This is a genomic window from Pseudomonas sp. lyk4-TYG-107 (assembly GCF_030209055.1).
GTDB classification, from domain to species: Bacteria; Pseudomonadota; Gammaproteobacteria; order Pseudomonadales; family Pseudomonadaceae; genus Aquipseudomonas; species Aquipseudomonas putida_A.
This window is the reverse complement of the sequence record NZ_JARVST010000025.1, coordinates 57,672-115,342: the sequence shown is the minus strand read 5'-3', so window position 1 is coordinate 115,342 and position 57,671 is coordinate 57,672. Positions and strand designations below refer to the sequence as shown.

The window sequence follows — 57,671 nt, the reverse complement described above, 5'->3', positions numbered from 1 at the left end:
TGTGTAGTCGAACAGGATGTAGTCGCGCACCACACCGATGTAGCCCGAGGCCCAGGCTTCGAGTTCGGCAGTCTTGTAGTTCACGCCGAAGTCGAACTGGGTGGTCTTCTCCGGTTTGATCGAGTCGAACGCATTCAGCGAGCCGGCCGGGCCGGACTTCGGTGAAAACAGCTCCCAGTAATCCGGGAAGCGCTGCGCGTGACCGAGGCCGGCGTACAGCGTGGCCGGGCTGTCAGCGAGGTCATGCTCGTAACGCACGAAGCCGCTTGGCAGGGTGTCGGCGCGGGTCTCGTCGGCGGTCGGATTTGGCCGGCTCATCATTCCCGAACCAATGCGCTGCCGGTAATCCTTGGCCGAAGCACGGTCGACCCGGGCGCCGGTAATCAGCCGATCACGGTCGGCGGCGTACCAGGTCATTTCGCTGAACACGCCGTAGTTATGGAAATCGGCGTCCTTGGTGTACGGCTGATCCTTGTAGGTGTCGATGCGCATGCCACTGCGCTGGCGATGCTCGTTGGTCTGCGCATCGAGACCGGTGATCAGCTGGATGTCGGCCCAGCGCCAGGTTGCCTTGATCCGCGCGCCGAGGGTGCGCCGGTCGACGTTGGAGGCCATGGGCCCGGCCATCATCCCGGTGCCGGATGGCGTGCGCAGGCTGTAGTTGTCCATCACGTGGTCGGCGTAGTTGTAGTAGACCTGTGCTTCGAGTTTCTCCAGCACGTCGGTGATGTTGGATTTTTCGAAGCGCAGGCCGAGGCTTTCGCGAAGAAACTGCGAACCGTCCATGCCGCGCCCGGCGTAGCGCGCTTCGCCATCGCCCTTGCCGGCGGTGAGTTCGATCAGGGTGTCGGCGTCCGGGGTCCAGCCGAGCGCGATGTCACCGTTCCACTTGTCGTAGCGCGAGGCAACGATGTCGTTGTTGCCGTCGCGATAGTCGTCGGAATGCGCGGTGTTGCCGATTACCCGTACGTAGCCCAATGGCCCGCCGGCAGCGGCGTCGACAACTTTGTCGAAGCGTCCGTTGGAGCCGGCCAGCACGCTGGCATTCACCCGCGTGCCGAGTTCGCCGAAGCTTTCCGGCTCACGGTCGAAGAGGATCGTGCCGGCCGATGCGCCCGGCCCCCAAAGTACGGTTTGCGGGCCTTTGATCACTGTGAGTTTGTCGTAGGTTTCCGGCGAGATGTACGAGGTCGGCGCGTCCATCCGCCCCGGGCAGGCGCCGAGCAGCATGCTGCCGTTGGTGAGAATGTTCAGGCGCGAACCGAACATCCCGCGCAGCACCGGATCACCGTTGGTGCCGCCATTGCGCACCAGGGCGAAGCCGGGAATGGTCTTCAGATAATCGCCGCCGTCACTGGCCGGCACCGGTTGGCGCGGGTCCTTGGGGTTGGTGACGATGGTCAGTGGCGAGCTTGGAGCGATCGCGGTGATCACCGTCGGACTCAGTTCTTCGTTGTGCCCGGCGTGGTCATCGGCCAACACCAGCGGCGATAACAGAACGCCGCAAAGGACGGCGGTGGCGTGCGAGAAACCAATGCGCGATGCGTTCAGCGCGAAAGACGCCCGGGCAGAACCCGAGCGTGGAACAGCAGAAAACCTGAACATGACAATTTCCATCAAACAGTCGTAAACGACACGGCCGGCAGCCTGAAGCTGTCTTCTCAACCGTGTGCAATCAAAGGTGCGGTGTTTACGCGTTGACGGGCGGGGCGCGGGTGCGGGCGCCGGGGAAGAAGGTCTGCCGGGCGTGGCCCAGACGCGGGGAGGATGGGGTGAAGGTGTTGACGTGGGCAATGCTGAACGTGGCGAACGTGCCGCCACCGGTCAGCGCCGGGCAATTGAACAGCAGGCTGCAATAACCGCACTTTTCCCATAGGGCGTGGTGCGAGGATTGCGGCGGGCAGTGTTCGGCAGCCGGTTGTGCGCCGTGCGCGGCGTGATCCATGCCCGGCATGTCCATCGCCATGTCCATGCTCATCGGCATGGAAGTCGAGGCGTGCTGATCCATCGGCATCGACTGAGAAATCAGCGGGCCGATGAAGATCATCAACATGGCGAACAGGGCGATCCAGCTACCGCGGGTCAGAGTCTGGCTCTGGCGATGCAGGCGGGATGCCCCGGCGCGTTGCGGGCGCACGGGCGTAGTCAGCCGGATCGGTTACTGGGCGTGATCGTGTGCCTGGGTATCTTGCGGAGGTTTCTTCTGCACCGCGACTTCGACGGTGACGTCACCGGCCTTCTCGAAATGCAGGGTCAGCGGGAAGCGTTTGCCGTCGCTGAGCAGACTGCGGTCTTTCGGGTTGAGCAGCATCACGTGATAGGCCATCGGCGCGAACGTCACCGTGCCGCCGGCAGGAATCACCACGTCGGGCACCTGCTGCATTTTCATCAGGTCGCCCTGCATTACATGCTCGTGCAGTTGCGCTTCGGCGGTGATCGGCGAGTCGACGCTGAGCAGGCGGTCGTCGGTCTTGCCGGGATTGCTGATCACGAAATAAGCCGCGACGGTCGGCGCGTTGGGTGGCAGCTCCTGCGACCACGGGTGAGCGATTTCCAGCTCGCCGGCCTTGTATTCGTGGGCATCGGCGAAGCACGCCGGCAGCAACAGCGCAGCGATGACGAAGAGTTTGTTCAACATGGCAGTTCTCCAGAACGATTTGATACGCAGGTCAATTGCGAGAACAAATCAAACCAGAGGCGAGGCGCGGGGATTGAGGCTCGGCCATTGCTGGCGCGGTGTCGGTGTTTGCAACGAGGGCGGCGCCACGCTGCGATTGCTTTCGTAGCGGGCGAAATACAGCTGCGGCGTATGGCCCGGCAACGCCACCAGCGGCGCTGAACCCGAGCAGCACCAGCAATGCTGCATGTTGGAATGGCTGTCGTTGGACGGGGCTTTCTGCTCCGGGGTGCCGATGTTGATCGCCACCATCTTCGTCCCGCTGCCGGTGCAGAAACTGCTCCACAGCAACTGTTCGGCCGGTGAACTGGCCGCCTGCGCCATCGCCCCGGTCATCGGCATGGCGAGCATGTTGAACAGCACTGCAAAGCAGGCGATCCAGGCAAATGCGAGCCGGTGTCGGTTCATGGGACAGATCCGTTGGGTGGGCGATCAGGCGCGGGCTATTTAGCCTGATCAGGGCCGATAAGTAAAAAGGCGTCGTGCGGTTTGGTGTCGCAGCGATCTCATCAACCAATCGCTCAGTTCACTGGTACCGCGTGAACCTCCATGTCTACTCCCAGCGTAGTTCGGATTACCGAAAAAATTTTTGCCAGATTGTCCATGCTCGGGTTGCCTTTGGCGGACAACATTCGATGCAGGCTTTTGCTGGGCTTTTCAGTCTCCCTTGCAAGTTCTTCGAATCCGACAGTTGCATTGACGAGGTCGCGCAAAATTATCCTCGCAACTTCTGGCTCGCCATTCAGAAAAAGCGTTGCGGCTTCGTCCAGTAATGCCTGGGCAAATTCGGGATCACGTTGTGCACGCTCTGAAATTGAAATTTTGTAGCTTCGAGTGAGCGCCATCAAATTACCTCTGGTTCTGTTCAGCTTTTTTTCGAGTTCGAAATTCGGCTATCAGTGCTTTCACCTGTTTGATGTCCTGTCTCTGTGTGGATTTATCTCCTCCACCGAACAAGATGATCAGTCGTTTTCCCTCTTGTATCAGATAAATTCTATAGCCAGGCCCCCAGTTTATTTTGTATTCGCCGAGACCATCGAACCACTTGATGTTGGAGGTGTTGCCCGCTTCCAACCGTGCCAAGGCTTTCGAAACCCTCGCTGCGGCCGGCACGCTCAAAGTGGAGATCCAACGGCCAAACGGGCTTGAATCGTTTTCTTGTAGATATTCTTCGAGTGTGATCACAGTCGGCCCTGAAGGTAACAAATAGGTTACTTATCATGCAAGCCGTGGATCTTGCCTCAGGAGGTGATCGCCTCCAATTCAACAAGTGTTTCTTGAAGCGTCCAAAACTCCCGATCAACCCTCGGCAACACCGGCCGCTTCAACACCATCACCGGCACCCCCAACTCCCGCGCCACTTCCAGTTTCGGCTCGGTCGCGGTGCTGCCACTGTTCTTGCTGATCAGCACATCGATCTGCCGGCGTTCGAACAGTGCGCGTTCATCCTCCAGCAGAAACGGCCCACGGGCGCCGATGACTTCGCAGCGTTCGTTACCGGGATAAGCGTCGAGGGCGCGCAGGGTCCAATACTGGTTGGCAGGGATTTCGTCGAGGTGTTGCAGTGGTTCGCGGCCGAGGGTGAACAGCGGGCGGCGGAACGGTTTGAGGGCTTCGATCAGTTCGGCCCAGTCGCTGACTTCACGCCAGTCGTCGCCCGGCTGCGGCTGCCATGCGGGGCGGCGCAAGGCCCAGCAGCGGATGCCGGCGAGTTGTGCGGCGATGGCGGCGTTGTGGCTGATTTGCGCGGCGTAAGGGTGGGTCGCATCGAACAGCAGGTCGATGCCTTCAGCGCGAATGAATTGCGCCAGACCTTCGGCCCCGCCGTAGCCGCCGACGCGCACCTGGCAGGTCAGGTCGGTCGGCACCCGGCCCACGCCGGCCAGACTGTAAATGTGTTCTGGCCCCAGCGTACGGGCGATGGCCAACGCCTCGGTGACGCCGCCAAGCAACAGAATACGTTTCATGCAAAACCTCCGGAATGGCCGACGATGCCGCCCTGGCGATCAATCGCAAATACTTCGACCTGCACCTGCGCCGGCACCACGCTGCGGGCGAAATCAAGCGCGTGGCGGCAGACCTCATCGCCGAGGGCGATGCCGGCAGCGCTGGCCATCGCCAGGGCCTGCTGACTGGTGTTCGCTTCACGAATGCCCTGCTGCAAAGCCTGATCGGCACCAATCGCCGCCGCCCATTCAGCCAGTTGCGGCAGGTCGATGCTCGAATGCCTCGAGTGCAGATCCATGTGCCCGGCCGCCAGTTTGCTGATCTTGCCGAAGCCGCCACACAGGCTGAGTCTATCCACCGGCACTTTGCGCAGATGCTTGAGCACCGCACCGACAAAGTCGCCCATTTCGATCAAGGCGATTTCCGGCAGGTCGTAGACCCGGCGCATGGTGTCTTCGCTGGCGTTGCCGGTGCACGCGGCGATGTGCAGGTAGCCATTGGTTTTGGCGACGTCGATGCCCTGATGAATCGAGGCGATGTACGCCGCGCAGGAAAACGGCCGGACGATACCGCTGGTGCCGAGGATCGACAAACCACCGAGAATGCCCAGCCGCGGGTTCATGGTTTTCAGTGCCAGCGCCTCGCCGCCCTCGATATTGACGGTGACCTCGAAGCCGCCGGCATAAGCGCTTTCGGTGGCGAGCAGCGTCAGGTGGTCGCTGATCATCTTGCGCGGTACCGGGTTGATCGCCGGTTCACCGACGCCGAGCACCAGCCCCGGCCGGGTCACGATGCCGACACCTGCGCCCGCGACAAAGCGAATCCCCGGCTCGGCCAGCAGCCGCACGTGTGAATAGAGCAGCGCACCGTGCGTTACGTCCGGGTCGTCGCCGGCGTCCTTGATCGTTCCGGCCTCGGCGCCGCCTTCGGTCAGCCGGCAGAACTCCAGGCGCATCTGCACCTGTTTGCCTTTGGGCAGGACGATCTGCACCGCATCCGCCGACGTACCGCCGAGCAGCAGGCGGGCGGCGGCGAGGCTGGTGGCGGTGGCGCAGCTGCCGGTGGTCAGACCGCTGCGCAGGGGTGCGGGTTGTTCGGCGGTTTCGTCACGCATCGAGGGGTTTGACCAGATCCAGCAGGGTAATCGGCAACGCCTGACGCCAGGTGTCGAACTCGCCCAGCGGTTGCGCCTGGGCCACGTGGATTCGGGTCAGTTCGCCGCCGTGGCGTTCGCGCCAGTGCATCAGGCTGACTTCACTTTGCAGGGTCACGGCGTTGGCGACCAGCCTGCCACCGGGCTTGAGTTGTTCCCAGCAGGTTTCAAACACGCCTTCGCGGGTCACGCCGCCGCCGATGAAGATCGCGTCGGGTCGCTCCAGTCCGGCGAGGGCTTGCGGCGCACGGCCACGCACCAAGTGCAGACCGGGCACGCCCAACGCGTCGCGGTTGTGTTCGATCAAGGCCTGTCGGCCCTCGTCCGCCTCGATGGCGATGGCGCGGCAGCTCGGGTGCGCGCGCATCCATTCGATGCCGATCGAGCCGCAACCGCCGCCGACATCCCACAGCAGTTCGCCGGGGATCGGCGCGAGGCGGGCTAGGGTGATGGCGCGGACATCGCGTTTGGTCAGTTGGCCGTCGTGCTGGAATGCCGAATCGGGCAGTCCGGCAAGACGTGACAGGCGCGGTGCCTGCGCATCGGCCAGGCATTCGATGGCGATCACATTCAGATCGGCAATCGCCGGGTCATTCCAGTCATTGGCAGTACTTTCGAGGCGCCGTTCGGCATCGCCGCCCAAATGCTCAAGCACAGTCAGGCGGCTGCCGCCAAAACCGCGCTCGCGCAGCAGCGCCGCGACTGCCGCCGGACTGTGCCGGTCATTGCTCAACAGCAACAGGCGCACCCCGCTGAACAGCTGCGCATTGAGTGCCGCCAGTGGTCGCGCCACCAGCGAGAGGGTGACCACCTCCTGTAACGGCCAGCCGAGCCGGGCGGCGGCCAGCGAACAGGAAGAGGGCGCGGGCAGGATCAGCATCTCGACACTCGGCACGTGACGCGCGAGGCTGGCGCCGACGCCGTAGAACATCGGATCACCACTGGCCAACACGCACACCGCTCGGCCGCGCTGCTCCAATACCGGCGCGAGGGAAAACGGACTCGGCCACAAAGTGCGTTCGCCACGAATGCACACCGGCAGCAAGTCCAGTTGCCGCTGGCCGCCGATGATCCGCGAAGCAGCCAGCAGGGCGCGCCGGGCGTTTTTGCCCAGGCCCTTGAAGCCGTCTTCACCGATTCCCACAACCGTCAGCCAGGGTGTCATGCCGTTCCTTAATCCTGAGTAGATCTTCACGGGCGGCATGATAACGCGACTGCCGGCACCTGACGCAGGTCTGTCGTCGCGGCGTGTCGAGAACAACGCGGAAACTTAATGTCGAGTAATAGTGATTTTTTCAACTTCCGTTTTTGTTAGTTTGATTCCAAGTCAGTTCTTTTTAATAAGTCTGGCGCAATGAAGCTATAAAATTAATACGTGCCAAGTTGGCAGGGAGCGATATGGATATCAATTCAGCTACACGTTTAAGTCAGAGTAATGCAGTTGCCGTTAATAATATGTTGTTCACCGGGCTGGAGGGGCGGGCAGAGGCCGATAACAGATTTGTGAGGAACTGCATTTATCTCGCCCAGATCGCGGCGGACAGCCGTTGTGACAGCAGTCTTCAGCCTGCAGAGTGGTTCGATTACTTTGTCGGAGGCTTGTGGTCATGTGGCTGGGAACAGGAGGAGAAACCGGTGGTGCTGGTCCAGGAGGCGTTTTCCGGAAGTGTGCAGGAGGCGTGGCGGCGGTCGACAGCACCCTTGCTCGCGCGCGTTCAATTAGCGCAGGTTGAAGCCGGGCTGGCAGCGCTTGAAAAAGATGTAGCGCTACTGCAAAAGTTTACCGCCCTGAGTGGCAAAACCTTCACCTCGCACATTGTGCCGGTCAGTCAGAACGCCAACGGCGAGTTGGTTGTGTTGCTCAGCCATATCCGCTTTTTCAAGTTGGTGTTGAGTACCAGCTACCTGTTCTGGCAGGTCCATCAACCGATGTCGCAACTGGACATCCGCGCCAGGAGAATGGTGATCAGTCGCCGGGACATCGACAAAAGCCGGGACGTTGTAGATCAGGCGATTCGCGAGAGCGTGCCCGACCTTGAGGAGGTCGAACTCTGAAAAGCCGCAGTTTCCGACCGGCAGGCATTTTCATGCGCTCGGGCAAAGCAGGCATAATGGCGACCTTTCGCCCACCACAGCGCTGCCCGTCAGCCGGTCATCCCTTGAACGAACGCTCAATGTCCACCGCTCTGCGCCCCTCGGCTTGTCCGGGGTTGCTGCGTATTGTCCAGGCGCTGGACGGCGGCATTTGCCGGATCAAGCTCAATGGCGGCTCGATCACTGCCAATCAGGCCGACGCGGTGGCCGATGCCGCCGAGCGTTTTGCCAGTGGCGCGATCGAGGCGACCAACCGCGCCAATCTGCAGATTCGCGGCATCGGCGAGCAGTCAGCGGCATTGATCGACAGTTTGCTGGCCGCCGGCCTGGGGCCGCAAACCGCAGCGGGCGACGATGTGCGCAACCTGATGCTCAGCCCCAGTGCCGGGATCGATCAGCAGTCGCTGTTCGATACCCGGCCCCTGGCTGAACAGATTCTGGCGACATTGCAGACGCATCCGCGCTTTCACCAGTTGAGTGCCAAGTTCGCCGTGCAGCTGGACGGCGGTGAGGCGTTGGCGATGCTCGAGCATCCGCATGATCTGTGGCTGTCGGCGTTCGAACGTGACGGTGAAGTGTTGTTGGCGTTCGGTCTGGCCGGCTGCCCGACCGATCGTGCGGCCGGTGCCGTGAGCGTGGAAAACGGCCATGCACTGGTGGTCGCGGTGCTGGAGTTGTTCCTTGAGCTGGCTCGGCCGGAGCAGACCCGCATGCGCCATTTGCTCGATGAACTGCCGCTGCTGGCGTTTCTCGAACAATTGCGCGAACGCGTGGCGATCAAAGCTGCCGTTGCTCGACAGCGCACGCCGATGGCGGATGCGCTGCATATCGGTGTTCACGCGCAAAACGCTGACGACCGGGTATATGTCGGTGTGGTGCCGGCGCTCGGCCGTCTCGATCCGGCCATGCTGCGGGGCGTGGCCCGGCTGGCTCGCGAGTTCGGAGATGGCAGCCTGCGTTTCACCCCTTGGCAAAGTCTGCTGCTGCCGAACGTGAAGCCCGCCGACGCGGGGCGAGTCCTGCAACACCTGAGGCAATTGCACTGGCTGACCGACATAAGCGAGCCGTTGTCCCGACTGATTGCCTGCACCGGCTCCAGCGGCTGCGGCAAAGGCCTGGCCGATACCAAACACGACGCGCGGCTGCTGGCGACGCTATTGCCACAGGCGCAGAGCGTGCACCTGTCCGGTTGCCCGCGCTCTTGCGCTGCGGCCCATCGCACACCGGCGACTTTGCTAGCGGTCAGCCCCGGTCACTACGACCTCTATTTTCGCGATGCAACGCTGCCGGGTTTCGGCACGCTGCACGCACGCAACCTTACTATTGAAGCGGCCGCGATCCTGCTCGACGCCCGCTCACGGAGCCCCCTTGATGCTTGATTACATCCGCGACGGTCAGGAGATCTATCGCAACTCCTTCGCGATCATTCGCAGCGAGGCCAATCTGGCGCGCATCCCGGCCGATCTGGAAAAACTCGCGGTGCGGGTGATCCACGCCTGCGGCATGGTCGAGGCGGTCGATGGTCTGCAGTTTTCCGAAGGTGCCGGCAAGGCCGGGCGCGATGCGCTGGCGGCCGGTGCGCCGATCCTGTGCGACGCGCGGATGGTCTCCGAAGGCGTGACCCGCGCCCGTCTGCCAGCCAACAACGAGGTGATCTGCACTTTGCGTGACGACAGCGTGCCGCAGCTGGCCCGTGAGCTGGGCAACACCCGCTCGGCGGCCGCGCTGGAACTGTGGCGTCCGCATCTGGAAGGCAGCGTGGTGGTGATCGGCAACGCGCCGACCGCGCTGTTCTATCTGCTGGAAATGCTCGACGCCGGGGCACCGAAACCGGCGCTGATCCTCGGCTTCCCGGTAGGTTTCGTCGGCGCTGCCGAATCGAAAGCGGCGCTGGCGGCTGACAGTCGCGGCGTACCGTTCGTGATCATGCAAGGCCGGCTCGGCGGCAGCGCCATGGCCGCCGCAGCAGTCAATGCCCTCGCCACGGAGATCGAATGATGCAGGCCAAAGGACGTTTGATCGGTCTCGGTGTGGGCCCCGGTGATCCGGAACTGATCACCGTCAAAGCCCTGCGTCTGCTGCGCGAGTCGCCAGTGGTGGCGTACTTTGTCGCCAAGGGCAAGAAGGGCAATGCGTTCGGCATTATCGAAGCGCACCTGCAGGACGCGCAGAATCTGTTGCCGCTGGTGTACCCGGTGACCACCGAAGTGCTGCCGGCGCCGCTGTCCTACGAGCAAGTGATCAGCGATTTCTATGATGATGCCGCCGAAGAAGTTGCGGCGCATCTGGACGCCGGGCGCGACGTTGCAGTGATCTGCGAAGGCGACCCGTTCTTCTACGGCTCCTACATGTATCTGCATGACCGGTTGTCCACACGCTACGAAGCCGAAGTGGTGCCGGGCGTGTGCTCGATGCTCGGCGGCGCCTCGGTGCTCGGCGCGCCCCTGGTGTATCGCAACCAGAGCCTGTCGGTGCTCTCCGGCGTGCTGCCGCATGAGGATCTCAAGCGCCGTCTGGCCGACGCCGATGCGGCGGTGATCATGAAACTGGGGCGCAACTTTCCCAAGGTCCGTGCGGTACTCGAAGAACTCGGTCTGGCCGAGCGGGCGCTGTACGTCGAACGCGCGACCATGGCCAATCAGAAGATCGTGCCGCTGGATCAGGTCGAGCCGATGTCCTCGCCGTACTTCTCGCTGATCATCGTCCCGGGCGAACGGTGGCAAGGTTGATGACGCCATCCACACCGGCCATTGTCATCCTCGGACAAGGCGCGCTCGCTACCGCACGGCGGATCCAGCAGTTGTATCCGACAGCGCAGATCCACGGCCTCGCCGGACGCGTCGAAGGCGCCGACTGCAGCTATCAGGAATTCGGCGCGACCCTGCGTGAGTTGTATCAGCAAGACACGCCGATCATCGCCCTGTGCGCGGCCGGCATTGTCATTCGCACCCTCGCGCCGTTGTTGCTGGAAAAAGGTGCTGAACCGGCGGTGCTCGCCGTTGCTGAAGATGGCAGCGCCGTGGTGCCGCTGCTCGGCGGCCTCGGCGGGGTGAATGTCATGGCCCGGGAAATCGCCGCCGCATTGCAGGTCGCCGCGGCGATCACCACCAGTGGCGAATTGCGTTTTGGCACCTGCCTGCTCAATCCACCCAGCGGTTATGCGCTGGCTGATCTGGAACTGGGCAAGCGTTTCGTTTCCGATCTGCTGGCGGGGCACAGCGTGCGCATTGAAGGGGCGGCGCCGTGGCTGGATCAGGCGCAGTTGCCGCAAGACCCGCAGGCGCAGCGCTCGATTCATGTCGGCAGTGCCGAGCGTGTCGCGAGCGCCAACGAGTTGCTGATCTATCCCCGCAGTGTGGCGGTGGCGGTGAGTGCGCAGTTGGACGATCTGCCGCATGCCGTGCGCGCCGCGTTGCAGCAGGCCGGGGTTGCGCAGCAGTCGCTGGCCTGTCTGCTGGCGGCTGACACTGAAATGGCGTCGGCCAGACTGCGTGAAGCCGCCCTCGAACTGGGGGTGCCGCTGCGCTTTGTCGCGGCGCAGAAAGACCTCGGCGAGTTGGCTCGTCAGGTACTGCCGCAGGCCGTGATCAGCAATACCAACGGTCTGGCGATTGCGCGCGCCGAACAGCCGCTGGACGTCGCGCAGATCGGTCGTCAACGTGGGCGCCTGGCGGTGATCGGCCTCGGCCCTGGCGCTGCCGAGTTGATGGTGCCTGCGGTCAAGGCGGAACTGGCGCGGGCCACCGATGTGCTCGGCTACGAAACCTATGTGCGCATGGCCGGCCCGTTTCGCGATGATCAGGTGCAGCACTGCACCGACAATCGCGAAGAAATGCAGCGCGCCCGCCACGCCTTCCGGCTGGCGGCCGAGGGGCGTTCGGTCATCGTGGTCTCATCCGGCGACCCCGGCGTGTTCGCCATGGCCGCGGCGGTGCTCGAAGCGTTGCACGAGTCGACCGACCCGAAATGGCACAGCGTCGAGCTGGAAATCCTGCCGGGAGTGTCCGCCTCGCTTGCCACGGCTGCGCAAGCGGGTGCGCCGCTGGGGCATGATTTCTGCGTGATGTCGCTGTCGGACAACCTCAAACCGTGGTCGATCATTGAAAAACGTCTGGATCTGGCGGCCGAGGCCGATCTGGCGCTGGCCTTCTACAACCCGATCTCCCGTGCGCGTCCCTGGCAATTGGGGCGCGCATTGGAAATCGTCGCGCAGCATCGCAGCGCGGTAACGCCGGTGGTGCTGGGGCGCGACATCGGTCGCCCGGGGCAAACCCTGCGCGTGACGACACTGGGGCAACTGACCCCGGATCAGGTGGACATGCGCACCATGGTGCTGGTTGGCTCTTCAACGACATGCACCTTCCCCAAGGCTGAAGGTGGCGAGTGGGTCTACACGCCGCGCTGGTACGGCGAAAAGCCCCAGTCCTGAGCCGTTGGCGAGGGAGCTTGCTGCCTCGCCAACCGCGATCTCCCGCACAGATTGTTTCCGGATCTGACCGCGTCATATTGTTCAACGCGACCTGTAAGATCTGCTCCGCTTCTGTGTGAGAGCTTTCTCTTTGCTTACATTCTGTTCGACTTATCTTGAATACTGATAGGCAGACCTGAAATTGCAGCCTTGATAATTTCGCGTTCTGCTCGGGTGCGTTTGATTTATATATTGATTGTAGAAATAACTTGTTGCCGTTACATGCGTTATCAGTTGTTTTTTAGTTGTTGATTTTGACATGTATTGAAAGTTTTGAAGTTTGAGCTCCGATTCGCCAGAAGTTAGTTTGGCCGCTATGCAAGTGCCAGCGGGCACTTTCGTTACTGGTCAGGGCAAAGGAGCAACTTTCATGCAGGACCGAAGAACTCAAGACGCCAGCGGGTTTGTCAAATTCATCAAACTGTTCAAGCAGGCGGATCTGGAACAGGCCATGTCGGCGTACAGGGGCAGTGAATCCTATCAGTCAGTGTGGCGTTATTATTTTGCCTGTATCGGCTTGCTCGATTCTCCACGACTGATCGAGCCTTTGGCACTGCTCAAGCAGTCGATCGGCCAGTTGATCGGTTCGCCACATAAATACTCGCAATCCGATAGCCAGCCTGCACAGTTGTCGCGCATCTATAACAGCATCCAGGCTTTCGAGACCCGTGTGCAAAACAGCCTGGCGTACGCGAAGAGCACCCCGACTGCGGTGCCGAAGAATCTGCACTTTGTCTGGCTCGGTGGAGGACTGGGCGCGATACAGCGTGACTATCTCAACCTCTGGAAACAGGTGCTGAACGGGCAAGGTTACAGCCTCCATCTCTGGTACGACAGCGACGCATTGTTGGCCTGGCAAACCAACAGGCTGATCGTCGAGGCGGCCAAGGCTGACGCCCTGCAACAAGATGGCAGCGACAGTATTTCCAAAGACCAGTTGGGCACGCTGTACGAAGAACGGGCCATCGTCCTTAAACAACAGATGTCCATGCATATCGATGCCGCACTGGCGCGGGGACTTTCAGCTGATGAAGCACGCGTCGATCTGTTGGCCCGTGCCTATGGGCAGGACGCCGCGCAACTGGAGGCGCTGATCGAGCAAAACCGCCGCAGTCTGCTGGACCTCGCAGGAGACGACCTGCAGTTGCGCGACTTGAACGCCCTGGATACTCCGCTGCAATTACAGGATATCTACGAGCGTGAAATCCGGTTGCGCGGCAATCTGGCAGCTGCTTCCGATGTGGTGCGCGCCGAGGTCCTTTACGAAGAGGGCGGCGGATATGCCGATGTCGATAATCTGCCGCCACTGGTCAAGACTCTGGGAGGCGTTGACATCAGCGGGTTTGATCCCCGGTCACGCGTTGGCGTTCTGCAACTGCTGCTCGATCACAATCGGCACTGGATGCCTGCACGCGAGGCGCTGCGCCACCAGTACACTGATTATCTGGCAAGCATTCCCGAGCAACACCGCGCCGCGCTTGAGACGTTTGCCCGACAAAAACCGGCGCTGAATGAAGTGTTCCAGGCGCCGGCCGAGTTGCTCGTCCGCCCACAGGACTTGCGGGCAGTTGCTGTGCAGAGCTCGCTGAGCAATTCCTTCCTGATGGCCCATGCCCGATCGCCGATGCTCAAAAGCGTGATCGACCGGTTTCGCTTCAATTATGACTTCATCGACCTGACGGCTCGACTGGCGGCCAAGCGCGGTGTTGCGCTGAGCGATTTTTACGGCATGTCGACGCTTGCGCGCGAGGTATTCGAGCAAAACTGCGGCTCGATTGCCGCTCTGTCCTCGATCGAACACGCAACGGTGAACGAACTGATTCTGGCGGTCGCCGGATATTTCGAAGACGGTATCCGCCCGCAGAGCGAATGGACAATTTTTCTGACTGGCCCGGCCGCGATGCGCGCTGGCATGCGCGATTACGAACGGCACAACTTCGTCCCGCGCGAAGATGAAACAGTGCGCGTCGAGACTGCCATCGATCCGCTCTGGATGATCAACGACAAGACCGAGGAGGAGCAGGATCACTCGTGGAAAGACAACGCCAGCGATGATGAACAATGGGTTGTCGACGAACAGCAGCGTTGGCGGCAAGGACAGTTCAGTGCCCGCTACAGCGGTGATGTTGCTGCCCTGCTCAAACAACAGACTGTGTTGTTCGAAGAGGGTTGGCCGCTCATCGAGGGACGCCCGGTGTTATTGACGGAGGTCTTGCAAGGGATGATCGACCGACTCGGTGCACCGTTTGTGGCGGCGATGAGGCAAGGTCATAACGGTCCGCTGGTTTTTCCCGAAGGGCCGGGTCTGGGGTTCGACGATCGTCAGGCCATCAAGGCCCAACCCGTCACTCTGCAAGCTCCGGCGTCGCTCAGTGATGCGCGGATTCAGGGGCTGGCGCTGGATGAGTTGCTAAGCGGCATTGCCGAGGGTTCGCTGCACTTCTTCCAGATCAGTCCCTTGCAAAGGGTAGTGTTGGGACAGATGCTCGGCGTACGCTCACTGGATAACTCAAGCTTCACGCAACTTGCCCCCGAGCTCGACAACCTCGCCAACAGCGTTGCCGAGGTAGGAGCATCGGTGCGTTATGCGGCCATTGAACGCCATCTGTATCAGCATCGGGCGCCGCAATTCATGGCCGGTCTCGCCAGCCATGTCGACCAGCCGATGGTCTCGTCGGACAGCGCGCTAACGTTGAAACGAGCTGCGCTGTCGCAGGCGCACACGCTGTTTCAATGGGGCCGTCATGTTGCCCATATCCAGACCATCGCCACCCGCGAACATCGTGAGCAGGTGATCCTGCGGCTGGGTCAGGTACTGGGGCAAATCGAGGCCAGTGACGTCAAACTGGTGCCGCAGGATCTGTTGCTCCAGGGGCCAGGGGATCCCGGTGGCCGTTGTTACCCGCTGGCGCTGGTCATGAGCGCTGCTCTGGAGCACGGCGTGGCGGCGTCGCGACGCTTGCGCGAGCGATTCTTCCTGGCCACCGTCGAGCCGCAGCAGCGCGATTCAATTGTATTTCTGGAGGCGCTCGAGGAGTTGCGCGGCGTGCAGTTGCACGATATCGGCAAGCCGCTGGGGCGGGTCGATCTGCAGCAGCTCGGCACCACGCTGGAGGCGTTCGCCAGCTCGCGCACGCTGATGCTCAACTCGGATAACCACGCCATGCTGGTGGCGAAAACCTTCAATGGTGGGCGCGCCACCTATCACTTTTATGATCCCAATTTCGGCGTGTTCGAGTTCGGCCAGCCAGACCAGCTCCAACTGGCACTGACCGACCTTTTCCAGAAACAGGGCATGGCGAAATACTATGCGGCCTATGGCGACGACGCGCGCCCGACATTTGATCTGATCGAGCTGCAGGGGCAAAAGATAGCGGCGCTGGATCTGTCCGGCGGTTTGCGCGTCGGGCAATTGCTGGAATCCGACAATGTGCTGCCGGAGCATACACAGCGACCGATCCGTCGGCGCCTGAACAGTGCTCGCGGCCATTCGCTGGTCAGTAATCCGCACCTGGGGCGCAGCCTGCGCGATCTGGACAGTCATTGGTGGGGACAGCAGATTGCCCAGGCGACTGACGCTCTACAGCACTTGCATGCTGCGGCAAAACCGCTGGTGCCGTTGTTCGAAACCCTGGAGATGACGCCTGCCGGCGAGTACCGGATCAACCTGATCGATCCCTCGCAGGCCGAGCATGTGGTGCAGGTGGTGAGCTCCGATCACCGTCTGCTGCGCATCAGAAATTATCTGTCGGAGCAGTTTTCGGCACTGGGCACCCGAGCCTCGCCACAGATGGCAGAGGCGGTTGCCGTACACACGCTCAATACCGGCTTCACCATCCAGGCACTGATGAACGTCCTGCGTGGACGAGAGGGGGATGACCGCACCCTGACCACCGCCGTGCGTTTGCACGCTTACGTCAATTACGCGCAGCTGGTGCATGGCAATGTCACGGATGTCGCTGGCCTGATCAGTCTGGTAAAAACCGCGCTCAATGAAGAGAAGATCATCGCCCGCACCTGTGCGCCGGTGGTGGGCGAGGCGCTGGGACATGTCGCCAACGAAGGCGTGGGCGCGGTGCTGGGGCTGGCCAATGTCGGTTTCGACATCTATCAATTGGCGACGGCAGACAACGAGATCGAGCGCGCGCAATTCGGCACCCAACTGGCCTTCGACTCCGCCAGTCTGGCGTTGACCGCCGGTGGTCTGGGGGCTGCCACGGCGGGCGCGGCAACAGCGGCCGCCGTGCTCGGTGGAGCCGGGGTGATCCTGGGCGGACTGGCCGTGGGTGTGGCGGCCCTGGCCCAGGGGTTTGCCAGGATCGCTGAGCAGGCGCAGGAGGTCGGGCTGTTCTTCGATGATCTGGAGCGGGCCTGTCGGGGTGTCGGTTATCGTTATGACGACGGACTCGGGGCGTGGGTCGCTCACCCTTCGCTGGTCGTCCAGAGCCTGGACTTCAATCGCACGATGCTGGTGCTCGACAGTCCGAAGGTGTATCGGCTGCGCGACCATTTCGGGGTGCCGGATTTCAATCCGGATGATCAACAAGCGCTCGATCTGCGGCGTGAACTGGGTCTTCCCGGCTACATCCACTTCGATCCGCCGACTACGCAACTGGTCGTCCTGCCGTGTACGCCGACCACGTACTACGGTTACGAATACAAGGCGTTGCCATTCTCGACGCTGCGTCACGACACCGGCTTCGATACCGCCCGCAAGCTGGAGAAGAAGGATGCGGCTGGCCAGCGGCGGTTTCTGTTTTCGTTCTACTCCTTTCCCGTGCACTACATCATCAACCGTCTCGCACCGTCGTATCGGCCAACCGTGATCGAGGTGCGGCTGGATGCCCACGAGCGTGCGCTGGCGGTGCCAATGATGCCGCAGGTCTGGCACGACAAGGTGTCGTACCGCATCGAAGGTGCGGGCGGCGCCTGCTCACTGATCCTCAATCGCGGGGTCAATCTCCAGTTGCAGTCCCCCAGCCTGCAGCAGTGCCGCTGGAATCTGGTAGCCGCCTGGGCCACCGAGAGGGATGTGCGGATCGACGTCGGCGGGGTTCTTTCGGTGGGTGGGGTGAAGGTGACGTTCGGCGGCAGAGGTCGGCATGAGGTCATGCTTCAGCTGACCGGGCGGCAATCGTTCAAGGTCAACCGCAGTGACGGACGACTGGACATTATCGAGCAGAGCGCGCCAGCCGGGGAGAATGAGCAGTCGCTGCTCACGCATTACCAGACACTGGCCCGGGAGCATCGGCTGGTGCTGCCTTACACGCCAGTTCATCACTTTCCGATTCCTTTCGAGCCCGAGAGCCAGCCGCGTCACACCACGGCCTGGTACGACGCTGCCGAGGATCGTTTTCTGTACATCCGCAGTGAAGAGGTACTGGCGGCCGATGAAATGCTGCTGGCGGCGGTGGTCGACGATTCTGCGTTTTTCTATGAGGTGCGCAACTACGACATCTGGCAGATCGATGCCGTCAGTGGTTTGCTCAAGTGCCGCTACCGTCTGCTTGTCATGGAGGGGCAGTGCAGCATTCGGCGTATTGAAGTCGATGCGCAGGGCGTGATTCATATCGAACAGCAATGGCTGGGTGCCGATCGGCAAGTCACGCAATTCAACTACCTGATCCATGAAGGCCAACTGCAACTGGTGGCAGTTACCCGAGAGATTGACCGTGAGCTGGGCCAGCGAGTGTTCGCCAACCCGACCTTGACGGATTGGACGGCGGTGCTTGGTCACTATTTCACGTTATCGCCGGTACCCGAACGCGCAGGCGTCAGTACCGTCGACTGGCAACCGGCCGCTTACGTGTCGGTCTGCTGGGCGTTCGATCCGGGCAAACGTGACCTGGTCTGGATTCGCAGCCGTGACCTGTTGTGCATTCATCCGTTTGTCTTCGGGCATGACCGCGGCTGGGTCGATTCGATCAAACAGCTTGGTGATCTGCTGCTTCTGCCGGTCAACGATGAGCACGAGCTGTTTTTCATCTACGACCGGCTGGCGCAAAAGCTGTGCAAGGTGCAACGCAGCGCGTCCGCTGGCAGCGAGCGCTGGCCGGCGCAATGGACGCATCAATGGCTGCAGCCTGATGGGCTCAATGATGTGGTGCCGGTACAGGACGGGTATCTGGCCCTGACCGACGACGGTCTGTTCTTCAACCTGACCGCAGAGGGTGAAGTGCATCTGGGTGGCTTGAGTGAGCGCTGGCTCAGGGGGCGCGCGCAGTGGTGGCAGGCACTCGAAACGCTGGCGGTGAAGTACCCGGTCAACAGTTTCGCCATTCTGGGTCTGCGCAACGCCGCCGGTGATCGCAGCCTGTGTGCCTGGTATGTGGATAACCGCTTGCTGCTGTGCGATCCGGGGCACGAACGGGAAATGCGCCTGCTCGGGGTCACACCGGACAACCAGGCGGTCTGGCTGTTCGATGTCGCCAGCGGTGAAATCTGCAGTCAGCGGTTCTTCGACAGCCGGCAACTCGAGCCAGCATTCGGCAGCGGCGCCCAGTTACTGGCGAGCGACTTGCTGCCGGCACCGCAGGCCGAGTGGGACGACTGGCGGTTCAGCGCTGTGCGCAATGACGGCTCCGGTCTGTACGGGACATCGGTCAACGGCGTGTCACTCAAGCTGCGATATCAGGAAGCTGAAAGGATCATCGGCGTCGATCATCACTGGGCCAGCGAGCACGCGGAACATTTGCCGGAGTCTCTGCAGGCATTGCTGGAGACCGCCGAGCATGGGCCCTACATCGCCGTGGAGTCTGGCGCGGGCAACCTGCAATGGTACGACGTGGCGAATGCACAACTGATTCGGGTAGCAGGCCAGGATCTGCCACACGATTGCGAATTGCTCGGCACCCGCCATCGGCATGTGCTGTTGCACGAACTTCAGGCACACCGCGTACACGTCTACCCCGGTCAGCAGAGCATCGGCCCGTTCGAATACATGCGGCGTGACGCCGAGGTGTTGGTGGTCGAGGGCCAGAACAAGGTTGAAGACCTGTTGCCACTGATCGCTGATGACGTGAGCTGTCTGGTGTTGCGCCTGGGGCAGGGCGGCGTCACGTACCACCTGTCGAAGGCCTGCTGGTTGCGGCTGGACTCGGTGATTGTCGATTGCCGTCACCCGCTGGGCGAGATCCCGGCGATTCCCGGCAAGCTGGTCTGGGCGCTGGACGCACCGCAAACACTGCAACTGTCGTTTGTCGACGAGCACTTGCTGATTGTCGACCCGGATCGCCAGCACAGCCTGATCCTGCGGGATGTGTGCTCGGCGGATCCGGCGATGCGCGGTGACGTCTTCCTCGGGTTCGAGGGCGGGCGTTCCTATCCGGTATCGAGCCTGGTGCAGAGGCTGCGGGAAATCGTCGAAGTCGATGATGGCGACGGCAGTACAACGCTGGCGCAGTTGCTGGGAGCGGTGCCGGCCTGACGAAAGTCTTCGTTGGGTTTTTTGAAGTTTGTTTTCTCTCTGTGTCGCGACGGTTCATGTCGTCGCGATGGGTTCGTTTGGCCAAAAAAAAGGAAATTGCATTGAGCACTATGGATGAAGTCACGATGGGCAGAGTGTTCGCCGATCTTATTGCGCGCACAGAACTTGAGTCCGTCAGCGGTAGCCTGGGGGAGGCTCCTTTGCGCTACTACGACGGAGCTACGGCGGCTACCAGTCTTGCAGAACAATTGATAGCGATCAGATTGCTCAAGGACGCGATTGAATCAACACAGCTGGACGCCGCGGATGCTCAGGTCAATAAACTGCGCCTGAAACTGGGCGACTACGACCGCCGCTTGAGTGCGACTGTGAAGATGCTCTCCGCTGGCAAACCGATACCGCGCATCATGCATTTTGTCTGGGTCGGTGGCAGTGAGGTCGGGCCGAATCAGCGCGATTACATGAACATCTGGCGCAAGGTACTGGCGTCGCAGGGATATGCATTCAATCTCTGGTATGACAGTGATGCGCTGCTGGCCTTTGAAATGAATCGGGTGATTCTCGACAGTGCCCGTGCGGACACGATGAAGGTATTAAAGGACGAAAAGGTAACCCCGACGGGACTGTCGAGAATGATCGAAGACCGCGCACGGGTACTCAAACAGCAGATGTTCGACTACCTGAATCAGCCACGCTGGGCCGGACGCGCAGACGAGGCGCGGATCGACCTGATGGTGCGGGGTTATGGCAAGGAACGTGCGACGCTCGAAGCCTTCCGCCAGAAATGTCTGGATTCGCATCAGGCCATGGTGGGTGAGGACTTGCGCCTGCGCGATGTTCGCCAGGAGTTTGCCAGTCATTTTCTGGCTGACGTCTACCAGCGCGAAGTCGCCATGCGCGGCAACTTTGCTGCTGCCAGTGACGTGGTGCGACTGCAGGCCGAGTTTCTCGAGGGCGGGCGTTACAGCGACATGGATTATTTGCCGCCGCTGATCGAGAGACCGGGCGGCGTGGACATCAGTGGTTTCAGCACAGACGCGAAGATCGGTGTCCTGCAGTTATTGCTCAACCATGACGATACCTTGATGCCGGGGCGCGATCGGCAACGTTATGTCGACAGAACCGGGCATATTCCCGCCGAGCATCTCGAGGCACTGAGCGCATTTGCCCGGAGCAGGCCGGGTGTGGAGCAGATTTTCGCTTCGCCGCAGCCGACGTCTTTATCCCAGGATGCCATCGGGCGCGGCGCGGCCTGGGGCAATCCGTCGTCGAAGGAAATGAATGCCTATGTTCTGGCTCATCCTGGCAGCAAGATGGTCAATGCGAGCATGCACTTCATCCGGGTGGCTTATGACTGCCTGTATGAGGTTGAGCGCCGCATGATACTCGCAGGCGTGACGCCAGCAGATGTGTCGTCAGTCGATGATATTGCAATCAAGGTCGTCTCTGAAGCACAGGCTGATGGGCGCTTGCCCAATACATCGCGTGAATATTCATCAGAGAAGCTCATACGCGCCATAGCTCAGTATTATCAGGACGGGATTCGTTTCGACGCCTTGGGCACCATCTACATGACCGGTCCGGGCGCACTTGAAGGCGGTGTAATCGGCTATGTCGAAAGAGAACTGCAGAGTGAACAGCTGAACAACATTCGCCATCATATGAAGCAGGTCGACGGCTTCAACGTCTTTACCGAAGAAGAAATGATCTCCGGCTGGGCAGTCAAGGATACCCCCGAAGACTGGCTGGCAAAAGAACATGAGAAGTGGAATTCGGGCAAGGTCAAGTCGCGCTACGCCGGTAATCTGGCCGACTTGCTGAAAGAGCGGACCCTCACGTTCAAACTGGGCTGGCCGGTCATAGAAGGAAAATCAGTGTTGCTGACTTCGGTCCTGCAGCAACTGCTTGATGATCTGGGTGAGCCGTTTGTACGGGCCATGAATGACCGCTTGACCGGTGATGTGACGTTCAACGTTCCCATCCACCTCGACTTTGATACTCGACAGCAGGTGCTGAACCAGACAGTCGACAAAGCTCCAACGTCCATGGGGGCCGAGTCACTGGGTAACCTCAACGAGGCCTTGGCGCGCATCGCGGCGGGCAAGTTGCCGCTGGATCAGTTGAGCCCGTTGCATCGGGTGATGTTCGGCGGCCTGTTCGGTGCCGCAACACTGGATCAGGTCGGGTTCGCAGACGCCTGGGCAACCACCGTCGCCTTTGCCGAAGATACGCGCGACCGTGGCCTGGTCGCGCGCTACGAGGTGATCGAACAGACACTGCTCAATCGCGATCCTGCACCGGTGGAGGCACGAGTCAATGCATCGGAGCGCGAATCGCTCGGGCAGAACTCCAGGGTGCTGAAGGCGCAGGCATTTGCCGAACCGATCAGCGTGCGGCAATGGCGCGAGTACGTGAGTCGGGTCGAGGTCGCCGCCGTGAATGAGCGCCGGGCGTCGATCCTTGCGCGGGGTGCGGCAGTGCGCGAGACGTTCTTCGAGGCGGGTGCGCATACGGCCAGACAATTGCCGCAGGATTTGTTGTTGCGCGGTGCGGGGGATCCGGGCCGACGCTGCTATCCACTGGCGCTGGTGATGGCCGCCGCGCTGGAGAAAGGCGCCTCGGCCGAGCGCGCGTTGATCGGCAAACTGGCGATTGCCAATCTCACTCCCGACGCACCGCAAGCCCATGCCCTGCTCAAGGTGCTGGACGAGTTGCGTGGCGTACCCATGGCGCGATTCGGCGAGAAGAGACCGGCGGCGAACCTGGCCACTGTGATGCAGACGCTGGAAGCGAAAACCGCTGCCGGCAGCCTGCTGCTCAACACAGACAATCATTCGATGCTGGTGAGCAAGGTTGTGGTGCAAGGCGAGACATCCTATCGCTTCTACGATCCCAACTTCGGGCTGTATGCGTTCGCCCGGATCGAGGATCTGCAACAAGGCGTCCAGCGCTTCATGCAGGAGGAAGTGATTGCCAGGCTTTATGGTCTGGAACGGGGGGCTGCCAGCGTTTTCGAGGTCATCGAACTCGACGGCGCAAGCATTGCCGGTAAATCGTTGCCTTCGGAAATTAGCGTTGAGCATTTGCTCAGCAGTGATCCGCTGGGTGGCGGGCGTGCCGTCGAACCCTGGAGTCAGCATGCCGCCTTGCGCGCGCGTTCCTTGTCAGAGAACGCGCGTCTGGGACAGGCGCTGAGCAGTGTGGACAGCCACAAGTGGGCGCGGACGATCGAAAGCGCGACCCTGCGGTTACAGGACCAGCATCAACTGTCTCGTGACTTCGTTCCGGTGTTCGACTCCCTGAAGAGCACTGCGCAAGGGCGCAGCGAAATCACCATGGTCAGTGCCAGTGATCCGCAGCGCACACGCACAGTGCAGACTGATGACACGCGCCTGCAAGGGATCAAGTCTTACCTGAGCGATACGTTTGAAGCGTTGTCCGGCAGACGCGCGGGGGCGCCAGTGATCGATCCGACGGATGTCGGTGCGGTGCACACGCTCAATGCCGGATTTGCCATTCAAGCCCTGCTGCTCGGGTTGCAGAACGCGGAGTCCGGGATGGGGTCGACCGCGTTGACGTCAGCAGTGCGCATCCACGGTTACCTGGCCTACGCGCAGATGGCTCACGGGCTGGTGGTCGACGCAGTACAACTGCTGAATCTGGTGCGTCATGCCTTTACCGACGGTTTGCGGGTGGCCAAAACCACCTCGTCGATTGTCAGTAATGCGCTGGGCAGCGTCTTGAACGAAGGTGTCGGCACCGTTTTGCAGCTGGCCAGCATCGGCTTCGACATTTATCTGTTGGTCAATGCCCAAAACGATATCCAGCGTGCGGTCTATGCCACGCAGCTGGCCTTCGATTCAGCTGGGCTGGCGCTGGGTGTCGGCGCTTTGGGCGCCGGTGTTGCCGGTGCGGGCACGGCGGCGGCCTTCCTCGGCGGCGCCGGGGTGATTCTGGGCGGGCTGGCGGTGGGCATCGGCGCCCTGGTCGAGGGGTTCAGCGCCAGGGCAGAACGTGGAAGACGGATCGGCCGGTATCTGAATGATGTGCATTCGGCCTATCGACCGCAAAGCCATTCGGTGCAAGGCGATACCTACATTGCCAATCCTTGTGCGGTCTATACCGGGCTTGATTTGCGCAAAGGGCTCATTACCTTCGGCGGCCACAAAATTTTCGCCGCGGAAGATTACTCCTTTCTGCATAAGCCGAGGATCGTCGGGGATCGCAGCAAGGCATTCAGCATTCGAGAGGCCCTCGACCTTCGCGACTCGATTTCCTTCGATATGGCGCCGGGTATTGAAAGCGTCGTGCTGCCGAGTGTGCCGGAGTGCTTTCTGGGCTTCGTCCATGAAGGTCTGCCATTTGCGACAACGCTCACAGAAAACATGGAAACGGCTTTGGCACTGGAAAAATACAAGCTGGCAGGCAAGCGGCAATTCTGGTTCAGCTTTTACCAGGCACCGACCGAGTACATCATGGAAAAAATGGTGCCCAACTACGAGGAAACCCGCGTCAGTGTTGCGATTGGCCCTGATCAGCGTTTTCTGCACGTCCCCCCATTGCCGCAGGAGGTGCACGGTTACCTTTGCTATGACATCGATGCCACTGGCGGGCACTGCTCGATCACCCTGACCGAGGGCGTCAAGTCGTTGCGGCTGCAGGTTTCCTCCGATGATCCAATGACGTGGTCATTGCGTGCCCCGTGGGTGAGTGCGGCGGCGGTGAAGCTGGAACAGGATACTTTTCAGTTGGGCTCGATGCGGGTGGAGGTGCCCGCCAGGAGTGTCGTGTATCTGCAACTCGAGGAGGGTTTCTATCAGGTGGGCTGGGCAACGGGAGCGCTGCTTTTCGCTGAGCTCGACGCGCTCAACGATGCCGATGGCTCGGCCACACGCAAGCATTTGCGCGAACTCGCCCGCGCTCATCGTCTGGCCGATGGCCCGACGGTCATCCGCAACTATCACGATGCCCTGACTGGTGTTCGTACCACGGCCTGGTACGACCACACCGAAGATGCCATGCACTTGGTGCGCGGACTGGACCCACAGTATGCGGCGCAGATCTGCATCGGCCCGAAGATCGGCGAGGAGATGTTTTATTACTGCCCGGCGCAGGGAATCATCTGGCGTACGGATCTGGTCACCGGGCAGATCAAACGCACTTACCGGGTGATGAAAATACATTCATCAAAAAACCCCTGCATTGTTTCGATTCAGGCGACGCCAGAGGGTTTGCTGCAGGTGGTCCAGCGCTTTGAAGACATGTGGAAAAGCTTCTACAAGCTGACTTACCTGCTCGGCGAAGACTACCTCGCCCTTACTGCGATCTCCGATATGAATTCAGACCATCCGTGGATCATTCGCGAAGGACGCGACAATGTTTCGGATTTCCTCCGACGGCACGACTACCCATACCATGAGGTACTTGATGACCAGAGAGTGGAATTCACACTGGGCGCAATGATTACGATCGACACCTTCGACGAGAATTTGCGCAAAGCCACCCGAGCCTGGGTGCGCAGTGAAGATGAGCGCGTCATTCGGCCTGTGCTGCGCAATACGGAAGGTACACCTGACTTTCTCGATTGGGTGCTGCTTGATCCGCTTCAATCAAGCGGCGATACAGTGTTGTTTCATCATCTTGGCCATCGCCTTGTTTATCGACAGCACATCGGCGCAGCGGATCAGATGCCCGAGATGTTTGCACAAAGTGTCTTGCACCTTGAGGTGCAGCATGTGCACCGCCAGGGCGGACAATACGTCATCCTCACTGACGAAGGCATGCTGTTCCAGATGAATGACGACGGCCAGACGCGGCTGGTGGGACTCAATCACGCATGGCTGTCGGCCCGCCAGCAGCGCACTGTGCAAGGGTTCAAGTGGTGGGAAACGGTCGGGACCAGCATTCAGAACGAGTCCGCCGATGGCGTGGAAGTCGGAGGTATCAGCGATGCAACGGGCAAGACATCGCTGTATGTCATCTATCTGGATCAGCAATTTCTGATTGCCGACACAGCGGGCAAAGCCATGCGCGTGTTGAGGCTGACGCCAGATAAAAAAGCGGCGTGGATGATGGACTGGGCATCCGGACGAATCTATCGTCAGCCCTTCATGGCGCCTGAAAGCCTGGCGGCGGCATTCGGTTCGGGGACACGTCTGCTGCAGGCGCACTTGCTGGCCCCGATGCAGCGAGTCATGCCGCGGGACACTTTTGCCTGGGCCGTGCCCCATGGAGCCGGCCTGCACGTCCGCCGGCATGACCACGTGCTGTTCAACCTGGTCGATGGCGAGCCACCGCGTATCGTCGGTGTGGAAGTCGAATTCTTCAATGGCCTGGCGTCTCGTCAGGCGCGGGAGCAAAAGCTGACGCGACTGCTTGCCGGTCAGCGTAGCGGTCCTTACCTCTTTGCGGGCAGGAGCGATAATCTTTGCAGCTGGTATGACGTCGCAGCCGGCCGTCTGCTCAGTGTCGCGGTGTCAGGACGTGAATGGCCACAATATCTGGGCGTGGCGAACGATCAGACCCTGGTGCTGCATGACCCTGTAACGGGCCGCCTGTTCAGCAATGCCAGTGAAGACATTGAACCCATCGATATATGGATGACTGTGGAAGCGGTCAGCCGGATTGCAGATACGCTGGTTATCGACGGTATTGGCTCATCGGGCAGGATTGTAGCGATTCCGGATGGCGTCGATACACTGGTACTCAAGTTTGCGAAATCTGCAGATTACCTTTCACTGGCCCGACAGACTTGGGATCGGCTTGATTGCCTGATTGTCGACGCCGAGGAAGCAGGCATTCATCTGGCGTTGACACTGGAGCCGATGCAGCGATGGCTGGTCTCGAGGTCCGACGGCCATTTGCTGCTGACGGATCCCGATTCGGGAAGCAGCATCATCTTGCGCAATGCCACGAGCCTTGATGCGGCACGGCAACAGCAGGTGACATTCGGGATTGCGTTACCTGACGAAATCTCGGTGACCGTTAGCCTGGAGGAGCTGATGAGTGCGATGGCCACGGAACCCCTGCTGGAACTCGGCGCGCTGATCGGGCTGTCCATCGACCAGTAAGCCATTGCGAGCTGGCAGATCAGACCGGGCTGCGGAGATTGTCCTCCGCAGCCCTTTTTCGTTCAGGACACCAGATAGCCCTTGATCCCGGTAAAGATGATCTGCGCCGCCAGTGCGCAGACGAAAAGGCCCATCAGCCGGCTGACGATCTGCAGGCCCTGATCACCGAGCACCCGTTCGATGTGATTGGACAGATACAGCACCACCCCTACGGTGAAACTGGCCAGAGTGATGCTCATGATCGCGGTCAGTTTGTCGTCCCAGTGTGGTTGGCTGACGCCCATCACCAGCAGCGCACCGATGGTGCCCGGGCCGACGGTCAGCGGAATGGTCAGCGGGACGATCGTCACGTCCTGTTGCACGTTGTCACTCTGCACCACAGGCTTGCCCTGAGCCATGCCCAATGCCGAGATGAACAGCACGCTGCCGGCACCGATGCGGAATGCGTCCGCAGTGATCCCGAATACATCGAAAATCACCCGCCCGAACAGATAAAGCAAGACGCTGGAGACCAGGGTGGCAATCGCCACTTTCCAGGCCAGGCGCCGCTGTTCCTTGCGCGAGTAGCCACGAGTCAGGCTGATGAAGCAGGACAACACGAAGAACGGGCTGTAGAGCACCAGCATCTTCAGGTAAACGCTGAATAACACGTGGAGCATGAGGGCGACTCGCATCCGGAGAGTGATGACGGCGAGTCTATCAGTCGGTTAGTTGCTTGTGTGCGCAGAAGATGCTGCGCACGGCTGTTCATTTTTCCGGATTTTATTTTGATCGTTGTGTTGTTCTTCTTTGTTAGTTGTTTTTTTTGTTTGGATATGATGTTACAGATTCGGGTTTGTGGTTGTATGTTTGTTTAGTTATTGTTTGATCGCAAGTTCAAGAGGAACTTGTCTGATAATTAATAGGGATTTTATTGTGCATAATCAAGCTGTTCGAGAAAGTTATATTGCTGCCTGTGTTAAAGCGATTGAAGAGTGTGAAATCGACGACCAGTTGGTTATTCGCCCTCGCGCCCTGATGGCTGTAGGTGACGACGTAGAAGCACCGTCGAAGGGCTCTGTTGTGGGAGAAGGTTCGCTGGGCTTCGCGGGCGGAATCAGCGCCCAAAACCGATCCGATGCGGAAAACGCCTTCCTCTTTGCCACGCTTGCAGCCAACAAACAGTACCCGGCCGAAGAGCAGGGTAAAGAGTGGTATCTGCGTTTTCGTGAGGTGATGACCCAGGCCGGCTGGACGCCAGTCACCAAGTATTACAGCGACTTGGACGTCGCGGGCACCAGCGTGCGTATGGATAAGCTGGTACTGGAAATTCTCGGCTCCGTGGTTGCCGGCGCTGCACTGCCAGGCCCGGCTACGGCGTTGATGCTCAAGGTGGCGGGAGATGCGATTGCCGCCCTGCAAAAGCGTGATACTGCTGCGCTGACGGCTTATGAGCGCAATCTGCTGCAACACGGTGTGGGTGGAATTTCCGCGGGTGCGTGCGTTGAAGTCAACGGTGAGGCGATCATGGCCCTGGGCAGCGTGCGTTTCCAGCGCAAGAATACCTCTACCAAAGTGCTGTTTGTCGATGTCGACGTGCGTAATGTAAACCTGTATCGAGGCGAAACGGTATTTGTCAAAAACACATTAAAAGCTGATTCGGTTCGTGAAACTATTAAAAATAAACTCATCGCTCACAGTGACAAGATTGTCGATATTGAAATTTGATTGATCAAAAAAAGGCAGCCGGTTTCGGCTGCCTTTTTTTGTTATCGGGAGCAATGATATGAATGACGAATATTCAGTATTGATTGTTGGCGGCGCCGTTGTGCTGGTTCCGGTAACGGAGGAGCTGGCGCACTATGACGATTTGATCGAGTGCCTGTTGCTGGCGCAATTGGCGGCCAATAAAAAAATCGAAAAGACGCCGGAGATCGACTGGTATGGTGCGTATGTGCAGTTGCTGGATAACTATTGGCTGCGCCACTCCAGAGCTCGACGGCAATGGTCCATCGGAAAGGATAACCTCGAGTCGCTCGGTGATTGGGTCATCGCCGCGATGTTCAGCGACGCTGTGGATAACAGTGGCGCTGCATCTGTAGCGCTGCGACGTCTGGCAGGCCTGTCCGGCACCGAGCCGGCCATGGTTTTGCTGCGCAGGCACATCCAGAAGAGCATCCTGGCGTCCGAGTCCGGAGATGGGCTTGCGTCCGCCACGGCTGTGCGCCTGCTGGTGGTCGTCGCGAATACGCCGACCTCCTTGACCAGTGTCTATCTTGAGCTTGCGACTGATCGGGTGCTTGGCGGCAACCTCCTGGCCGAGCTGTTTCAGGCCGAGGATGTGCGCGGCGACGTGTGCATGCGTTACGCCGGTGCCTACTTGTCTGAGACCCTCTATGCTCCGGCACGCGCCGCCGTTGCCCTGAAAATCAGGGACAGGATGAAGGACAACGTTGTGCGGTTGACGTTGCCCGATGAAGGGGCAGTCAGACAGCTTTGCGCAGCCGATTGAGGCGCACCCAGACAGGCCTGCTTAGAAGGTCGAGGCCGTACGGTTCTGCTGATCGCGCTGGGCTACCCAGTGTTCGATCAGCTCGCGCAGTTGCGACAGTTCCACCGGTTTGGCCATGTGGCCATCCATCCCGGCCTGACGCGCGCGTTCCTTGTGTTCGGCGAGGATGTGCGCGGTCAGCGCGACGATCGGCGTGCGTATACGCTGATTGCTGACCTCCCACGCCCGTAGCTGCTGGGTCGCCGAGAAGCCATCGAGGATCGGCATTTCGCAGTCCATCAGCACCAGATCATAACGCTGGGCCTTCATCGCCTGCAGGGCCTCTTCGCCGTTGCTGGCGGTGTCCGGTTGCAGGTTGAGTTTGCCGAGCATGCCGCGAATCACTTTGGTCGAAATCGTGTTGTCTTCGGCGACGAGAATGCGGAAATCGCTCGGCACCTTGGCCGCCGTAGCGGGAGTGACCACTTGCGGCTGGAACACTACCTGACCTTTATTGCGCTGGTTCAACTCGTCGGCCAGCGTGGTCTTGAGCGTATAGCCGGCCACCGGTTTGGCGAGGATGCGTTTGATCCCGGAGTTGCGCGCGATGATCTTGCTCGGCGCGTTACTGATGCCGGTGAGCATGATCAACAGGATGTCGTGATTGAGGCTCGGGTCTTCCTTGATCTTGGCCGCCAGTTGCATGCCGGTCATGCCGGGCATGTTCTGGTCCAGCAGCACCACATCGAAGTAGTCGCGCAGGTGCGCCTTGGTGCGCAGCAGCGCCAGCGCTTCCTTGCCCGATGGCACGGCGCTGACGTTCAGACCCCAGGCGCTGCATTGCTGCACCAGCACTTTGCGGCAGGTATCGTTGTCGTCCACCACCAGCACGCGCGCACCTTGCAACGGGCCGTCGAGGTCGGAGGTCGGGTGTTCCAGACGATCCGGGTCCAGTGGCAGGGTCAGCCACAAGGTGCTGCCCTGATTGGCGCCGCTCTTGATCCCGAACTCGCCGTGCATCAGGCGGATCAGTTGCCGCGCAATCACCAGCCCGAGGTTGCCACCCAGACGGTTGGCCGAGAGGAAGTGTTTGCTGTGCAGTTCGGCGTGCATCAGCGCATCGCGCTCCTCCGGTTCCATCGGCTGACCACTGTCCTGCACGGCGATGCGCAGGCGCGGTTTGACGCTGCGTTCGTCGAGGGCGACGACGATCAGCACTTCGCCTTCGTCGGTTTTCTTCAGGGCGTTTTCCAGCAGGCTCAGCAGGGTCTGGCGCAAGCGGGTCGGGTCGCCGCTGATCACGCGCGGCACTTGCGGCTGGATGAAGCTGATCAGCTCGACGTTCTGCTGTTCGGCCTTGGCCCGGTAGATGCTCAGGCAGTCGTCGATCAGCGCGTTGAGGTCGAACTGCACATCGTCCAGTTCGATCTGCCCGGATTCGAGCTTGGAGATGTCGAGAATCTCGTTGATCAACGTCAGCAGTTCGTTGCCGGCGCTGTGGATGGTTTGCACGTAATCGCGTTGCTTGACCGACAGTGGCGTGCCCAGCAGCAGCTCGGTCATGCCCAGCACGCCGTTCATCGGGGTGCGGATTTCGTGGCTGATCTTGGCGAGGAATTCGGCTTTGGCGTTGATCTCGGCATTGCTCGCGGCAAGATCGCGGCTGATGCTGAACCGGCTTTCGGTGATGCTGCGCTGGCGTTCACCCAAGGCGATGCTCATCAGCAAGCCACTGATGCAGATGAAACCCATCAGGGTCATGATCAGGCCTTGCGGCGCCACCAGGGTCAGCCCCAGCAGGGCCGGCAAAATAATCAGCGTGCCGATGTTGAACACCACCATCCCGGCAACGAACAGCCGCGCCGGACGGTAGCCCTTCTGCCAGTGATAGAAGCCGACCAGTAACATGCTCAGACCGGCCAGCGCCACCAGCGCGTAGGTGATGATGTTCAGCGGCAGAGTGTTGACGAACAACAGCAGCAGGCAGCAGATCACGATGAACAGAATGTCGCCCAGCAACAGTTTGTTCAGCGGGTGCGGGCCGAGCGGGGCGAAGAAGCGCAGGGCGAACATCAGCCCGGCCGGGGCGGTCAGCAGCAACGCCAGATACGCGCCCGGGGTCTGGATCGCGTGCCAGTTCGGCAACCACGGGCCGGCGAGGTTGAGCAACAGCAACAGACTCAGGCCCAGCAGTCCTTCGCAGACCGCCAGCCACAGGCTGCTGCGCGAGCGGGAGTAGGCGTAGCGCACAAGATTGTGCAGCAGCAACATGCCGAGGCAGCCGAACAGCAGACCGAAGATCAGCGTCTGGTTCTGGTTGGCGGCACTCATCACCGCCGATTGCAGGGTGATGTGCGGGCGCAGCTGATGGTCGGAAACCATCCGCAGATAAACGTCGAGGGACTTGTCGCTTTGCGGCAGTGGCAGCAGGAAGTCGCTGCTCGGCAGTGGCCGCTCGACCTGCGGCTGATGGGTGCCGGAAGTGCGTTGCTCGATCAGTTTGTCGCCGTCCAGCACGTAGAGGCTGAGGTTGGACAGGTCGGGAGCGAAGATCCGCAGCACCTGCTCGTGCTTGCCCGGTGCTAGTTTGAAACGCAGCCAGAGTGCGCCATCGGGCTCGGCCGCCGTGAGGCGATCAAGTTCGATGGGACTGAATTGATTGGTGTAGCGCGCCGAGCGGATGTCGCTCAGTTGCAGATTACCCTGATCGTCAAGCAATACCGACCAGCCACTGCCTTGCGCGGCCAGAGCCGGAAGCATGCAGAGCAAGGTCAGCAACGTGACGGTGAAGCTTATGGCAATCCTGAGCCAGCGCACGGCGAAATCCCTTCGTAGGTTGATGCCAGAATATAACGATGCGCGGCGGCGGAACAGCCCGGCGAGGGACTGCATCCCGCGCCGGACGTGAAGGACAGCTTATTCCTGGGTTTCGCCACGTTCGCGGGCAATGGCGCGGTAGCCAATGTCCTTGCGGTAGAAGCAGCCTTCCCAGTCGATGGCAGCGGCCAGCTTGTAGGCTTGCTGCTGCGCTTCGCTGACACTGGCGCCCATGGCGGTGGCGCAGAGTACGCGACCACCGGCCGTCACCACGTTGCCATCCTTCAGCGCCGTACCGGCGTGGAAGACTTTGCCTTCCAGGCCTGCGGCTGTGTCCAGACCGTTGATCACCGCGCCCTTGGCGTAGTCGCCCGGGTAGCCGCCGGCGGCCAGCACGATGCCGACGCTCGGACGTGGATCCCACTGCGCTTCAACCTTGTCCAGCGCTTGCGCCAGAGCGGCTTCGACCAGCAGCACCAGGCTTGACTGCAGACGCAGCATCACCGGTTGGGTTTCCGGGTCACCGAAGCGGCAGTTGAATTCGATGACTTTCGGGTTGCCGGCCTTGTCGATCATCAGACCGGCGTACAGGAAACCGGTGTAGACGTTGCCTTCTTCGGCCATGCCGCGCACGGTCGGCCAGATCACCTGATCCATCACGCGCTGGTGCACGTCGGCGGTGACCACCGGGGCAGGGGAGTAGGCACCCATGCCGCCGGTGTTCGGGCCGCTGTCGCCGTCGCCAACACGTTTGTGGTCCTGGCTGGTGGCCATCGGCAGGACGTTCTTGCCGTCGACCATGACGATGAACGAGGCTTCTTCGCCGTCGAGGAATTCTTCGATCACCACGCGCGAACCGGCGTCGCCGAAGGCGTTGCCGGCGAGCATGTCGCGCACGGCGTCTTCGGCTTCGGCCAGGGTCATGGCAACGATCACGCCTTTACCGGCGGCCAGGCCATCGGCCTTGATCACGATCGGTGCACCTTTTTCACGCAGGTAAGCCAGGGCCGGCTCGATCTCGGTGAAATTCTGGTAGTCAGCGGTCGGGATCTTGTGACGCGCCAGGAAATCCTTGGTGAAGGCTTTCGAGCCTTCCAGCTGCGCAGCGCCAGCGGTCGGGCCGAAGCAGTCCAGGCCACGGGAGCGGAACAGATCGACCACGCCGGCCACCAGCGGCACTTCCGGGCCGACGATGGTCAGGGAAACGTTTTTCTCGGCGAAGTCGGCCAGTTGCTCAAGGGCCAGCACGTCGATGGCGACGTTCTCGCACTTGGCTTCAATCGCGGTACCGGCGTTGCCCGGCGCGACGAAAACCTTCTGCACGCGCGGATCCTGAGCCACTTTCCAGGCCAGGGCGTGTTCACGGCCACCGCTGCCAATGATCAAAACATTCATTTCAAGAACCTCAAATTCTGTCAGGCGCTACTGGAGCGCTTTATGTGGGAGCGGGCTTGCTCGCGAAAGCGGTGTGTCAGGCAAAACGGCTGTTGCTGACAGATTGCATTCGCGAGCAAGCCCGCTCCCACATTTGGATCGAGTTGTATCAGTGACGGAAGTGGCGCATGCCCGTAAAGACCATGGCGATGCCAGCCTCGTCGGCTGCAGCGATCACTTCAGCGTCACGCATCGAGCCGCCCGGCTGGATCACCGCAGTGATACCGACCTTGGCCGCGTTGTCCAGACCGTCGCGGAACGGGAAGAACGCGTCCGAGGCCATCACCGAACCGGCCACTTGCAGACCGGCGTGCTCAGCCTTGATCGCAGCGATACGTGCGGAGTTTACGCGGCTCATCTGGCCGGCGCCGACACCGATGGTCTGACGGTTTTTGGCGTAGACGATGGCGTTGGATTTAACGTACTTGGCGACTTTCCAGGCGAAGATCAGGTCGTTGATTTCCTGTTCGGTCGGTGCGCGCTGGGTCACCACTTTCAGGTCGTCGGCGCCGATCATGCCGATGTCGCGGCTCTGCACCAGCAGGCCACCGTTGACGCGCTTGTAGTCCCAGGCCGGAACGCGATCCGCCGACCACTCGCCGCAGGCCAGCAGGCGCACGTTGGCTTTGGCCGCCACAACAGCACGGGCTTCTGCGCTGACGCTTGGAGCAATGATCACTTCCACGAACTGACGCTCGACGATCGCCTTGGCGGTGTCGGCATCCAGTTCACGGTTGAAGGCGATGATGCCGCCGAAGGCCGACTCGGTGTCGGTGGCGTAGGCCAATTCGTAGGCCTGACGGATGCCGCCCTCGGCGTCCGGGCTCACGGCCACGCCGCACGGGTTGGCGTGCTTGACGATCACGCAGGCCGGCTTGACGAAGCTCTTCACGCATTCCAGCGCGGCGTCGGTGTCGGCCACGTTGTTGTACGACAGCTCTTTGCCTTGCAGTTGGGTCGCGGTGGCGATGCCGACTTCGGCAGGCTTGGCTTCCACGTAGAACGCCGCGCTCTGGTGCGGGTTCTCGCCGTAGCGCATTTCCTGGGCCTTGATGAACTGGCTGTTGAAGGTGCGCGGGAATTCGCTGCGGCCTTCGGTGCTCAGGGTTTCGGCAGCCTGATTCACGGTGCCCATGTAGTTGGCGATCATGCCGTCGTAGGCGGCGGTGTGTTCGAAGGCCTTGAGCATCAGGTCGAAACGCTGAGCGTAGGTCAGGCCACCGGCCTTGAGGTTTTGCAGAACGTTGGCGTAATCGCTGGCATTCACCACGATCGCCACGTCTTTATGGTTTTTCGCTGCCGAACGAACCATGGTCGGGCCACCGATGTCGATGTTCTCGATCGCAGTCGGCAGGTCGCAGCCGGGCTTGTTGATGGTGGCTTCGAACGGGTACAGGTTGACCGCAACCAGGTCGATCGGCTTGATGCCGTGCTCGTTCATGATTGCATCGTCGATACCGCGACGACCGAGGATCCCGCCGTGGATTTTCGGGTGCAGGGTTTTCACCCGACCGTCCATCATTTCCGCGAAACCGGTGTAATCCGCGACTTCCACTGCGGCAACACCGTTGTCGCGCAGCAGCTTGAACGTCCCGCCGGTGGAGAGGATCTCGACGCCGAGGGCTTCAAGCTCCTTGGCGAATTCGAGGATCCCGGTCTTGTCGGAAACGCTGATCAAGGCGCGGCGGATCGGCAGGCGGGTAGTCTGGTCGGTCATCTCAATTTCCATCAAAAGCAAAGGAAGTCAGCAAAAAAGGCGACCGGTTTTACGCGGGCGCCTTTCTGGTTTGATTGAATGCTTACAGCAGATCGTACTGCTTGAGTTTCTTGCGCAGCGTGCCGCGGTTGAGTCCGAGCAGCTCGCTGGCCTTGGTCTGGTTGCCCTTGACGTAGTTCATCACGCTTTCGAGCAGGGGAGCCTCGACTTCGGAGAGCACCAGGTTGTACACATCCGTGACGGACGCGCCCTCAAGGTGGGCGAAATAATTGTGCAGCGCCTTCTCGACACTCCCGCGAAGGGTCTGACCTTCTTCGCTCGGGGTATTGAGGTGCTGTTTCAAATTCACGTTGTCGCTCACGGGTGCTGTTCCACTCACTAAAGTCTCGGTCATCATCGTCATGCGGCCACCCCTTCTTCGTCCCCTGTCAGGCTCTTGTAACGCTCGGCGAAGAACTCCCGAACGTTGGCGCATTGTGTTTCCGTACCATCCAAACGATTGAAGTGGGCGCGAAACTCCCTGGCGCCCGGCAAGGTTGCGAGATACCAGCCCACATGCTTGCGGGCAATACGGACGCCCATCACATCCCCATAGAAGGCGTGAAGTGCGGCCAGATGCTCCAGCAGGATGCGTTCCACTTCGCTCAGCTCCGGCGCCGGCAATTTCTCGCCGGTACGCAGGAAGTGTTCGATCTCGCGAAAAATCCATGGCCGCCCCTGGGCAGCCCGGCCTATCAGCAGGCCATCGGCACCGGTCGCGTCAAGCACGTAACGGGCCTTTTCCGGCGAATCGATATCGCCATTGGCAAACACCGGCATCGACACCGCCTGCTTGATCGCGGCAATCGTGTCGTACTCGGCTTCGCCGGTGTACAGATCGGCGCGCGTGCGGCCATGCACGGCCAGCGCGGTGATCCCGGCCTGCTCGGCGATCTTCGCCACAGTCAGGCCGTTCTTGTTGTCGCGATCCCATCCGGTGCGGATCTTCAGGGTCACCGGCACATCCACTGCAGCGACGACGGCCTGCAGGATCTCGGTCACCAGTGCTTCGTCTTTCAATAACGCGGAGCCGGCGGCCTTGTTGCAGACCTTCTTTGCCGGGCAACCCATGTTGATATCAATAATCTGTGCGCCCAGTTCGAAGTTGGCCCGTGCCGCGTCCGCCAGCATCTGCGCATCGCCACCGGCAATCTGCACCGAGCGTGGCTCGGGATCGCCTTCGTGGATCATGCGCATGCGCGACTTGCGGGTATTCCACAGGCTCATGTCACTGGTGACCATTTCCGAGACTACAAGCCCTGCGCCCAAACGCTTGCACAGCTGACGAAAGGGCTGGTCGGTGACGCCCGCCATCGGGGCGAGAATCAAACCGTTCTGCAATGTATATGGGCCGATGCGTACCGCCGACATAGGACTTCCCTGAAGTGGGGCCGGATCATGAGAGTTCGAAAAAGGGTTGGCATGATACCCGCTCTCGATGACTGGATAAAGGCTGAATTGAACAAAATCTGAACAGTTATTCTGTTATTACCAGCGGTTTGGTAAGCGCGGGCGAAGTCAGAAAACTGCCGTCAAACCTGAAGCGATGAAGCGATTCACTCGGGCGAGTGGAAACTCAGGCTGTAATTCACCGCTTTGGGGCCTGGATCAAGGATATCCAGCGCGATGTGGATCGGCGTCTGCGGCGGCATTTCCGCCATGCCCTCAAGGTCGCCGTTGAGGTATTCGCCGGGTTTGAAGCGACGACTGGCGATCAGATGACCGTTGAGGTCAGCGAAGCGTAGCTCCAGCAACGGAAATGGCTGGGAGAACGTCGCGCGGTTGTAGATGATCGCATCCACCACCAGCGCCCCGCTGAATTCCGGATGGCTGCGCACCACCAGATTGCTGCTTTTGATTTTGCCGATGTCGACCTTGGACGGCACCGTGCAGCCGATCTGCGGGCAGAACTGCTGAAACCATGGGCGGTACTGATCCTGGCGCGCCAGTTCGTCGAAATGATAGGCAATGTACTGACCTGCCAGACCGGCGGCGGCCAACAGCACCAGCAAGCCCCAGAGCAGGCGTCGGCCCCAGGGCGAGCGGCGCTTCTGCCAGTCCAGTTGCAGCGGATCGTCTGTCAGATCCTGCAGCACTTCGGCGCGCACGCCGGGTTCGGCGCGTTGACGTTTTTTGCGCAGCGGTTCGACCGATGGCAAGTCGTCATCGTCCGGCTCGACGTTGGCCGACAGGCGTTCGCGGCGGGCATTCGGATCAATCGGGTCGTGCAGGCGCAGTTGCGGGATCGGCGGCTCGTCATCCAGATCCACCGGCTCCAGCGACAGGGAAGGCTCGGTGCGCGCGGTGTTTAGCGGTTCCGGTTCGACGGCATCTGACTCGACGTCATCTTCGGGCTCGGGCAGACGTTCATCGTCGCGTGCGCTGAACAGGCTGTCGCGCCACTCCGTTTCATCGGCTTCAGGACTGTCGCGCCGGGCGCTCAGGGACTCTTCGCGCTGACGACCGAATTCGGTGGTCGGCTGGATTTCCCGTTGTTCGAGGCGGGCGAGTTCTTCGTCCAGATCGAGGCTGTCCAGGTCCAGCTCGCTGGCGCTCCATTGCTTTTGGCTGAGGGCGCGCGGCGCGGGCGGTTCGTCATTGACGGGGGCTTCGACCACTGGCGGCGGCTCGCTGACCACTGCCTGAGACGGTGCTGGCTGGACAATGGACGGCGCCACCGGAGTGACCGCTTCCTTGCCGGCGTGTTGTTCCAGCAGCTGTTTGGCGGCGTTGAACACTTGCAGGCAGGAGCCACAGCGAACCACCCCGCGGGCCACGCTCAACTGAGCATGGCTGACGCGGAAGCTGGTTTGGCAATGGGGGCACTGGGTGACGAAGCTGTCGGTCATGCGGCGATCCGGTTTATGCAGGCGGTCATTCTAGCGCCGACGGCCGGTGATACGCACCCAGCCATCGCGATTGGCGATCGGGTCCAGATCGAAGTCCTGCGCATAAGCGGCGGCGACTTCTTCACCTTGTTCGGCGAGGATGCCTGACAGTGCCAGACGACCGCCGGTTTTCACCAGACCGGACAATTGCGGCGCCAGGGAAACCAGCGGGCCGGCCAGAATGTTGGCCACCAGCACGTCGGCTTTGACCTGCGGCAGATCTTCCGGCAGGTACAGCGGGAACAGCTCGTCGGCAATATTGTTGCGCCCGGCGTTGTCGCGCGAGGCTTCCAGCGCCTGCACGTCGATGTCGGTGCCGACGGCTTCTTTCGCGCCGAGCAGCAGGGCGGCGATCGCCAGAATTCCCGAGCCGCAGCCGAAGTCCAGGACGTTGCAGTCTTTCAGGTCCTGACCGTCGAGCCATTCCAGGCACAGGGCGGTGGTCGGGTGGGTGCCGGTGCCGAACGCCAGGCCCGGATCCAGCAACAGATTGACCGCGTCAGGCTCGGGCGCGGCGTGCCAGCTCGGCACGATCCACAGGCGCTGACCGAAACGCATTGGCTGGAAGCCGTCCATCCAGCTGCGTTCCCAGTCCTGGTCTTCGATGACTTCGCTGTGATGCTCGGGCAGCGGACTGCCGGTCAGCAGTTCCAGATGCGCGAGCACCGGCGCAGGCTCGGTGCCGCCCTCAAACAGGGCCAGCAGGTGCGTGTGCGCCCACAGTGGGGTGGTGTTGAGTTCCGGCTCGAAGATCGGCTGATCTTCGGCGTCCATGAAGGTCACCGAAACGGCGCCGACTTCAAGGAAAGCGTCTTCGTAGGTTTCGGCTTGTTCCGGGCTGATGGCGAGACGTACTTGCAGCCAAGGCATGGCGGGCACCTTTGAAAAAATATGATTGCAGCCTAGCGGCCAGCGAGAAGCGCGCAAGTTTACGCGAGCGCGCAGGGTTTGTGGGAGCTGCATTGCACCCTGTGGGAGCGGGCTTGCTCGCGAAGGCGGTGTGCCAGACAAATAAATGTATCTGATGCACCGCTTTCGCGAGCAAGCCCGCTCCCACAGGGGATTTGAAAACTGTAGAAACAACAAAGCCGCCCGAAGGCGGCCTTGTCTGTGCGGACTTGAAGCTTAGTGCTTCTCGCCTGCCAGCTTGTGCTCGAGGTAGTGAATGTTCACGCCCCCTTTGCAGAAGCCTTCGTCGCGGGTCAGTTCACGGTGCAGCGGGATGTTGGTCTTGATCCCGTCAACCACGATCTCGTCCAGGGCATTACGCATGCGCGCCATGGCTTCGTCGCGGGTGGCGCCGTAAGTGATCAGCTTGCCGATCAGCGAGTCGTAGTTCGGCGGAACTGCATAACCGCTGTACAGGTGCGAATCGACGCGAACGCCGTTACCGCCTGGTGCGTGGAAATGCTTGACGGTGCCCGGGCTCGGCATGAAGGTTTTCGGGTCTTCAGCGTTGATCCGGCACTCCAGCGAGTGACCGCGGATCACCACGTCATCCTGAGTGAACGACAGCTTGTTGCCAGCGGCGATGCTGAGCATCTCCTTGACGATGTCGATACCGGTGACCATTTCCGAAACCGGGTGCTCCACCTGAACACGGGTGTTCATTTCGATGAAGTAGAAACGACCGTTCTCGTACAGGAACTCGAACGTGCCGGCGCCACGGTAGCCGATGTCGATGCACGCCTTGACGCAGCGAGCCAGAACTTCCTGGCGCGCCTGCTCGTCGATGCCCGGTGCCGGCGCTTCTTCGAGAACCTTCTGGTGACGGCGTTGCAGCGAGCAATCGCGGTCGCCCAGATGGATGGCGTGACCCTGGCCGTCGGACAGTACCTGAACTTCGACGTGACGCGGGTTGGTCAGGAATTTTTCCAGATAGACCATCGGGTTGCCGAACGCCGCGCCAGCTTCGGAGCGGGTCAGTTTCGCCGAGGCGATCAGGTCTTCTTCCTTGTGCACCACGCGCATGCCGCGACCACCGCCGCCGCCAGCGGCTTTGATGATCACCGGGTAGCCGACTTCACGACCGATGCGCAGCGCCGTTTCTTCGTCTTCCGGCAGCGGGCCGTCGGAACCTGGAACGGTAGGCACGCCGGCTTCGATCATCGCGTGCTTGGCCGATACCTTGTCGCCCATCAGGCGAATGGTTTCGGCTTTCGGGCCGATGAAGGCGAAGCCGGAATTCTCGACCTGCTCGGCAAAATCGGCGTTTTCCGCGAGGAAACCGTAGCCTGGGTGAATGGCGGTAGCGCCAGTCACTTCAGCGGCAGCGATGATGGCCGGGATGTGCAGGTAGGACTGAGCGGCAGAAGCCGGGCCGATGCAGACGGACTCGTCTGCCAGACCCAGGTGCATCAGCTCTTTGTCGGCCTTGGAGTAAACGGCGACGGTCTTGATGCCCATCTCTTTGCAGGCACGCAGAATCCGCAGGGCGATCTCACCGCGGTTAGCGATCAGAACTTTTTCCAACTTCGCAGTCATCAAAGGCTCTCCGCAGTTCAAACGATGGTGAACAGCGGTTGGTCGTACTCAACCGGCTGGCCGTCTTCGACGAGGATGGATTCGATCACACCGCTGGTTTCAGCTTCGATGTGGTTCATCATCTTCATGGCTTCGACGATGCACAGGGTGTCGCCTTTCTTCACGGTCTGGCCGACTTCAACGAAGGCTGGCGAGGTTGGCGAAGATTTACGGTAGAAGGTACCTACCATTGGCGAGCGGGCCACGGTGCCGTTCAGTGCCGGAGCAGCAGCGGCAGCCGGAGCGGCAGCAGCTACTGGAGCAGCGGCGGCAGGCGCAGCGGCCGGAGCCTGCATCGGCGCCGGAGCGTAGTACTGCTGAGCCGGGGTCTTGCTGTGACGGCTGATGCGTACGGACTCTTCGCCTTCCTTGATCTCGAGCTCGTCGATGCCGGACTCTTCCAGCAATTCGATCAGTTTCTTAACTTTACGGATATCCATGAATCATCAACTCCCAAGGGTCGGTCAGGGGCGTTTAACGCTTGTGGTTCAAGTCGTTGCCTGTGTTTCAAGCTGTTCTAGTGCGGCCTCCAGGGCCAGTCGGTAACCGCTGGCGCCAAGGCCGCAGATCACTCCCACCGCTACATCGGAGAAGTAAGAGTGATGGCGGAAAGGTTCGCGCTTGTGCACGTTGGACAAATGCACTTCGATGAATGGGATGCTCACTCCCAGCAGCGCGTCACGTAATGCGACACTTGTGTGTGTAAATGCTGCTGGATTGATCAGAATGAAATCGACACCCTCACCGCGAGCGGCGTGGATGCGGTCGATCAATTCGTACTCGGCATTGCTTTGCAGGTGCAGCAGATGATGGCCGGCTTCACGGGCGCGGCGCTCCAGATCCTGATTGATCTGCGCCAGGGTCGTTGACCCATAGGTGCCCGGTTCGCGGGTGCCGAGCAGGTTCAGGTTGGGGCCGTGCAGCACCAGTAGCGTCGCCATCTGCGTGTTCCTTGTTATGAATGAGCAGTCGTCAGAACCCGGCGACTATGCCGCAAAGGCTTTGTGACTGTCCAGTTCTCTGCAATAGCCAGCACGATGACCGATGTTTGCGCGAAATTTGTGACTGAGTGATTTGATCCGGTCACTTGTAGTGATTGTGCTGACGCCTTCGCGAGCAGGCTCGCTCCCACAGGGGGTACATATTCCAATGTGGGAGCGGGCTTGCTCGCGAAGGCGATTTTTCAGACGCGGAATGCCTGCACGGCGGTATGCAGTTGCCCGCCCAATACCAGCAGGTTCTCGCCCTGTTCGCGACCTTCACCGATACGCAGCAGGTTATCCCCGCCCAATTGATGGATCCGCTCGCTATGGTCGCGGATCTCGCTGACCGCGCCGCTTTGCTGAGCGGTGATATCGGCGATGCGGATCGCCGTGTCGGAAATGGTCTGGATCGCGCCGACGATTTTATCCAGCGCGCCGTCCGCCGCTTGTGCCTGATTGGCTGTGGCTTCGGCGTGTTCGACCTGTGCGCGCATGCCTTCGACCGATTGTCGGGCAGCAGTTTGCAGGCCGGCGATCAGCGTCTGGATTTCCGCTGTCGCGCCCGCCGTGCGTTGTGCCAGTGAGCGTACTTCTTCGGCCACCACCGCAAAACCACGGCCCATTTCCCCGGCCCGCGCCGCTTCGATGGCCGCATTCAGCGCCAGCAGGTTGGTCTGGTCGGCAATCGAACGGATCACCGTCAGCACGCCACCAATGGTCGCCGACTCTTCGGCCAGATGCTCGATCATCTGCGCGTTGCCTTGCACCTCGCCGACCAGCGCATGCAGGCCGGTGAGGCTCTGGCCGATCACGGCTTGTCCGTGCTCGACGGCAAGACCCGCATGGCGACTGGCATCGGCTGCCTGTCGTGCATCGCCAGCGACCTGCTGAATCGTCGCTTCAAGCTCACCCAGCGAATCGCGGATCAGCGCGGTGTCGCCCGCCTGATGTTCGGCACCGCTGTGCAGGTCGTTGCTCAGTTCGGCCAGGGTACGGCTGCTGTCGGCCACCTGTTCGGCATTGCCGCGAATCGTCCCGACCAGATCCACCAGATACGCGCGCAGGCGGTTGAGCGATGCCTCGATGTCATGCAGTTCGCGGTTGGTCTTGCCCAGTTGAATGTCGCGACTGAAATCGCCTTCGGCCCAGGTCGACAGCGCCGGCGCGAGGTTGGTCAGAGTGCGGGCGAGGCGCCGCTGCAGGATGTCGATCAGCAGGGCGATCAACAGAATCAGGCCGATCATCACGCCCTGCATCAGGCGCACTTCGCCCTGAATCTGTCCGTGCTGGGCACGCACCACCGGTTCGAGTCCGGCGATGGCCTGTTGCACGGCGGCGATTTTCAGGTGGGTGGCGGTGCTCAGGTCGGTGCGTTTCTGGATCTGCTCGCGGGTGCGTGCCAGCTCCGCCGGATAGCGACCGAGCAGGCTGTTGAGTTCGCGCTTGAGGCCGACCCCGGCGTCTTCGGCGGCGGCTTTTTCGGTGCTTTCGATGCCCATCATTGCGGCGAAATCATCACTGCCGGATTCGTTCCTGGCGACCACGCCGAGCAGGGGCAGGGCGTCGATGGCCTGAGCCTGGATGCGGATATTGTCGACTTCACGCTCGACGTCGGCGGCCAATTCACTGCGGCCGCTGCTGACCAGTTTGTCGCGGGCCAGCGACAGCTTGCCCAGGTGCTGCGAAGCGACCAGCAGCGGCGTCAGATACGTCGCGTTGCCATTGGCGTAGGTGCTGAGTTGATCGAGACTGGCGCTCAGTTCGCGTTCGGCTTGCAGCAGCAGTGCTTGCGGATCACCGGCCAGTTTGCCGGCGGCGAGCAGGTCGGTTTTGCTGAACTCTTCGAGGCTCGACAGACTCGGGCGCAGGGTCTCGGCCAGTGCCGGCGGCAGTTCGCCGAGCTCCTTCTGCAGGCCGTCGATGGCTTGGCTGGCGCTGCTCAGGCGCAGGGCGTCGCCGCTGGCGAGGTAGTCCTCGATATTGCGTGCCACGTCATTCTGAAATTGCTGCGACAGACCCAGGTAGCGCTCCATCAACAGATACGGACGCTCCAGGGCTTTTTGCGACCACCACAGCGTCGCGCCGAGGGCCACGCAAACGGCGACCAGCAGCAGAGTGTTGAGATTGGTGAGCAACTTCAGGCGCATGACGGCTACCAACGGCAGAAATGGTAAGCGCCTGAATTTATTGCGGTTCTGTTACAGGGTTATGACCGAATCAGTGGATTCCGATGAAAAGGTGGCACTTTGCTTTGAGTCGCGCGCGGTCTGCACTCGATTGCGTCCGGCACCTTTGGCGCGGTACAGCGCTTCGTCGGCCTGGCTGGCCATCATCAGGCTGTCGGAATCCTCGTGCATTTCCACCACGCCGGCGCTGAAGGTGCACCACAAATCGTGCGGTTGCGCCGGGTAGTGGATTTCGGCGAAGCGCTGGCGGATCTCGTCGAGCACTTTGTGCGCCGCTTCTATATCCGTGTCGGGCATGACGATGGCGAATTCTTCGCCACCGTACCGGCCGATGAAGTCGGTCTTGCGCAGGCGTTGCTTGAGGAACAGCGCCAGGCTCTTGATCACTCGGTCGCCCATCGGATGGCCGTGACTGTCATTGACTCGCTTGAAGTGGTCGATGTCGAGCATGGCAAAGCTCAGCGGCTTGTTCTCGCGACGGGCGCGGAACGAGCAGTCTTCGAGCAATTGCAGGATGTGCGTGTGGTTGTACAGGCCGGTGAGGCTGTCGCGGACCATGCGTGCCTTGAGATTGCGCGCGCGGGCGGCGCGGTTGCGCACAGTCGTAATCAGATGCCGAGGCTTGATCGGTTTGGTAAGGAAATCGTCGCCGCCCTCGCTCATGGCGTCGAGCTGCTTGTCCAGATCGTCCTCGGCCGAAAGATAAATGATCGGCACGCTGACGTAGCGGTCGTTGTGGCGGATGACCTTGGCCAGTTCGGTGCCGGTGCAGGCCGGCATGTACATGTCGAGGATGATCAGATCCGGCTGGAAGTCCGCCAGTTCGGCCATCGCCTGGATCGGTTCGATCAGGGTGCGAGTGACGATTCCGGCGCTGTTGAGCAGGCGCTCGGTGTGCAAGGCCTGGGCGCGAGAGTCGTCGATGATCAGCACTTTGTAAGGTTCGTACTGGGCGACGCACGTCAGGACTTCGATCTTCTCCAGCAGGCTCGACGCTTCGAGGGTGCCGGTGAGGAATTCCTGGCCGCCGGCGCGCACGGCGGCGAGGCGCGTCGGGGTGTCGGTTTCGTGCAGGCTGAAAAACAGCAGCGGCAGCGGTTCTTCCAGGCCAACCTGGGCTTCGGCAGCCAGTTGCAGGCCGACGCCTGCGCCGCTGAAGTCCACGTCCATGACGATCGCGGCGGGCAAGCGCTCGACCATCGAGGAGCGAAACGCCGCAACACTGTCCAGCGCCTGCGCGGTCAGGCCGAAAAACTCCAGCTGCTTGGCCAGCCGCTCGGCACGGTCGTGATCCTGCAACATCACGTAGATCGGTTTGCGCAACGGCGGCAGGAAGGTCTGGTCGAGTTGATCGCCATGCCGCAGACCGGTGCGCGACAGACGCTGCATCAAACGATTGAGGTCAGTGATCAGGCCGCTGCTCAGGCGTCCGCGATTGGCGTCCACCGCTTCCAGCGACTGGCCGATATGACGCGCGAGTTGCGTATGCTCGGGCTGCTCGAAGCGCTCGGCAAAACGCAGCAGGCGCAGATTGGCCTCGCTCAGTTCGGCGAGGTCGGCGGTGGACCACTCACTGCGTTGCAGGCGCTGCCATATCTCAAGAATCTGACGTGCCTGATGAATTACCCGCTGGGCAAAGTGGTGCTTGAGGCGCTCACGGCTGGGGTCTTCTGGCTCGGTCATATCCTGACTACTAGTTAGGGCGCATGCTGAGATCGACTGGTGGCTCTATGCTAGCACCTCTTTTCCCTTATATGAGTGTCGTGCATCAATAATCTGCGGTGCTGCACAATTCAGTTTCTGACCGGGCGGTATCGGATTGAACCTGTTCGTCGGTGAGCCTCCCGTAAACCGGGCGTATGGCGCTGATCGACGGGTCAAAACGCTTGTGTGCATAACGCTGCGCTGTAGACAGGCGCTGATCTGCCATGGCCTGTTCCGGGGCGTCTTTGGTGATAGTGCATCAGGGAAACCCCTAGAGAGTTCGCGGGGCGATGTCGCGCTCTCCGTGGATTTTCTGCTTCTCTTCAATGGCGGGTGCCCGGCCTTGGCACGTTGTTGTATGGTTGTGGTCGAACCGTTGAACCCAAGTGATTGAAAGGATATCGCCATGCTGGACTGGAAGAACCGCGCGGGCAGCGCGCCTGAACGTGCCGCTGAGCCGAAGTCGGCCACCCGCAGCTATGTGGGCGGGCTGTTGTTCAGCCGCGCGCTGGCCACGCTGATCGGCATTTATCTGCTGGTGACCATCGGCCTGGGCTGGTACTGGAGCCAGGAGCCGGCGCTGTTTCCGGTGGCACAAAACGCCCAGGCGGCTGCCGAGAAAGAAGGCAAGCAGATGGTCGTCGGCTACACCACGGTCGAAACCCTCAAGACCGTTGCCGGTACGTTGCTGAACAAACCGGGCGGCTACATTTCCAACGACCGTTTTCCGCCTGGCCTGTGGATGGACAACACCCCGAGCTGGGAATACGGCGTGCTGGTGCAGGTGCGTGACCTGACTCGTGCCCTGCGTAAAGACTTCGCCCGTTCGCAGTCGCAGTCGGCCGAAGATGCCGACCTGGCCAAGGCCGAACCGCGTTTCAACTTCGACAACAAGAGCTGGATCCTGCCGTCGAGCGAATCGGAATATCAGGAAGGCATCAACTCCCTGAGCCGTTACCAGGCGCGTCTGTCTGATCCAACGCAGAAAAACGCCTTGTTCTACGCCCGTGCCGACAACCTCAACAACTGGCTGGGCGATGTCGGAACCCGTCTGGGTTCGCTGTCGCAACGCCTGTCCGCCAGTGTCGGCCGGGTGAAACTCAACACAGCGCTGAAAACCGAAGTGCCGGCGGTTGGCGAAGTACCGCAAGTTGACGAGGAAGTCGTAGAGACTCCGTGGATGCAGATCGACAATGTGTTCTATGAAGCGCGTGGTCAGGCCTGGGCGCTGTCGCACCTGTTGCGCGCCATCGAAGTGGACTTTGCCGATGTGCTGGCGAAAAAGAACGCCACGGTCAGCGTGCGTCAGATTATCCGTGAACTGGAAGCATCGCAGGAGCCGGTCTGGAGCCCGATGATCCTCAACGGCAGCGGCTTCGGCGTGCTGGCCAACCACTCGCTGGTCATGGCCAACTACATTTCCCGGGCCAACGCTGCAGTGATCGATCTGCGTCAATTGCTCAATCAGGGCTGAGTCATGGTCGATAGCGCCAAAGAGGCGGCGCACCGCGCCGCCTCCGATGCCGAACAGATCGCCTGGGTCGACGAGCAGGACAACCTGCTCGGCGCCCTGGTGCGGGCCGATCTGCGTGAGCGCGGGCTGATCGGGCGCGGTACCTACATCATGTTGTTCAATTCCGCTGGTGAGCTCTGCGTGCACCGGCGCACCCTGAGCAAGGCGATCTATCCCGGTTACTGGGATGTGGCAGCCGGCGGCATGGTGCAGGCCGATGAGACCTACGCCGAATCGGCGGCCCGCGAGCTGGAAGAGGAATTGGGCGTGAGCGGGGTGGAGCTGACCGCCCACGATCATTTTTTCTTCGAGGACACCGGCAATCGCCTGTGGTGCTCAGCATTTTCCGCGGTGTGGGACGGCCCGCTGAAACTGCAGCCGGAAGAAGTGCTGGAAGCACACTTTATTCCGGTCGATCAGGTAATGCTGGAAATCCAGCAAAAGCCTTACTGCCCGGACTCTCTGGCCGCGTTGAAGCGCTATCTGCAGGCGCAGCAGAGCGGCGTCGCAAAGAACACATAAATTGGCGCCGATTGGCTCTTAGCAATTGCGCTTTTTGCCGTTACACTGCGCGACCTTTTCAAGCTGCACCGACCTGCTTTTGTTCAAGCGCACGGTGCAGTAGCGCTGCCCCTGCCTGAGTGGGGCTTCGCGGTCGATGACCTTGCCCAAGGTCGCGATCAGTCTTTGTCCTCCCAAGAGGATTGCCGGTGGCCAAAAAAGCCGCATCCTTCGCCGCCCTTGGTGGCCTGGTATTTTCCACCGACGCAGGTCGTCATTGCCCGGAATGCAGTAAACCGGTGGACGCCTGTATCTGCAAACAAACCGTGATCCCGGCCGGGGACGGCATTGCCCGCGTGCGTCGCGAGAGCAAGGGCCGTGGCGGCAAAACGGTGACCACCATCACCGGCGTGCCACTGGCCGAAGACGCCCTCAAGGAGCTGGCGACAACGCTGAAGAAACGTTGCGGCACCGGTGGGGCGTTGAAGGACGGGATCATCGAAATCCAGGGCGATCATGTCGAGCTACTCTTGGCAGAGCTGATCAAACACGGTTTCAAAGCGAAGAAGTCCGGCGGCTAGCAGCCTCTGTGAAATCCATCTGCGGCTTGATCCGGCACTGAAGCAGTTCAGATCCGGCGTCGTCTCCATGGTTTTCACAGAGCCTGTTCATGACCGGTTTCTAAACTACACGCAGTCAGTGCGGTCTACCGCCGCACTGACGAACCGTCATTTTCATTCTTTAGACTGCGCCGGCCTGCGATCAGGCGACGCACTATGACTTCTTTATAGGGGACTTCGATGTCCGTACGACGCACACGTAAAGACGATGGCAGCCAATGGACAGTTGCGGACAGCCGCAGTGTTTACGGGATTCGCCATTGGGGGGCCGGGTATTTCGCGATCAATGACGCCGGTCGCGTCGAAGTTCGTCCGAACGGCCCGAGCAGCTCGCCTATCGACCTGTTCGAACAAGTCGACCAACTGCGCAAGAGCGGCTTGTCCCTGCCGTTGCTGGTACGTTTCCCCGACATCCTGCAAGACCGTGTCCGTCAACTGACCGGTGCTTTCGACTCGAACATCGAGCGCCTGGAATACCAGAGCAAGTACACCGCGCTGTACCCGATCAAGGTCAACCAGCAAGAAGCGGTGATCGAGAACATCATCGCCACCCAGAACGTTTCCATCGGTCTGGAAGCCGGCTCCAAGCCTGAGCTGCTGGCGGTGCTGGCACTGGCGCCGAAGGGCGGCACCATCGTCTGCAACGGTTACAAGGACCGCGAGTTCATCCGTCTGGCGCTGATGGGGCAGAAACTCGGCCACAATGTGTTCATCGTCATCGAGAAAGAATCCGAAGTCGGCCTGGTGATCGAAGAAGCCGCCTCGCTCAAGGTCAAGCCACAGGTCGGCCTGCGCGTGCGCCTGTCGTCGCTGGCGTCGTCGAAGTGGGCGGACACTGGTGGCGAGAAATCCAAGTTCGGTCTGTCGGCGGCGCAACTGCTGTCGGTGGTCGAGCGCTTCCGCGCGGCCGGCCTCGATCAGGGCATTCGCCTGCTGCACTTCCACATGGGTTCGCAGATCGCCAACCTGGCTGACTACCAGCACGGTTTCAAGGAAGCGATCCGTTACTACGGCGAGTTGCGCAACCTGGGCCTGCCGGTCGATCACATCGACGTCGGCGGCGGTCTGGGTGTCGACTACGACGGTACCCACTCGCGCAATGCCAGTTCGATCAACTACGACATGGACGACTACGCCGGTGTCGTGGTCGGCATGCTCAAGGAGTTCTGCGACGCGCAGAGCCTGCCGCATCCGCACATCTTCTCCGAAAGCGGCCGCTCGCTGACCGCGCACCACGCGATGCTGGTGGTGCAGGTGACCGACGTCGAGAAACACAACGACGAAATCCCGCTGATCGAAAACAAGGAAAACCTGCCGGAAACCGTGCAGTGGCTGGTGGACCTGCTCGGCCCGACCGATATCGAAATGGTCACCGAGACTTACTGGCGCGCCACGCACTACATGAGCGACGTGGCTTCGCAGTACGCCGACGGCAAACTGACCCTGGCGGAAAAGGCCCTGGCCGAGCAGTGTTACTTCGCTGTGTGCCGTCGCCTGCACAACTCGCTGAAGGCACGTCAGCGTTCGCACCGCCAGGTGCTCGACGAACTCAACGACAAGCTGGCCGACAAGTACATCTGCAACTTCTCGGTGTTCCAGAGCCTGCCGGACACCTGGGCGATCGATCAGGTGCTGCCGATCATCCCGCTGCATCGTCTGGATGAAGAGCCGCTGCGTCGCGCGGTGCTGCAAGACCTGACCTGCGACTCCGACGGCAAGATCAACCAGTACGTCGACGAGCAGAGCATCGAGACCAGCCTGCCGGTGCACGGTCTGAACGAAGGTGAAGACTATCTGCTGGGCGTGTTCCTGGTCGGCGCCTATCAGGAAATCCTCGGCGACATGCACAACCTGTTCGGTGACACCGACTCGGTGAACATCTACCAGAACGCCGATGGCAGCGTGTACCACGCCGGTATCGAGACCCACGACACCATCGAAGACATGCTGCGTTACGTGCACTTGTCGCCGGAAGAACTGATGACCCACTACCGCGACAAGTGCGCCAGTGCCCGCATCAGTGCCAGCGAGCGTACGCAGTTCCTCGATGCCTTGCGTCTGGGCCTGACCCGTTCCTCCTACCTGTCTTCCTGAGTCAGGTCTGTTGCACCGGGTTGTCTGAAATTTTCCCTCAAGCTGTGGAAAATTCGGATGACCCGGTGGGACATTTCCCAAATCCCCTGCGAAATAATTGCCTGCCACAGCCGGAGAAGTGATCCGGTCTGCTTTTCGCGTAGGTCATTTCCTAAGTTGTACTTCAGCTCTCTACTCGGCCATGGCTCTCGGCGAGAATCCCCGGCCGCCCCTCCTGTAGAGATCCGCCCATGTTCGAATCAGTCAACGAGCCGTCGTTTCGTCTCGATGTAACGGGGCTGCCCGAGCCCTTCGAGGTGCTGGCCTTTACCGGAAGTGAGGGCATCAGCGAACCCTTCGCCTTTGATATCGATCTGTTGATCAATGATCCGCAACTGGACCTGGCCGGCCTGCTTTACCGCTCGGCGTTCCTGCAGTTCGGTCCCGGACACAATGGCCTGAGCGGGCAATTGCAGAGTGTCGTCCAGCATGAGCACGATCAGGGCGCCCGATTGTGTCGAGTGACACTGGGACCGAAGCTGAGTTGTCTGGCGCTGCGTTTCAGTCAGCGGATCTTCAGCAGCCAGTGCGTGCCGAAGATCCTCGCGCAGGTGCTCAAGGAGCATGGGATCGTTGGTGCGCAACGACGTTTTGATTTGCAGTGCGAATACCCGGTGCACACTTTTTGCACCCAGTACCGTGAGTCGGACCTGCAATTCGTGCAGCGGCTGTGCGCGCAGGCGCGGATCCACTACTACTTCGAGCACCGACCGGACGGACACTGTCTGGTCTTTGTCGATGATCCAGGGCGTTTTCCCGTGGCCGGCGCGGCGTCTGTGGACGATGGCGCGAGCACCCCGGCGGTAAGACGCTGGCAGATGCAAGTGGACGCCAGCGATGTGGACGCGGGTTCGGCGCAGGCCGGCAAAGCTTATGGCCACAGCGATCTGCCGACCTTGCGCGCCGCGCAGTGGCTGGCGTTGACCGCGCATCCGTTTGCCGAATGCAACCGCCGCTGGTTGCTGAGCCGGATCGAGCATCGTGCCGATCCCGCCAGCGAGCCGGCTTACAGCAACCGGATCGTCGCCGCCGCCCAGGCGCAACTGCCGACATTGACGAGCACCTGTGCCAGGCCGCGCATGCACAGTCTGCAACGTGCGTGGGTGGTGACGGTCGATGAACCGCAGCCTGACGAACAGCGGCCGGTGGCGGTGCAGTTCGACTGGCTTTATCAGGGCGAAGGCGCTGCCGCCAGCCATTGTTGGCTGCCGCTCGCAGCAGCGTTGAGCGACGCCTCACTGACATCGTTGCGTGAAGGCGTTGAAGTGGTGGTGAGTTTTCATGAAGGCGATCCGGATCAGCCGGTGATCAGTGGTGTGCTGCAGGAGCCGGCGGTGATCGAAGACTGCGAAGCGCCATTGGCGCTGCCGGACGTGCTGCCGAGCGCGGGCCTGGCGCAATGGCTCAAGTCTGCCGAACCGCTGTTGCTGTTGTGTCTTATGCCCGGCGGCGGCAGTTACAACCACTGCACGGCGTCGATCTGCAGTTGCCGATTGGTCGCGTCGCTGGATCAGGACGGCGCCGCTTGAGCGGCGTCGGCTTTGCCCCGCAGGTACAGTGGCTGTTGCTCGATGGCGCCGATGCGCAGCCGGCGCTGGCAACACTGCGTCAGGGCTTCGCCAGCGTACGTTGCACGCGGCTGTTCCAGGGCACCGAGTTTCAAGCGGTAAGCGAGCACGGTCCGCTGCTGGTCGACCTGCATGACTGCCCGGCACTGGCGGCGCTGTGTCAGCGTGATCCGCAGACCTGGCGCGGGTTGTTGTTCGCCAGTGATGCCTCGCAGGCAGTAATGCTGAGCCACCTGCGACGGATGCTGACGGTCTCGTTCGGGCTCAATCACCGCGCCTTGCTCGGTTACTACAATCGACAGACAGCGAGTTATTTTTTCGACGCCTGTGATGCCGCCGACTTGAGCCGCTGGCTCGGGCCGATCCGCCTGGTGCGCTGGTTCGGTGGCACCTGGGCCGACCTCGCCATCGGCAGTCAGGGCTGGCAGCAACTGCGCAACCCGCAGTGGGCGGTCGAGCCGCTGGGGATCGACGAAAGCCTCACCCATCGTCAGCGCGAACGTTTGCAAAGCTGCCTTCTGGAACAACACATCTGGCGCTGGTGCCAATCAATGGGAACCGACTATGCGCGCATGGCCTCCCATGTGCAGGAGGGGCTGAGCCTGGGTTTCAGCGACCGTACGGTGCTGGATGGCTGGTTGTGGCTACGCTTGCAGCATCCGCGGGCGCAACTGCCGGGCGTGCCGGACGGGCTGAGCCAGCAGGAACGGCTCGAGCATGTGCGGCGACAGTGGCAGAACGATCAATCTTGAGGTGCGACATCCATGACAAATCCTCTGTGGCAGCGGTTCGGCGCAGTCCTCGGCGGGTTTCTGCTGCTGGTGCTGACGGGATGTTCCCCGGTCAAGGTGCTCAATGCGCTGACCCCCGACGACACGTTCCACAAAACCGCCGGGATTGCCTATGGCGATGATCCGCGACAGAAGCTCGACGTCTACGTGCCGCGCCAGCCGCTGGAGGGCGCGCCGGTGGTGGTGTTCTTCTACGGCGGCAGCTGGAATAGCGGTGATCGTGGCGATTACGCGTTTGTCGGCGAGGCGCTGGCGTCGCGGGGGATTGTCGCGGTGCTGGCGGATTATCGGCTCTACCCGCAGGTGCGCTATCCGTTGTTTCTTGAAGACTCGGCGCGGGCGGTGGCCTGGACCCGGGCGCATATCCGCGAGTTCTCCGGCAACCCGCAACGCCTGTACCTGATGGGCCACAGTTCCGGCGCTTATAACGCGGCGATGCTGGCGCTGGATTCTGGTCTGCTCGGTGCGGTGGGCATGACGCCCAAAGACCTCAGCGGCTGGATCGGCTTGGCCGGGCCATATGATTTTCTGCCCATCAAGAATCCGCAGGTGCGTCCAGTATTCTTCTGGCCGGACTCACCGCCGCAATCGCAGCCGATCAACCACGTCAGGGCGGGCGAGCCTCCGGCACTGCTGATCGCCGCGACCAAGGACAATCTGGTCAACCCGACGCGCAACACCGCAGGCCTGGCGCGCAAACTGCGCGAGGCGGGTGTACCGGTGCAGGATCTGTACTACTCGCGCCCCAGTCATGTGACGCTGGTGGCGACCCTGTCGCGTCCGCTGCGGCGCTTGGCGCCGGTACTCAATCAGGTCGTCGCGTTCGTCAAACACACACCGGCTCAGTGAGCGGCACCGCAGAACCAGCCGTCGTTGCGCCGCAGCCACAGGGCCAGTGCGCCGAGGGTCAGGCTGCGCAAGACCATAAACAGCAGGAACGTTATCCACAGCCCGTGATTGCCCAGTCCCTGTAATGCCCAGGCGAACGGCAGCAGCAGGGCGACGGTCAGCAGCATGCCGTTGCGCATCTCCCGGGCTCGAGTGGCGCCGATGAACAGGCCGTCGAGCAAGTAGCTCCAGACCGCAATCAGCGGCAGTACCGCCAGATACGGCAGGTAGATGAACGCGGTGTCGCGGACGCTCTGGATGTCGGTCTGCATCTCGATGAACAAGTGTCCGCCCAACAGAAACAGCGCGGCAAAACCGAGGCTGGCCAGCAATGACCAGCCGCCGGCCACCACCAGCGAACGGCGCAGGGCGAGCCGGTCGCGGGCGCCGATGGCGTGTCCGCACAACGCTTCGACCGCATGCGCCAGACCGTCCAGCGCATGCGCGGTCAGCAGCAAACCGTTGAGCAGCAGAGCATTGGCCGCCACCGTGGCATCGCCGAGCCGCGCGCCTTGCACGGTGATCAGGAAAAATACCGATTGCAGCGCCAGGCTGCGGATGAAAATGTCGCGGTTGACCGCCAGCAAAGGGCGCCAGCTCTGCCACACCTTCAACGCTGCCCAGACGATGTGCCCGGGATAGGCGCGCAATGCGCCGCGGGTCAGCCACAGGCCGAGCAGGGCGCCGCTCCACTCGGCAATCACCGAGGCCCGGGCCGAGCCGACCACACCCCATTCCAGACCAATCACGAACCACAGGTTGAGAGCGATGTTGATCAGGTTGGTGCTCAGCAGAATCGCCAGCGGCGCCCGGGCGTTCTGGGTACCGAGGAACCAGCCGACCAGGGCGTAACTGGCCAGCGCTGCCGGCAGCCCGAATAACCGGGTGTGGAAGAACTCGCGGGTCAGTTGATCGAGTTCGGCCGACGGCTGCATGAAGTGCAGGGCCACGCCGCTCAACGGCACGCCGAGAGTGCCGAGCACGATCGCCAGTCCCAGCGCCAGCAGCAAACCCTGCAACAGAATCTGCCGTAACGCCGCGCCGTCGCTGCGCCCGGCGGCCTGAGCGGCAAACCCCGTAGTGCCCATGCGCAGAAAGCCCATGGCCCAGGCGAGAAACGTGTAGAGGCTGGCGCCGACCGCCACTGCGCCCAACTGATGGGCGTGGGGCAGGTGGCCGATGACGGTGCTGTCAACCAGCGCCACCAGCGGCACGGAAATATTGGAAAGAATCATCGGCGCGGCGAGCGCCCAGACCTTGCGGTGAGTCGGGCGGTCGCGCCAGTCGGCAATCAGGTTGGACATGCGGGCTCCTTGGGGGAGCGGGGATTGTAGCGATTCGTACGGCCTGCGATGCAACCAATGTGGGAGCGAGCCTGCTCGCGAAAGCTGTGTGTCATTCAGAACAGTTTTGACTGATCTGACGCCTTCGCGAGCAGGCTCGCTCCCACAAGGGCTAATGAATAATCCAGCTCAACAACCACAACCCCAACAGCAGCCAGATGATCCCGGCAATGATCGACGCATTCATGAACGCGCGAATCGCCGACCACAGCAGCATCAGGCCGACGATCAGCGCGAGGATGCTGATGATCGAAGTGTCCATGCCCAGCGTCTTCGCCAGGCCATCGACAAAGTTGCCGCCGGCGTTGCTCAGAATGTTGAACAGGCCGCTGAGGCCGTCGACGATGAAACGGATGATCGAACCGAGTGCCTGGCCGAGCCATTCGAAAAAGCTTTCTACCTGCATGTGTGCATCCTGATGAAAGAGCTGAGCCTTGGGCCACCGCGCGGGTGGCCGAGTTCCCTGCAACTATAGAGGGTTTGCCTCAATCCTGTGTGGGAGCGAGCCATGGCCGCTTGCGTTCAGCCGACATCCCCCCGAAGCTATACGCCTTCAGGAGAGCCCGATGAACCTTGTTGAACTGACCGAACGCCTGCACGCCATTCGCGACCGCAATGACTGGCGGCAATTTCACAGCCCGAAAAACCTCGCCATGGCCGCCAGCGTCGAGATGTCCGAGTTGGTGGAGATTTTCCAGTGGCTGACCGAAGACCAGTCACGCCAGTTGCCGGCGGACAAACTGGCGCATGCCGGGCAGGAAGTCGGCGATATCGTCCTGTATCTGTTGCTGCTGTGCAGCGAGTTGGGGCTGGACATGAATGAAGTGGTGCGCAGCAAGCTCGCCGACAGCGAACGGCGGTTCAGCTGATGAGCGACCGGCATTTCGATCAGTTGGCGACCCGTTTCGCCGAAAAAATCTACGGTGGCGCCAAAGGCGCGATTCGCCTCGCGGTGTTGCAGGCCGACCTGGCCGAAGCATTGCCGGACCGACCGCTGCGCGTGCTGGACATCGGCGGCGGTCTGGGCCACATGTCGCTGTGGTTGGCCGAGCGCGGCCATGAAGTGACCTTCACCGAGCCGGCCGAACCGATGCTCGAAGGTGCTCGCCAGCGCTTCGCCGAAGCCGGGCAGAGCGCAACGTTCATTCAGGCGCCGTGGCAGGAGCTGCTCGGTCAGCTCACCGAGCCCTACGATCTGGTGATCTGCCACGCGGTGCTCGAATGGCTGGCCGAACCCCATGCGATCCTGCCGGTGCTGCATCAACTGACCAAACCCGGTGGCTGGCTGTCGCTGGCGTTCTACAACCGTGATGCGCTGATTTATCGCAATCTGCTCAAGGGCCATTTCAAGAAAATGCGCAAAAACACCATGGCCGGTGAAAAGCAGAGCCTGACCCCGCAGCAGCCGCTTGATCCGAGGGAGCTGGCAACGCAACTCGAAGGGTTGTGGCAGGTCGAAACCCAGAGCGGGATCCGGGTTTTCCACGACTACATGCCGGTGGAATTCCAGGCCCGCGCCGAACTCGTGGATTTGCTGGAGATGGAGCTCGCTCACCGTCGCCACCCAAGCTTCGCCGGGCTTGGGCGTTACTTGCACTGGATCTGCCGGCCGATCTGATCGGAGCACCACATGAAAGCTCAATCCGGTTTATTGCTGATCTGTCTGGGGTTGGCCGCCTGCCAAGGCAGCAACCCGTACGTCGCGCAGTCGCGGCCGTTGCCGCCAGCGCCGCCGCAAGCGGCCAACACCTTTGATCGCAGCGCCTACCCGGCGCCGACACGCGATTACGGGCGCTATCGCAGTTGGGCCTGGCTCAACGGGCAGTTACCGCCGGGCACGGCCTGGGCCGACTCGGCGCAAGTGGCCGAAGCGGTGAGCAATGCGCTGGACCAACGCGGGTTGCGTCCGTTGCACGACAACCGTCCGGCCGACTTGCTGGTCAGCGCCAATCTGCGTCTGGAAACTCGCTTGCGGCAGGTGCAGGACGATTACGGTTACGGCGGATACAGTGGCTATGATCGCTACGGGCGCGGTTACGGCATGTACAACACTGTGCCGATTGTTCGCACCTATCAGGAGCAGGTCGTGGTGGTGCAGGTCAATCTGTTCGATGCCGGCACCGGTCAACCGGTGTGGAGCGCCAGCGCCGAGACCGCCAACCAGGGTAGCCAACTGGTGCGCACCGACGCCATTCGCGAGGCTCTGGAAAAAGCCCTGTCGGCCTATCCGCCGAGCTAGACTTCATGTGAGAACGCTTCGCAGGTTCAGGCCTTCAACCGGAGAACAACCATGTTCCGTCGTCTCGCTTTACTGGCCATGGCCGCGCTGCTCAGTGCTTGCGCTGCCAACCAGGTCAATCACGACTTTGACGCCAGCCGCGATTTCGCCGCCTATCGCAGCTGGAGCTGGAAAGAACCCGCGCTGCAGTATCGCCCGGATGATCCACGGATCAAGAGCGACCTGACCGAGCAACGCATCCGCCAGGCCGTCAGCGATCAGCTCGACCAGCGCGGTTTGCGTCCCGCCGCGGCGGGGGCCAAGGGCGACCTGAGCGTGCAGACCTACCTGATTGTCGAGGATCGCCAGCAGCAAGTGACCACCAACTACGGCGGCGGTTGGGGTGGCCCGTGGAACGGTTACTGGGGCGCGCCGATGTACAACGAAACCCGCAACATCACCTACAAGGTGGCAACGATCCAGATCGATCTGCTCGATGG

At 61.2% G+C, this 57,671-nt stretch carries 44 protein-coding genes (2 of these 44 cut by a window edge); 20 read left to right on the top strand and 24 right to left on the bottom strand.

Annotation, left to right across the window (positions count from 1 at the left end):
- The 9 genes from QRN61_RS20750 to cbiE all read right to left on the bottom strand — a co-directional run.
- Window positions 1-1,605, bottom strand: partial view of a TonB-dependent copper receptor gene (locus QRN61_RS20750; protein WP_285375162.1) — the 5' portion only. Its footprint begins 516 nt before the window's first position; only the first 1,605 of its 2,121 coding nucleotides appear in the window; it begins with the start codon at window positions 1,603-1,605; its stop codon lies beyond the left edge, outside the window.
- An 85-nt stretch (window positions 1,606-1,690) separates the two neighbouring features.
- Window positions 1,691-2,137, bottom strand: coding sequence for a DUF2946 domain-containing protein (locus QRN61_RS20745; protein ID WP_166496053.1), 447 nt, complete (start codon window positions 2,135-2,137; stop codon window positions 1,691-1,693).
- Window positions 2,138-2,158: 21 nt separating this feature from the next.
- Complete coding sequence (locus tag QRN61_RS20740; RefSeq protein ID WP_285375158.1) at window positions 2,159-2,638, bottom strand: copper chaperone PCu(A)C; 480 nt, start codon at window positions 2,636-2,638, stop codon at window positions 2,159-2,161.
- Window positions 2,639-2,686: 48 nt separating this feature from the next.
- On the bottom strand, window positions 2,687-3,085 hold the full coding sequence (locus QRN61_RS20735) for a DUF2946 domain-containing protein (RefSeq protein WP_285375157.1): 399 nt from the start codon (window positions 3,083-3,085) through the stop codon (window positions 2,687-2,689).
- A 113-nt stretch (window positions 3,086-3,198) separates the two neighbouring features.
- Window positions 3,199-3,522: a helix-turn-helix domain-containing transcriptional regulator gene (locus QRN61_RS20730; protein WP_027613574.1), complete on the bottom strand. Its 324-nt coding sequence runs from the start codon at window positions 3,520-3,522 to the stop codon at window positions 3,199-3,201.
- Between the two features lie 4 nt (window positions 3,523-3,526).
- The gene (locus QRN61_RS20725; protein WP_027613575.1) at window positions 3,527-3,862 is read right to left on the bottom strand and encodes a type II toxin-antitoxin system RelE/ParE family toxin; all 336 of its coding nucleotides are present in this window, start codon (window positions 3,860-3,862) and stop codon (window positions 3,527-3,529) included.
- A gap of 56 nt (window positions 3,863-3,918) precedes the next feature.
- A complete protein-coding gene (locus QRN61_RS20720) occupies window positions 3,919-4,644 on the bottom strand; it encodes a cobalt-precorrin-6A reductase (protein ID WP_027613576.1) in 726 nt (241 codons plus the stop codon).
- On the bottom strand, window positions 4,641-5,738 hold the full coding sequence (locus tag QRN61_RS20715; RefSeq protein ID WP_285375150.1) for a cobalt-precorrin-5B (C(1))-methyltransferase: 1,098 nt from the start codon (window positions 5,736-5,738) through the stop codon (window positions 4,641-4,643). The genes QRN61_RS20720 and QRN61_RS20715 overlap by 4 nt, the downstream gene beginning before the upstream one ends.
- Entirely contained in the window at window positions 5,731-6,942 is a 1,212-nt protein-coding gene (gene cbiE, locus QRN61_RS20710; protein WP_285375147.1) for a precorrin-6y C5,15-methyltransferase (decarboxylating) subunit CbiE, read from the bottom strand. The genes QRN61_RS20715 and cbiE overlap by 8 nt, the downstream gene beginning before the upstream one ends.
- A gap of 233 nt (window positions 6,943-7,175) precedes the next feature.
- On the opposite strand from cbiE, the gene QRN61_RS20705 reads away from it, so the two are divergent.
- From QRN61_RS20705 to QRN61_RS20675, 7 genes are all read left to right on the top strand, one after another.
- On the top strand, window positions 7,176-7,832 hold the full coding sequence (locus tag QRN61_RS20705; protein WP_183783629.1) for a hypothetical protein: 657 nt from the start codon (window positions 7,176-7,178) through the stop codon (window positions 7,830-7,832).
- A 119-nt stretch (window positions 7,833-7,951) separates the two neighbouring features.
- Window positions 7,952-9,250 carry a precorrin-3B synthase gene (cobG, locus tag QRN61_RS20700; protein WP_285375145.1) on the top strand — a complete coding sequence of 433 codons (1,299 nt, stop codon included), beginning with the start codon at window positions 7,952-7,954 and terminating at the stop codon, window positions 9,248-9,250.
- On the top strand, window positions 9,243-9,869 hold the full coding sequence (locus tag QRN61_RS20695; RefSeq protein WP_096794809.1) for a precorrin-8X methylmutase: 627 nt from the start codon (window positions 9,243-9,245) through the stop codon (window positions 9,867-9,869). The genes cobG and QRN61_RS20695 overlap by 8 nt, the downstream gene beginning before the upstream one ends.
- The gene (locus tag QRN61_RS20690; RefSeq protein WP_371917839.1) at window positions 9,866-10,600 is read left to right on the top strand and encodes a precorrin-2 C(20)-methyltransferase; all 735 of its coding nucleotides are present in this window, start codon (window positions 9,866-9,868) and stop codon (window positions 10,598-10,600) included. Before QRN61_RS20695 ends, QRN61_RS20690 begins: the two co-directional genes overlap by 4 nt.
- Window positions 10,600-12,300, top strand: coding sequence for a precorrin-3B C(17)-methyltransferase (gene cobJ / locus QRN61_RS20685; RefSeq protein ID WP_285375142.1), 1,701 nt, complete (start codon window positions 10,600-10,602; stop codon window positions 12,298-12,300). Before QRN61_RS20690 ends, cobJ begins: the two co-directional genes overlap by 1 nt.
- Window positions 12,301-12,709: 409 nt before the next feature.
- Complete coding sequence (locus QRN61_RS20680) at window positions 12,710-19,765, top strand: TcdA/TcdB pore-forming domain-containing protein (RefSeq protein WP_285375139.1); 7,056 nt, start codon at window positions 12,710-12,712, stop codon at window positions 19,763-19,765.
- A 110-nt stretch (window positions 19,766-19,875) separates the two neighbouring features.
- Window positions 19,876-26,835, top strand: coding sequence for a TcdA/TcdB pore-forming domain-containing protein (locus QRN61_RS20675; RefSeq protein ID WP_285375240.1), 6,960 nt, complete (start codon window positions 19,876-19,878; stop codon window positions 26,833-26,835).
- A 62-nt stretch (window positions 26,836-26,897) separates the two neighbouring features.
- On the opposite strand, the gene tspR is transcribed toward QRN61_RS20675, so the two are convergent.
- Window positions 26,898-27,494, bottom strand: coding sequence for a type III secretion system genes modulator TspR (gene tspR / locus QRN61_RS20670; RefSeq protein WP_007961956.1), 597 nt, complete (start codon window positions 27,492-27,494; stop codon window positions 26,898-26,900).
- Window positions 27,495-27,750: 256 nt separating this feature from the next.
- Here tspR and QRN61_RS20665 point away from each other — a divergent pair, with 256 nt between their 5' ends.
- Window positions 27,751-28,542 carry a hypothetical protein gene (locus QRN61_RS20665; protein WP_096794813.1) on the top strand — a complete coding sequence of 264 codons (792 nt, stop codon included), beginning with the start codon at window positions 27,751-27,753 and terminating at the stop codon, window positions 28,540-28,542.
- Between the two features lie 58 nt (window positions 28,543-28,600).
- Entirely contained in the window at window positions 28,601-29,326 is a 726-nt protein-coding gene (locus QRN61_RS20660; protein ID WP_096794814.1) for a hypothetical protein, read from the top strand.
- Window positions 29,327-29,347: 21 nt separating this feature from the next.
- On the opposite strand, the gene QRN61_RS20655 is transcribed toward QRN61_RS20660, so the two are convergent.
- The 12 genes from QRN61_RS20655 to gcbA form a co-directional block, all read right to left on the bottom strand.
- Window positions 29,348-32,122, bottom strand: coding sequence for a hybrid sensor histidine kinase/response regulator (locus QRN61_RS20655; protein WP_285375135.1), 2,775 nt, complete (start codon window positions 32,120-32,122; stop codon window positions 29,348-29,350).
- 99 nt (window positions 32,123-32,221) lie between these two features.
- The gene (gene purD / locus QRN61_RS20650; protein WP_027613589.1) at window positions 32,222-33,517 is read right to left on the bottom strand and encodes a phosphoribosylamine--glycine ligase; all 1,296 of its coding nucleotides are present in this window, start codon (window positions 33,515-33,517) and stop codon (window positions 32,222-32,224) included.
- Between the two features lie 148 nt (window positions 33,518-33,665).
- Window positions 33,666-35,273: a bifunctional phosphoribosylaminoimidazolecarboxamide formyltransferase/IMP cyclohydrolase gene (purH, locus tag QRN61_RS20645; protein WP_285375134.1), complete on the bottom strand. Its 1,608-nt coding sequence runs from the start codon at window positions 35,271-35,273 to the stop codon at window positions 33,666-33,668.
- Window positions 35,274-35,355: 82 nt separating this feature from the next.
- Window positions 35,356-35,676 carry a DNA-binding transcriptional regulator Fis gene (fis, locus tag QRN61_RS20640; RefSeq protein ID WP_003221275.1) on the bottom strand — a complete coding sequence of 107 codons (321 nt, stop codon included), beginning with the start codon at window positions 35,674-35,676 and terminating at the stop codon, window positions 35,356-35,358.
- Window positions 35,673-36,683 carry a tRNA dihydrouridine synthase DusB gene (gene dusB, locus QRN61_RS20635; protein WP_285375131.1) on the bottom strand — a complete coding sequence of 337 codons (1,011 nt, stop codon included), beginning with the start codon at window positions 36,681-36,683 and terminating at the stop codon, window positions 35,673-35,675. The genes fis and dusB overlap by 4 nt, the downstream gene beginning before the upstream one ends.
- 185 nt (window positions 36,684-36,868) lie before the next feature.
- Window positions 36,869-38,161, bottom strand: a complete 1,293-nt coding sequence (locus tag QRN61_RS20630) for a DUF3426 domain-containing protein (protein WP_285375129.1) — start codon at window positions 38,159-38,161, stop codon at window positions 36,869-36,871.
- 30 nt (window positions 38,162-38,191) lie between these two features.
- Window positions 38,192-39,070 carry a 50S ribosomal protein L11 methyltransferase gene (gene prmA / locus QRN61_RS20625; protein ID WP_027613592.1) on the bottom strand — a complete coding sequence of 293 codons (879 nt, stop codon included), beginning with the start codon at window positions 39,068-39,070 and terminating at the stop codon, window positions 38,192-38,194.
- A 255-nt stretch (window positions 39,071-39,325) separates the two neighbouring features.
- On the bottom strand, window positions 39,326-40,684 hold the full coding sequence (accC, locus tag QRN61_RS20620) for an acetyl-CoA carboxylase biotin carboxylase subunit (protein WP_027613593.1): 1,359 nt from the start codon (window positions 40,682-40,684) through the stop codon (window positions 39,326-39,328).
- Between the two features lie 17 nt (window positions 40,685-40,701).
- Window positions 40,702-41,163 carry an acetyl-CoA carboxylase biotin carboxyl carrier protein gene (gene accB, locus QRN61_RS20615; protein ID WP_027613594.1) on the bottom strand — a complete coding sequence of 154 codons (462 nt, stop codon included), beginning with the start codon at window positions 41,161-41,163 and terminating at the stop codon, window positions 40,702-40,704.
- Window positions 41,164-41,211: 48 nt separating this feature from the next.
- Window positions 41,212-41,664 carry a type II 3-dehydroquinate dehydratase gene (gene aroQ / locus QRN61_RS20610; RefSeq protein WP_025111759.1) on the bottom strand — a complete coding sequence of 151 codons (453 nt, stop codon included), beginning with the start codon at window positions 41,662-41,664 and terminating at the stop codon, window positions 41,212-41,214.
- 242 nt (window positions 41,665-41,906) lie between these two features.
- Entirely contained in the window at window positions 41,907-42,950 is a 1,044-nt protein-coding gene (locus tag QRN61_RS27810; protein WP_502942640.1) for a methyl-accepting chemotaxis protein, read from the bottom strand.
- A gap of 954 nt (window positions 42,951-43,904) precedes the next feature.
- Window positions 43,905-45,575: a diguanylate cyclase GcbA gene (gene gcbA / locus QRN61_RS20600; protein WP_027613596.1), complete on the bottom strand. Its 1,671-nt coding sequence runs from the start codon at window positions 45,573-45,575 to the stop codon at window positions 43,905-43,907.
- A 427-nt stretch (window positions 45,576-46,002) separates the two neighbouring features.
- Here gcbA and QRN61_RS20595 point away from each other — a divergent pair, with 427 nt between their 5' ends.
- The 7 genes from QRN61_RS20595 to QRN61_RS20565 all read left to right on the top strand — a co-directional run bounded on the left by QRN61_RS20595 (window position 46,003) and on the right by QRN61_RS20565 (window position 53,571).
- Entirely contained in the window at window positions 46,003-47,070 is a 1,068-nt protein-coding gene (locus tag QRN61_RS20595; protein ID WP_007963034.1) for a DUF2333 family protein, read from the top strand.
- A 3-nt stretch (window positions 47,071-47,073) separates the two neighbouring features.
- On the top strand, window positions 47,074-47,631 hold the full coding sequence (locus QRN61_RS20590) for an NUDIX hydrolase (protein ID WP_096794820.1): 558 nt from the start codon (window positions 47,074-47,076) through the stop codon (window positions 47,629-47,631).
- 188 nt (window positions 47,632-47,819) lie between these two features.
- Complete coding sequence (locus QRN61_RS20585) at window positions 47,820-48,191, top strand: translation initiation factor Sui1 (protein WP_007914613.1); 372 nt, start codon at window positions 47,820-47,822, stop codon at window positions 48,189-48,191.
- Between the two features lie 219 nt (window positions 48,192-48,410).
- Entirely contained in the window at window positions 48,411-50,324 is a 1,914-nt protein-coding gene (gene speA / locus QRN61_RS20580) for an arginine decarboxylase (RefSeq protein ID WP_003221289.1), read from the top strand.
- Window positions 50,325-50,554: 230 nt separating this feature from the next.
- Complete coding sequence (locus QRN61_RS20575) at window positions 50,555-51,892, top strand: contractile injection system protein, VgrG/Pvc8 family (RefSeq protein WP_183783605.1); 1,338 nt, start codon at window positions 50,555-50,557, stop codon at window positions 51,890-51,892.
- Window positions 51,889-52,683 carry a DUF4123 domain-containing protein gene (locus QRN61_RS20570; RefSeq protein WP_285375116.1) on the top strand — a complete coding sequence of 265 codons (795 nt, stop codon included), beginning with the start codon at window positions 51,889-51,891 and terminating at the stop codon, window positions 52,681-52,683. The genes QRN61_RS20575 and QRN61_RS20570 overlap by 4 nt, the downstream gene beginning before the upstream one ends.
- A gap of 12 nt (window positions 52,684-52,695) precedes the next feature.
- Window positions 52,696-53,571, top strand: a complete 876-nt coding sequence (locus tag QRN61_RS20565) for an alpha/beta hydrolase (protein WP_285375114.1) — start codon at window positions 52,696-52,698, stop codon at window positions 53,569-53,571.
- On the opposite strand, the gene QRN61_RS20560 is transcribed toward QRN61_RS20565, so the two are convergent.
- Entirely contained in the window at window positions 53,565-54,914 is a 1,350-nt protein-coding gene (locus QRN61_RS20560) for an MATE family efflux transporter (RefSeq protein WP_285375111.1), read from the bottom strand. The genes QRN61_RS20565 and QRN61_RS20560 overlap by 7 nt on opposite strands.
- A gap of 151 nt (window positions 54,915-55,065) precedes the next feature.
- Window positions 55,066-55,359, bottom strand: a complete 294-nt coding sequence (locus tag QRN61_RS20555) for a hypothetical protein (protein ID WP_007963021.1) — start codon at window positions 55,357-55,359, stop codon at window positions 55,066-55,068.
- 160 nt (window positions 55,360-55,519) lie between these two features.
- Here QRN61_RS20555 and QRN61_RS20550 point away from each other — a divergent pair, with 160 nt between their 5' ends.
- The 4 genes in view from QRN61_RS20550 to QRN61_RS20535 are tightly spaced (at most 51 nt apart) and all read left to right on the top strand, a layout consistent with a single transcriptional unit that may run on beyond the window.
- Entirely contained in the window at window positions 55,520-55,822 is a 303-nt protein-coding gene (locus tag QRN61_RS20550) for a MazG-like family protein (protein ID WP_007951009.1), read from the top strand.
- Window positions 55,822-56,571 (top strand): methyltransferase, encoded by a 750-nt coding sequence (locus QRN61_RS20545; protein ID WP_103368075.1) that lies wholly within the window; start codon window positions 55,822-55,824, stop codon window positions 56,569-56,571. The genes QRN61_RS20550 and QRN61_RS20545 overlap by 1 nt, the downstream gene beginning before the upstream one ends.
- Before the next feature lie 12 nt (window positions 56,572-56,583).
- Window positions 56,584-57,192 (top strand): DUF4136 domain-containing protein, encoded by a 609-nt coding sequence (locus tag QRN61_RS20540; protein WP_098967043.1) that lies wholly within the window; start codon window positions 56,584-56,586, stop codon window positions 57,190-57,192.
- Window positions 57,193-57,243: 51 nt separating this feature from the next.
- Window positions 57,244-57,671, top strand: partial view of a DUF4136 domain-containing protein gene (locus tag QRN61_RS20535; protein ID WP_007963018.1) — the 5' portion only. 130 nt of this gene lie beyond the right edge of the window; 428 of the gene's 558 nt are visible here — the first part of the coding sequence; it begins with the start codon at window positions 57,244-57,246; its stop codon lies off the right edge, out of view.

Coding starts and splice junctions, on each gene's coding strand:
- QRN61_RS20740 (WP_285375158.1), bottom strand. CDS start 2,638: ATGTTGAACAAACTCTTCGTCATCGCTGCGCTGTTGCTGCCGGCGTGC.
- QRN61_RS20735 (WP_285375157.1), bottom strand. CDS start 3,085: ATGAACCGACACCGGCTCGCATTTGCCTGGATCGCCTGCTTTGCAGTG.
- QRN61_RS20730 (WP_027613574.1), bottom strand. CDS start 3,522: ATGGCGCTCACTCGAAGCTACAAAATTTCAATTTCAGAGCGTGCACAA.
- QRN61_RS20720 (WP_027613576.1), bottom strand. CDS start 4,644: ATGAAACGTATTCTGTTGCTTGGCGGCGTCACCGAGGCGTTGGCCATC.
- QRN61_RS20715 (WP_285375150.1), bottom strand. CDS start 5,738: ATGCGTGACGAAACCGCCGAACAACCCGCACCCCTGCGCAGCGGTCTG.
- cbiE (WP_285375147.1), bottom strand. CDS start 6,942: ATGACACCCTGGCTGACGGTTGTGGGAATCGGTGAAGACGGCTTCAAG.
- QRN61_RS20705 (WP_183783629.1), top strand. CDS start 7,176: ATGGATATCAATTCAGCTACACGTTTAAGTCAGAGTAATGCAGTTGCC.
- cobG (WP_285375145.1), top strand. CDS start 7,952: ATGTCCACCGCTCTGCGCCCCTCGGCTTGTCCGGGGTTGCTGCGTATT.
- QRN61_RS20695 (WP_096794809.1), top strand. CDS start 9,243: ATGCTTGATTACATCCGCGACGGTCAGGAGATCTATCGCAACTCCTTC.
- QRN61_RS20690 (WP_371917839.1), top strand. CDS start 9,866: ATGATGCAGGCCAAAGGACGTTTGATCGGTCTCGGTGTGGGCCCCGGT.
- cobJ (WP_285375142.1), top strand. CDS start 10,600: ATGACGCCATCCACACCGGCCATTGTCATCCTCGGACAAGGCGCGCTC.
- QRN61_RS20680 (WP_285375139.1), top strand. CDS start 12,710: ATGCAGGACCGAAGAACTCAAGACGCCAGCGGGTTTGTCAAATTCATC.
- QRN61_RS20675 (WP_285375240.1), top strand. CDS start 19,876: ATGGATGAAGTCACGATGGGCAGAGTGTTCGCCGATCTTATTGCGCGC.
- tspR (WP_007961956.1), bottom strand. CDS start 27,494: ATGCTCCACGTGTTATTCAGCGTTTACCTGAAGATGCTGGTGCTCTAC.
- QRN61_RS20660 (WP_096794814.1), top strand. CDS start 28,601: ATGAATGACGAATATTCAGTATTGATTGTTGGCGGCGCCGTTGTGCTG.
- purD (WP_027613589.1), bottom strand. CDS start 33,517: ATGAATGTTTTGATCATTGGCAGCGGTGGCCGTGAACACGCCCTGGCC.
- purH (WP_285375134.1), bottom strand. CDS start 35,273: ATGACCGACCAGACTACCCGCCTGCCGATCCGCCGCGCCTTGATCAGC.
- fis (WP_003221275.1), bottom strand. CDS start 35,676: ATGACGATGATGACCGAGACTTTAGTGAGTGGAACAGCACCCGTGAGC.
- dusB (WP_285375131.1), bottom strand. CDS start 36,683: ATGTCGGCGGTACGCATCGGCCCATATACATTGCAGAACGGTTTGATT.
- QRN61_RS20630 (WP_285375129.1), bottom strand. CDS start 38,161: ATGACCGACAGCTTCGTCACCCAGTGCCCCCATTGCCAAACCAGCTTC.
- prmA (WP_027613592.1), bottom strand. CDS start 39,070: ATGCCTTGGCTGCAAGTACGTCTCGCCATCAGCCCGGAACAAGCCGAA.
- accC (WP_027613593.1), bottom strand. CDS start 40,684: ATGACTGCGAAGTTGGAAAAAGTTCTGATCGCTAACCGCGGTGAGATC.
- accB (WP_027613594.1), bottom strand. CDS start 41,163: ATGGATATCCGTAAAGTTAAGAAACTGATCGAATTGCTGGAAGAGTCC.
- aroQ (WP_025111759.1), bottom strand. CDS start 41,664: ATGGCGACGCTACTGGTGCTGCACGGCCCCAACCTGAACCTGCTCGGC.
- QRN61_RS27810 (WP_502942640.1), bottom strand. CDS start 42,950: ATGATCGGCCTGATTCTGTTGATCGCCCTGCTGATCGACATCCTGCAG.
- gcbA (WP_027613596.1), bottom strand. CDS start 45,575: ATGACCGAGCCAGAAGACCCCAGCCGTGAGCGCCTCAAGCACCACTTT.
- QRN61_RS20595 (WP_007963034.1), top strand. CDS start 46,003: ATGCTGGACTGGAAGAACCGCGCGGGCAGCGCGCCTGAACGTGCCGCT.
- QRN61_RS20590 (WP_096794820.1), top strand. CDS start 47,074: ATGGTCGATAGCGCCAAAGAGGCGGCGCACCGCGCCGCCTCCGATGCC.
- speA (WP_003221289.1), top strand. CDS start 48,411: ATGTCCGTACGACGCACACGTAAAGACGATGGCAGCCAATGGACAGTT.
- QRN61_RS20575 (WP_183783605.1), top strand. CDS start 50,555: ATGTTCGAATCAGTCAACGAGCCGTCGTTTCGTCTCGATGTAACGGGG.
- QRN61_RS20565 (WP_285375114.1), top strand. CDS start 52,696: ATGACAAATCCTCTGTGGCAGCGGTTCGGCGCAGTCCTCGGCGGGTTT.
- QRN61_RS20560 (WP_285375111.1), bottom strand. CDS start 54,914: ATGTCCAACCTGATTGCCGACTGGCGCGACCGCCCGACTCACCGCAAG.
- QRN61_RS20555 (WP_007963021.1), bottom strand. CDS start 55,359: ATGCAGGTAGAAAGCTTTTTCGAATGGCTCGGCCAGGCACTCGGTTCG.
- QRN61_RS20550 (WP_007951009.1), top strand. CDS start 55,520: ATGAACCTTGTTGAACTGACCGAACGCCTGCACGCCATTCGCGACCGC.
- QRN61_RS20545 (WP_103368075.1), top strand. CDS start 55,822: ATGAGCGACCGGCATTTCGATCAGTTGGCGACCCGTTTCGCCGAAAAA.
- QRN61_RS20540 (WP_098967043.1), top strand. CDS start 56,584: ATGAAAGCTCAATCCGGTTTATTGCTGATCTGTCTGGGGTTGGCCGCC.